We start from the raw sequence: 52,957 nt of genomic DNA, 5'->3' as shown, positions 1-52,957 counted from the left end.
GCGGCCCGATCCGGTCGAACGTTGGGGCTCAGGGGTGCCGGATACCGGCGGTCAGCGCACGACTGTCGACAGGTCAGCCGGCCAGGCCGGCCACCGGCGTGGGATCGAGCACCACGGTCGCCGTGGCGCTCTGCGGCGGCACGCCCGGCTCGGTCGGCGCGTCCGTGTACTCCGCGACGAACACCGCGGTCAGGTTGTCCGCGCCGCTGTGCCCACCGTCGAGGAAGGTGGGGATGGTGCCGGAGCATCCGGTCGCCGTGGAGAGCGGGTGCCCGTGCTCATCGTGGCCGAGCACGTAGGTGACCTTCACCCGCGAGCAGTCCACCGGAAGGTCGTCGGTGACCTCGACCTGGTACGCGACCGTCTGCCCGAACTGGAAGGGCTGCCCGGCCACCGGGGCGACGAACTCGATGACCGGCGCGGTCGGCCCGACCACCAGCGGCAGGGTCGCCGAGGCCGAGCGTCCGGTGCGGTCGGTCACCTTCAGAGTCGGCGTGTACGACCCGTTCTCCTGGAACGTCCACGACGGATTGGGGTCGGTGCTGTCCACCGAGCCGTCCGCGTTGAAGTCCCACGCGTAGCTCAGCTTGTCGCCGTCCGGGTCGGTGGTGCCGGCGCTGGAGAACGCGACGGTCAGCGGGGCCTGCCCGACGGTCGGGGTACCGCTGATCTTCGGGATCGGAGTCCGGTTGCCCCGGACGAAGTCGATCCGGGACAGCTGGGCGTCCGGGTTCTCGGCGAAGTAGCCGTCGCCGTACTCCAGGACGTAGAGCGCGCCGTCCGGACCGAACTCCATGTCCATCGGGTTGTCCACCACCAGCGACGGTGCCACCGGACGGATGTCCTGCACGTCGCCGTCGGAGTCGAGGCGGAACTCCTTGATGTAGTCCCGGGTCCACTCGTAGAACAGCGGCACCCCGTCGTAGTAGGCCGGCCACCGGGTACGCGACGTGCTGGTCCCGTCGTAGTCGTACGCCGGGCCGCCCATCGGGGCGATGCCGCCGGTGCCCAGCTGCGGGAACTCGGCCGAGGCGGCCGCCGAGTACCAGACCTGCGGGGCCTCGACCGGCGGCAGCACGCGCTTGCCCGTGTTGTGCGGTGAGTCGTTGACCGGGCGCTTGCAGTTGAACTTCGGACCGGACTCGCCGGTGGCGAAGTCGTAGTCGCGGTAGGCGATGGTCGGCGTCACGCAGTACGGCCAGCCGTAGTTCGCCGGCTTGTCGACCACCATCCACCGGCCGTGGCCGGCGGGCCCGCGCTCCGGGTTCGCGTTGGAGGCGTCGGGGGAGTAGTCGCCCACGTACACGTCGTCGGTGCGCCTGTCGACCGCGAAGCGGAACGCGTTGCGCAGCCCCATTGCGTAGATCTCCGGTCGGGTCTGCGCCGTGCCCGCCTTGAACAGGTTGCCGGCCGGCACCGTGTACCCGCCACCGGCCTTCACCGTGATGCGCAGGAGCTTGCCGCGCAGGTCGTTGGTGTTGGCCGCGGTGCGCTGGGCGTCGTACGCCGGGTTTCGGTCGGCCCGCTCGTCGATCGGGACGTAGCCGTCGGAGGCGAACGGGTTGGTGTCGTCACCCGTCGACAGGTACAGGTTGCCCTTGCTGTCGAAGTCGATCTGGCCGCCGACGTGGCAGCAGATCCCCCGGTCGGTCGGCACGTCGATGATCTGCTGCTCGCTGGCGAGGTTGAGCTTCATCCCCTCCAGCTTGAACCGGGACAGCCGCAGCGCGCCCTTGAACCGCTGCCAGTCGGCCGCGGTGCCGACCTCCGGCGCGTCCCCCTCGTTGACGTCCGGCGTGGCCGGGTCGTCCACGGGGGTGTCCATGGGCGGTGAGTAGTACAGGTACACCCACTTGTTCTGGGCGAAGTTCGGGTCGATCGCGATGCCCTGCAACCCCTCCTCGTCGTGCTGGTACACGTCGATGTCGGCGGCGAGGGTGTTGAGTCCGGTGCGCGGGTCGTGGATGCGTACCTCGCCGGTCCGGGAGGTGTGCAGCACCCGCAGGTCGGGCAGGACGGCGAGGCTCATCGGCTCGCCGGGGAAATCGTTCAGCGTCACCTTCTGGAAACTGCTGTCCGGTGGCGGGGCCGGTGCGGCGGTCGCCGCCGACGGCACGGCCAGGCCGGCAGTCACCAGGAGCAGGGCGGACGCGAATGCGGTCCTGTTCATCAGGTAGCCCTTCGAGGTGGTCAGTACCGGAGTGAGGCGAGATAGTCGAAGCCGACCCGGGCGGTCTCGATGGCATCGGCGGGAACACGCGGCGAGGTGCCCGCGTCGTCGCGTTCCACGATGTACTCCTCGATGCCCGCCTCCCGCTCGTGCGCGAAGATGCGGCCGAAGTCGATGACGCCGTCGCCGAGGTCGGCGAAGCCACCCTCGACGTCCAGGTCCTTGACGTGCACCTGGCGGATCCGCCCACGGTTCTCCCGGATCACGTCGACCGGGTCGTGCGCCCCACGCCAGGTCCAGTACAGGTCGAGTTCGAAGTGGACCAACCGGGGATCGGTCTGCTTGGTGAGGATGTCGAAGCCGGTCGAGCCGTCGGTCAACGGCACGAACTCCAGCTGGTGGTTGTGGTAGCCGAAGTCGAGACCGGCACGCTCGGCGAGCCGACCGGCCTGGTTGAGGTCCCGGGCCAGGGCGCGGTAGATCGCCGGGTCCCGGTACGGGCGTCCCTCGGCGTCCCGACCGAAGTACGGGTGGACGATCTTCTTGGAGCCCAACGTGTTCGCGTCGGCGAGGGCGCGTTCCCAGGTGGCGGCGTCGAACGGCTGCGGGATACCGGTGTGCCCCGAGGTGGCACGCAGTCCGGCCGCGTCGAGCGCGGCGCGGAACTCCGCCGCCGTACGCCCCACGAAGCCGGCGTGCTCCACCCGCCGGTAGCCGATGCGGCGCAGCGCGGTGAGGGTGCCGGGCAGGTCGGCGGCGAGCTGGTCACGCAGGGTGTAGAGCTGGATGCTGATGCGGTCCACCGGCACCCGACGTCGACCGTGGGACTGACCCGCGGCGGCAGTGTCACCGGCGGGTGCCGCGTTGGCCGGGCCGGCGAAGAGCCCGGCAGCGCCGACAGCGGCGGCGGAGACGGTCGCGGCGCGGAGCAACCCGCGCCGACTGACCGACTCGGACGCCCCGGTCGGCTCCGAGCGGTTGGCCTGGTGATCCATGGTGGTGGTTCCTTCCTGACGGCTGGCGTGCCGTCGGCAGCGGTCGACCTGCTGCCTTCACCGGGCGCGCCGAACTGGCCGGAGGCGTGCACCGGCTGGACGGTAAGGACGACGCGTATATGCGGTCGGCGACCCTGAGGGTGGACCGCGGCTGACCCGGTAAGGGCGGCAGGCAGGCTGATCGACGAATGGGCAACCTTCTATCTGAAACGGACCCTACCCTTGACCCCGGACAAAGGCAAAGCTCCCTCACGATCAGCAGAAGTTTCGCTCCAACTGACAAAAGTCCGCCCAGCAGGTGCGCGACAGCCCGCCACCCGCCGCGCACCGGGCGCGATCATGCCTACCGCCGGCCCGTCCTGTCGGGGGCTGCCGGTCGCGGCCATCACGTCGTCAAGATCTGCGCAACATCGGGGAAGTTGCTGCCTCCCGCGCATCGGAAGCAGCAACATCCGGCAAGTTGCGCGCCGCGGTCACGCCCGAACGGGTCCGCGGGACCGTCGGGGGCAGAGCGCCCAACGCGCGACCGCGTAAGTCGTGCACCTGTGGCGATAGGTGCGGGCGCGGTGGCGTGGGGACGGGACCGGACGTTGCGGGTCGGGTGGCGTCTTGCGGGACCCGGAGGGGCCACAGGCGGCAGTGATGCGATTTCTCGGCACGGCACTCATCGTAGGAAAATGCGCCAATAAATGCGCCCGCGATTATTTCCGAATGCCCTGGATACTCCTGTCGAGGCGGCCAGAATGTGGCGGAGGGAAGCCGAAAACGGGGGGACTGAACATGACGTCTAGGCGGCGATTGACGCTGTTGGCGGTAACTATCGCAGCCGCACCGCTCGTGCTGGGTGGGTGCACCGTCGGCCGGGACTCGGCGGCCGGGCCGGCCAAGGGACACTCCGCGCCGCCGGAACTGACCGTCACACCGGGGGACAGGACCCGTGACGTCCCGGTCAGCGCTGAGGTCGGCACGGCGGTCAAGGGTGGACGGGTCACCGCGGTCCGGCTCACCGACGACAAGGGCGCGCAGGTCAAGGCCGAGCCGCGCGAGGACGGGTCGGGTTGGGTGCCGAGCGCGCCGCTGCAACCTCGGCGTACGTACACCGCTGAGGTGACCGCGACCGGCGACTCGGGTGCGACGACCACGCGTACCACCACGTTCAGCACGATGGCCAAGTCCACGAAGCCGCAGATCACCAGCACGCTCTATTTCGTGGGCAACCGGACGTACGGTACGGCCATGCCGGTGACGGTGGCATTCGACCCGGCAATTCCCAAGGAGGCCAGGGCGGATGTGCAGCGTCGGTTGTTCGTGAAGACGAATCCGCCGCAGCCGGGCACCTGGTCATGGCTGGACGATGGCAGTCAGGTCTATTACCGCGCGCCTGATTTCTGGCGGCCGGGGACGACGATCAGTGTCCGGGCGGGCCTGGAGGGCCTACCGATCGGCAAGAACCTGGTGGGGGATGCCGAGCGGAGCGCGACCTCCAAGATCGGGAAACAGGTCTCGCTGGAGATCGACAACGCCACGAAGCAGATGACGGTGCTGCGCGACGGCAAGCAGGTGCGTCGCATCCCGGTCAGCCTGGGCAAGCCGAGTACGCCCAGCTCCAGCGGCAAGATGGTGATCATGGAGAAGCACGAGCGGACCACCTTCGACACCCGGGGTGAGCCGAACGGCGGTTACGTGGTCGACGTCGACGACGCCCAGCGGCTCACCTGGGGTGGCGAGTTCATCCACTCGGCCCCCTGGTCGGAGGGCGAGCAGGGCTTCACCAACACTTCGCACGGCTGCGCGAACGTCTCGGCCACGGCCGCGGACTGGCTGATGGGGGTGACCCAGGTCGGTGACCTGGTCACCGTCAAGGGCACCGAGGTCGAGCTGCAACCCGGCAACGGCTGGACGGCGTGGAACGTGAGCTGGGACGAGTTCGTCAAGGGCAGCGCCCTGCCGGTGCCGTCCGGGCTCAAGCCCGCGCCGGTCGCCCCGCCGCACCCGGGCGCGGTCGCCGGCGGGTCACCCGCTCCGGCACCCTCGGTCAGCGGGCGCTGAGACACCGCCTCGGGCCGACCCACCACGGCGGTGGGTCGGCCCCGGGCCGTCGCGCGCGAGAAACGTTCAGCCCAGGGGTACGCGGGCCACGCCGGCCCCGATCAGGCTGCCCAGCCAGAGTTGGTCGCCGTGCTGTCGTACCCCGGTGATCATCCAGTAGTGCCCGGACGGGCCGTGCAGCGTACGACGGACCGTGCCCTCGCCGTCGACCAGCGCGACCAGCCCGTAGCGGCGTGGCTGCGGCTGCATGGCGTCGGGCAGCAGCGCGGCGAGCTGACGCAGCCGCGGGTGCGGCAGCAGCCGTTCGGCGCTGGGCACGCGGGGGCTGGGCAGGGCGATCCAGTACGTCCCGTCGCCCACCGCCGAGAGATTGTCCGGGTACGCGGGCAGGTCGGCGAGCACCCGCACGCCACCGCGCAGCTCCACCCGGAGCAGCCGATGGGTGGTGGTCTCCACCAGCATCAGCGCCGACTCGTCGGGGGTGAGCGCGATGCCGTTGGGGAAGTACAGCCCGTCGGCCACCACCTCGGTCCGACCGGTGCCCGGGTGGTGGGCCAGCACGCGCCCGTTGGGGCGGTGTTCCAGCAGGTCCCGCTTCCAGTGCGAGACCGGGAACCGGTCCGACGAGTCGGTGAAGTAGATGGTGCCGTCGCGTGCCACCGTCGCGTTGTTGGCCAGGTGCACCGGTGGCGCGGTTCCGGTCAGCTCGCGGACCGCTCCGTCCGGCGTGACCCGCAGCAGCCCTCGGTACGCGTCGCAGACGACCAGCGCGTCGCCGGACGGATCCGCCTCGATGCCCAGCGGCCGGCCGCCGGTCTCGGCCAGCAGCCGTCCTCTGGTGCCGGCCGGCGCGTCGACCGGCCACCACCAGAGGTTGCCGTTCTCGTCGCCGCTGACGACCCGGCCGCTCCGGTCGACGAGCACGTCCTCGGGCCCGATGGCGCCCTCGGGGAGGGGGAGGAGGTCGACCTGGTCGAGGCGGCGATCCGTGGCCGCCCACACGCCGCGAAGTGGAGGCGGGACGGTGGCCGGTTCGCGGACGGGCCGGATCAACCGTGGCGGGCGAGGTCGGGGGAGCGCCATCGCGTCATTCTCCATCGCGGATGTCCACCGCGCCCGAATCGTCGGGCGGATGGCGCGTCACCTGGCCGTCCAGCCGAGCCCGACGCCCCTGACCTGCACCTTCGGACGGATGAGGGGGAACCCTGGACGTACCCGGAATCACTCCCTGGACGGGCGAAACTGTCGGTGGTGGGGGCTAGATTTCACGGCATGGAAGAGCGCAGCGACCGGATCGACGTGCAGGTCAGCGTGGGTGACCAGGTGGTCCAGGTGCGGGTGACCGGCGAGGTCGACATCGCCACCGTCGCCGCGTTCCGGTCCGCGCTGTGGTCCGCGCCGGCGCGGCCGGTCGTCCAGTTGGAGCTGTCCGGGCTGCGCCTGCTCTCCGCCGCCGGCGTGCGCACCCTGCTCGCCGCGCACCTGCGGGTGCGGGCCCGCGGCGGCGAGCTGGTCGTCGTCGATCCGACCCCGGTGGTGGCCCGGGTGCTGCGTGCCACCGGCCTGCACCGGGTGATGCCGATCCTCGAGCCCGCTCGCGTGGTCGAGGCCGCCCGTCGTGGAGCGCCCGCCGACCTGGTCGCACCCGTCCGCCGCCCGCCGGCCGCGACAGGTGATCTGGTGCTGGCCGCCTGAGTCGACTGCGCCCACGGCGGGTCGCGCCGAGGGGTCGCCCGGCAGCGAGCCGGACGACCCCCACGACGCTTCGATCAGCGGACGTCCAGCAGGTCGACGACGAAGATCAGCGTCTCACCCGGCTTGATGACGCCGCCGGCGCCGCGGTCGCCGTACCCCAGGTGCGGCGGGATGGTCAGACGCCGACGGCCGCCGACGCGCATCCCGACCACGCCCCGGTCCCAGCCGGCGATGACCTGACCGCCGCCGAGCGGGAACTCGAACGCCTCGCCCCGGTTCCAGGACGAGTCGAACTCGCCACCGGTGGAGTGCGACACGCCGACGTAGTGGACGCTCACCAACTGGCCGGGCTCGGCCTGCGGGCCGTCGCCCACGGTGATGTCCTCGGTCACGAGGTCGGCCGGCGGCGCACCCTCGATCGGACCCACCTCGGGCTTGCCGGATCGGGCGCCTGCTGCCTGGTTCATGCGGGATCTCCTGCCGTGTTGCGGTGATGTGTCCGGTCACCGTCGATCCTGCCGGATCGTCGACGGCCGATGGACGTCACACCCGCAAACCGACCGTGAGTGATCGACACCAGTTCGGCGATGTGGCGGTATCCGGCGCCCGGGATGCCCCCGCGTCGCCGAACTGGTGCCGATCATCGCGCGTGTTCGCGGGGGTGAAGCTGATCCTCACCGAGACGTCGGTGGGCAAGCTGCCGGCCACTGACCCGGGCGGCGGCGAACACCCGTTCAGGGCCGCGTCGGTTCGATCCGGGCCGTCACGTCGAGGTGCGCGGGTTCGCAGCCGGCCGTCGTGGCGAACCGGCGGACGGCGGCGTGGACGTGCTCGCGGACCCGCGCGGCGGGGGCGTCGCTGGTCAGGTCCACCTGGACCCACACGTCGGGTCGCGGTGGCGTGCCGGTGAGCACGACCCGGGCGCGATGTACCCCGGCCGCGCCGACCAGGTCGCGTTCCAGCGCGCGTACGAGCACCTCGGTGGCCAGCCGGGTGCGACCGGGGCGGCTCCCGGCGTGGCTCAGCATGCCCCGCAGGGGCCGGTCGGGTCGGCGTACCGTCCGGTGCAGCAGGCGCTGGCCGGCGACGGCGGTCAGCAGCCCGGCGACCCCGGCGGCCAGGGTGCTCCAGGGCGTCGCCAGCCGCCACGCGTCGACCAGGCCGCCGCCGAGCAGGACCGGGTCGGGGTCGCCGCCCGACAGCGCGCCTCCGCCGATCGCCAGCGCGACCGCCCCACCGGCCACCAGCAGCAGCGCGACGATCGTCCACAACAGGCGGTGTGCGGCGTCGGTCATGCCGGCCCCCGGGAGGGCAGCAGTCGGATCTCGACACCCTCGACGCGCGGCCGGGCGAGCCGGCGCAGCTCCTGGCGCACGGCGAACTCGACTTCGGCGCGGGCCGCGGGATCGCCGGTGGCGTGCAGCCGGGGCCGCCACCGGTCACCGTGGCGTCGGATCCGCACCCTCGTCCGGCGTACGCCCGGCACGGTGTCCACCGCTTCGGTCAGTCGACGTTCCACGCACCGTCGGCGCAGGTGCCAGCCGTCGCGTTCGTCGACCCGCAGCCGAACCGGCGTCCACCGGCGCAGTTGCGCGGCCAGGACGACGAGGCCCAGCAGGACGGCCGCGCCGGCCCCTACCCGGACGCCGGGATCTGCCCAGCGGGTGCTGGTCAGCGCCTCGTACCAGCCGGGGTGGACGAGCGGCGGCGTCGGGACGTCGAGCGTCACCAGCAGCGCCTGCGCGGCCAGCAGGGCGCCGCCGGCCAGCAGGGCGAGGCCCAGCAGGAGTGAGGCCACCCGGTTGACGGTCGCCGTGGTCAGCTCTCCGCGCATGATCGGGGGGCGGGGAGCGGTTTCGTCCGAGTGGGGCACCACGAGATCCCGCACCGTGACCGTCACCGCGACGACGGTGTGGCCGGTGTCGGCGTACACCCGGTCGGCGACCGCGCGCCGGACCGCGTCGGCGACGGCGGGCACGCTGTGTCCGTACTCGGTGATGAGGTCGAGGTCGAGGCCCACGGTCCGGTCGTCCAGGCGGACGGTGACCGGGCGGACCTCGCAGATGCCCGGCACCCGGCGGGCGGCGACGACGGCGCTCCGTGCGACCTCCGCTGCCGCGCCGCCCGTGTCCCGGTGGGGTGGTTCGGTGCCCGGCGGCGCGCCGGCGGCCGGCGTGGCACGGGTGGGAGTGGGCCGCAGGGGAAGCCGGTGGTGTCGTCCCGCGCGATCCGTGGTCGGTCGACGGCGGATGGTCGGCTCGCCAGCCGGTCGCGGGTGCCGGGGCCGGCGCGGGTGCTCTCCCTCGCGTCGGCGGGGACGCGGCCCGCTCGTGGCGAGGGCGCCGAACCGCAGGTGTCGCGACATGCTCCGACCTCCCAGCCGATCCGCCTTCGGGGCGACCTCGCTGGATACACCCCGGCGGGTCTGCTGGAACCCGGCGGCAGGGTGACATAGGTCACATCCGGGTAGCCAATCGTCGTCACGACACCCTGCCGCTAGCGGACCGGGCGCGGCGCTCCGACGGCCGGGCGGGCCGCTCCACCGGGACGGGTGATCGACCGCCTAGACTCGGCGCGGTTCGACCGACCGGCGGATGGATCAGGCAGATGACGAGCAGCGGCGACCGCGGCTGGCTGCGGGCGATGCCCGCCGATGATGGACGCGACGCGCTGTTCAGCCGTGCCGGCCACCGGGTGTACGGCACGCGTCGGCTCAGCGACCTGGTGCAGGGGCGTCCGCCGGGTGTCACCGGCAGCCAGTGGGGCTCGGCGAGCCGGGCGGCATTCGACCTCGTGGTCTGCGCGCCCGACACGCAACGACCGGTCGTCGCCGTGACGATCGGACCGGTTCCGCTCCCCGGGTCCGCCGAGCAACGCGCCGAGCGGCTGACGGACGCCGTGAGCGCCGCCGTCGGCCTGCCCGTGCTGCGCATCGGTTCGCCCACGTTGCGGGCCGCCGACCACGGCCGCCGCGTGATCGAGTACGTGCTCGACGCACGCGCCTACGCGACGGGCGGCGTCGGGGACGAGCCCGCCCCGGTGGGCTTCCGCGACATCGTCGGTCGACTGCCGGACGGGCGGACCGGCGCAGTGAACGACCTCGGCGCGTTGGCGCGCACGGCGGCGGTCGAGGCGTACGTGGCCGGACGGCTGGCCGACCCGATCGTGCGTGGCCTGCACGTGAGCTGGACCGAGGGCCCGGTGCAGGGGTGGAGTTGGGTCCAGCCGCGCCTGGACAGTTGCCTCGTCGAGCGGGTGTCGATCACCGCCCAGCGCTTCTCCTGCGGCGTCGACGCGGCCCGCCTGGCCGAGGACCTGGCGACCGTCGCGGTCGGCGAACGGCTGCGCGCCACTGGGCCGGACAGCCCGGATCTGCTCGCGCGCGTGGACCTCACCGCGGAGATCGCCGCGCTGAGCCGCCGCCGCGACGAGTTGGTGGGCGGTTTCGCCTTCGACCACCTCTGCGCGGACTGACCCGCACCTGCCCTGCTGAACCCCGCTCCGCACCCGATCCGCTTGGGCGCGGAGCAATTTTTTGTGGGGCTGTTGAACCTTCCCCGCCGCCGTCCCGTACTCCTGCGCGAATGAAGAGGATCTCCCCGACCGCGTCGACCGGGCGCGGGCGGCGGTGCGGAAAGGGCATCGTCGACCATCGACACGTTACCGGTAGGTCGCGGTGGCCGCCGCCGTGGGGTGCCATCTCACATCCGTCGGTCCGCCGAGGGCAGGAATCCACTACCGGATCGAGAAGGAGAGCAATTCGATGCGCAGGTCCACTCGGGCGCGCCGGTCACCCGGCATCGCGCGGAGCAAGCGTCTGCTGGCTGTTGTCGGCACGCTCGTGGTCTTCGGCGGAGTAGTCGCCGTCACCCAGATTTCGTCGGCCCAGGACCGGCGGACGAACAAGCCTCGACCCGCCGCCGGGCAGTGCGTGGAACCGAGCCCTGGCTCGACCGCGCCGAGCGGCACCTCGACCAGCCGTACGTGGCAGAACGGTCGCTGGGTGCGCAACCACTGGGGTGACGGTCAGGAGTCGGTGGCGGAGTGCGAGGACGGCAAGGACGGCACCGTGGGCACCGGCTCGGCCGTCGCCTGCCCGGATGTCGCCTCCAAGCTGCCGCAGGTGCCGGAGCGGGCGCGCGCCGAGGTCGACCGTAACCTCGCGCAGTTGCAGAGCCAGATCGCCGAGGCCGACCGTCGACTCGCCGCCGAGGGCAACAAGGGTCAGGCGTTCATCAACAACGCGATCCTGCGGCCGCTGGCCGACAAGCGTAAGGCGGTGCTGGACCGGATCACGACCGCCATCGACCGGGTTGGACCCCGCCCGCAGGGTCTGGCGCAACTCGCCCAGTGTCAGGTGCAGCCGACCGGCAACAACGGTGGCGGTAACAGCGGCGGTAACAACAACGGTGGGAACACCGGCGGCGGTAACAACAACGGTGGGAACACCGGCGGCGGCAACAACAACGGCGGAAACAACGGCAACGCCCCCGGCGCGGGCCTCGGCGTCCTGGCCAACAACTGCGACGAGAGCAAGTTGCAGCCGCACGACGGTTTCCAGAACGGCAACCGCTGTGTGAGCACCGAGTTCGGTGAGGTCGGCGCCGCCGCCAACAACCCCTCGCTGCTGATCACCCAGTTCCCGCAGCAGGTCGGCCGCAACCAGCCCTTCACACTGCGGGTCAGCACCAAGAACCTGATCCGGGACCGGTTCCTCGCGGCCGGTCAGGGCGGCTACTACGTGGAGAGCTCGCTGCTCAACGCCCAGGGCCTGGTCCGGGGTCACTTCCACACCGCCTGCCGGATGCTGGACAGCCTGACCGCGCCGCCCGAGCCGCAGGAGGTGCCGGCGTTCTTCGTCGCCACCGAGGACGGTCGCGGTGGCGCCCAGCCGGACGAGGTGACCATCCAGATCCCGGGTCTGCCGGAGTCGGGTACCGCGCAGTGCTCGGTCTGGGCCGGCGACGGCTCGCACCGTCTGCCCATGATGGAGCGGGCGAACCAGACCCCCGCGTTCGATTCGATCCGTATCAACGTCAACTGATCGACGGTCGGCCACCCGGGCGGACAGCACGCCCGGGTGGCCGACCACGCACACAGCGAAGGGGTCCCGCCGTTTCGGCGGGACCCCTTCGCTGTGTCGCGTGTCAGCGGCTCTTGTACGCTTCGACGACCTCTACCGGGATCCGGCCCCGCTCGGAAATCTTGTAGCCGTTCTTGACGGCCCATTCCCGGATCGCCCGGTTTTGTTCGCGGTCCATTCCCGCGCCGGTGGGTCGCCCCGGCCGCCGAACTGTCCGCGTGTTCTCCGCCGGGCCCCGACCGATCCGGCGACCCGCATTGATGTATGGGTCCAGCGCCTTACGCAGGACACCCGCATTCTCGTCCGAGACGTCGATGGTGTAGGCCACGCCGTCGAGACTGAACTCGACCGTCCGATCGGCCTTCCCGCCGTCGAGGTCGTCGGTCAGCACCGTGATTACTTTTCTCGCCATTGCCGATTACTCCCTGTGTGTGGCGGGATGTGTCCAAAGTCTGACCTACCACCCGGGGAATGCGCAACAATATGCGTCCCATTCATTTCGGCGCGTCGCGATTGGGTGCGGCACAAAACAGCGAACGGGCCGGAATCGCGGGCGTTGGCGCTGCGTCAATCGGTGAGCAGGCCCGCGTGACCGGCAACTGCCGCCGCCTCCGCCCGGTTGGAGACCCGCAGCTTGCGCAGCAGTGCGGCGGTCATTCGTTTCACCGTCCGTTCCGAGACGTGCAGTTCCTCGGCGATGTCGACGGTGCTGCGACCGGCGGCGATCGCCCGCAGAAGGCGGCGCTCCTCGCCGTCGAGGTCGACGGACGCGGCCCGGGCGGGTCCGAGCAGGGCGCGTAGCAGCGCCGCCGGCAGGACCGCCCACCCGTCGAGGATGGCCAGCAGCTCCTCCGGCTCGCTGGTCTTGGGCAGGAACCCCTCCGTGCCGGCCCGCAACGCCCTCAGGGCTGGTGTCGGCTCGGTCGAACCGGACATGGCGACCACCCGTACGCGGAGAATGGCTGTTGCCGACCCGTCGACTCGCCCCGCGAAGTGGCCTGGGTCACACACCGGAACAAGGGGCACGCTTTGTTACTTGAGTGAGACACGCTCAACTCAACGCGATAGCAGGTGTTCGATGGCAACTCTTCCGGTACTTCCGCTGACCGATGCCGTGCTGCTGCCCGGCATGGTCATCCCGGTGACCCTCGACCCGACCACCCAGGCCGCCATCGACGCGGCGCGGGCAACCGGCGACCGCAAGCTGCTGGCCGTCCCGCGTATCGACGGCGAGTACGGCCCGGTCGGCGTGGTCGCCACCATCGAGAAGGTCGGCCGGCTCCCCGACGGTGAGCCCGCCGCGGTCGTCCGTGGCCTGTCCCGCGCGCGGATCGGCTCCGGCGTGCCCGGTCCCGGCGCCGCCCTCTGGGTCGAGGCGACCGAACTCGACGAACCCGCTCCCGCCGGCCGTGCCCGCGAGCTCGCCCGTGAGTACCGCGCCCTGGTGACCTCCGTGCTGCAGCAGCGGGGCGCCTGGCAGGTCATCGACGCCGTGGAGCGGATGACCGACCTGTCCGAGCTGGCCGACTCGGCCGGCTACGCGCCCTGGCTCACCCTGGAGCAGAAGACCGAGCTGCTGGCCGCGCCGGACGTCACCGCCCGACTGGAGCTGCTGGTCGGCTGGGTGAAGGACTACCTGGCCGAGCAGGAGGTCACCGAGCAGATCAACAGTGACGTCCGCGAGGGCCTGGAGAAGTCGCAGCGGGAGTTCCTGCTGCGCCAGCAGCTCGCCGCGATCCGCAAGGAGCTGGGCGAGGACGAGCCGGACGGCTCGGCCGACTACCGCTCCCGGGTGGAGAGCGCCGACCTGCCGGACAAGGTCCGCGAGGCGGCCATGCGCGAGGTCGGCAAGCTGGAGCGGGCCAGTGACGCCTCCCCGGAGGCGGGCTGGATCCGTACCTGGCTGGACACCGTCCTCGAGATGCCGTGGAGTACGCGTACCCAGGACAACACCGACCTGGCCGCGGCCCGGGCGGTGCTCGACGCCGACCACGCCGGCCTGTCCGACGTGAAGGACCGCATCCTGGAGTACCTGGCCGTGCGCAACCGCCGCGCCGAGCGCAACCTCGGCGTGGTCGGCGGACGCGGCTCCGGCGCGGTGCTCGCCCTCGCCGGCCCTCCCGGGGTCGGCAAGACCAGCCTCGGCGAGTCCGTGGCGCGGGCGCTCGGGCGCAACTTCGTCCGGGTGTCGCTCGGCGGCGTCCGCGACGAGGCGGAGATCCGCGGTCACCGGCGCACCTACGTCGGCGCGCTACCCGGCCGTATCGTCCGCGCGCTGCGCGAGGCCGGCTCGATGAACCCCGTCGTGCTCCTCGACGAGGTGGACAAGGTCTCCGCCGGTTACGCCGGCGACCCGGCCGCCGCCCTGCTGGAGGTGCTCGACCCGGCCCAGAACCACACCTTCCGGGACCACTACCTGGAGGTCGACCTGGACCTGTCCGACGTGCTGTTCCTGGCCACCGCCAACGTGGTGGAGTCCATCCCCGGCCCGCTGCTGGACCGGATGGAGCTGGTCATGCTGGACGGGTACACCGAGGACGAGAAGGTCTCCATCGCCCGTGACCACCTGCTGCCCCGGCAGCGGGAGCGGGCCGGCCTGACCGCCGACGAGGTGACAGTGGCCGACGAGGCGCTCGCGCTGATCGCGGGGGAGTACACGCGGGAGGCGGGTGTCCGGCAGCTCGAACGGTCCCTGGCCAAGATCCTGCGCAAGGTGACGGTGACGCTGGCGACCGACCCCACCCCGGTACGCGTCGACACCGACAACCTCACCGGCTACCTGGGACGACCGAAGTTCACCCCGGAGTCGGCCGAGCGCACGGCGGTTCCCGGTGTCGCCACCGGGCTCGCGGTGACCGGCGCCGGCGGTGACGTCCTCTTCATCGAGGCGACGAGCATGGAGGGCGAGCCGGGGTTGACCCTGACCGGCCAGCTCGGCGACGTGATGAAGGAGTCGGCGCACATCGCGCTGTCGTACCTGCGCTCCAACGGGCGTCGGCTCGGCATCGACCCGAACGCCCTGGCGGGACGGCGGATCCACCTGCACGTCCCGGCGGGCGCGGTGCCCAAGGACGGCCCCAGTGCCGGCATCACCATGGTCACGGCCCTGGCGTCGCTGGTCACCGGTCGTCCGGTCCGCCCCGAGTTCGGGATGACCGGCGAGGTGACGCTCTCCGGTCGGGTGCTGCCGATCGGTGGGGTGAAGCAGAAGCTGCTCGCCGCGCACCGGGCCGGCCTCACCGAGGTGATCATCCCGGCGCGTAACGAGCCGGACCTGGACGACCTGCCGACCGAGGTGCGCGAGGCGCTGACCGTGCACACCCTGGCCGACGTGGCCGACGTGCTCGCCCTGGCGCTGCGCCCGGCCGACGTCCAGGCACTGGACGGACCGGCGCTCTTCACGGTCTGACGCTCCACCACGATGACCCCCGCCGTCCATCGACGGCGGGGGTCATCGGCGTACGGGCATCGAGGGCTACTGTCTCGCTCGAAGCGTCAACCACCTCTCCGCCGCGAGGCGGTGCCCCCGGAGGTAACCCCCGTGAACCTGGTGCTCTGGATCATCCAGATCCTGCTCGCCGTCATCTTCGTCGGCGCCGGCCTGGCCAAGCTGACCCAACCCAAGGACAAGCTGCGCGACATGATGCGGTGGGTGGACCCGGTCCCGCCGTCGCAGGTCAGGGCCCTCGGCGCGGTGGAGGTGCTGGCCGCCGTCGGGCTGGTGCTGCCCCCGCTCACCGGCATCGCCACCGTGCTCACCCCGTTGGCAGCCGTCGGGTTGGTCATCGTCATGATCGGCGGCTTCCTGGTGCACCTGCGCGACAGGAAGAGGCGTGACACGGCGGCCGAGCGTCGGCTGGAGATCCAGGGCGCGATCACCTGCGCGGTGCTGCTCGTCCTCGCCGCCGTGGTGGCGTGGGGACGCTTCGGCCCGTACTCCTTCTGACCCGCGGCGCCGGCGACCGCCGTACCCGGTGGTCGCCGGCGGGCGCGTTCAGTGCTCGTCGCGTCCGCGGTCGCGGCGCACGGTGGCCTTGCGGCCCTTGATCGTGCTCTGGCGCAACCCGGAGATCACCTCGTCGGCCACGCCCTGCGGCACCTCCACCAGGGAGAACCGGTCGGCGATCTCGATCGAGCCGATGTCCCGGCCGCGGATACCAGTCTCGCCGGTGATGGCGCCCACCAGGTCCTGGGGGCGGACGCCCGCGCGTCGGCCCAGGCCGACGAACACCTGGACGGTGTTGCCGCCGCCGATGCGCGGTCGGCTGCCGCCGCGCCGGTCGCCGCCTCGGCCGCCCACCTCACCTCGACCCTCGCGTGGAGCGCGGACCGGAGCCTGCGGGATCTCCTCCTCGTCGTCGGAGCCCGGCGACGTCACCTCGTGGGCCAGCTTCACGGCGGCGAGGGCGACCTCCATCAGGTCGAACTCGTCGGTCAGCGTCTCGACGATCACCCGGTACGGGTCGAGGTCGTCCTCCAGCAGGCTCTCGCGCAGCGCCGCCTGGGTCAGCTCCAACCGCCGGGTACGCATGTCCGCCACGGTCGGGATCTTGTCGATGGTGATCCGCTGCCCGGTCACCCGCTCGATGGTCTTGAGCATCCGGTGCTCGCGCGGCTCGGCGAGGGTGATCGCCACGCCCTCGCGCCCGGCCCGGCCGACCCGACCGATCCGGTGCACGTACGACTCGGGGGCCGACGGCACGTCGTAGTTGACCACGTGGGTGAGCTGTTCGACGTCCAGCCCACGGGCCGCCACGTCGGTGGCCACCAGCAGGTCCGCCGTGCCCGCCCGCAGCCGGGACATCACCCGGTCCCGCTGCTCCTGGCTCATCCCGCCGTGCAGCGCCTCGGAGCGGTAGCCCCGGCCGTTCATCGTCTCGGTCAGCCGGTCCACCTCCTCACGGCTGCGGCAGAACACGATCGCCGCAGTCGGCGACTCCACGTCCAGGACGCGACCCAGCGCGGCCGGTTTGTGCGCGCGCGTCACGATGTACGCGCTCTGACGGACCCGGGGCGCCTCACCCGCGACCTGCTGCTCCCGACCGATCTCGATCCGGACCGGATCGTTGAGGTGCTGGCGGGCCATCCCGTCGATCCTCGACGGCATGGTGGCCGAGAAGAGCACCGTCTGACGTTGCGCGGGGGCGTGCTCCAGGATCGCCTCGATGTCCTCGGCGAAACCCATGTCGAGCATCTCGTCGGCCTCGTCGAGCACCACCGTCGACAGGCCGCCGAGGCGCAGTGTGCCCCGGGCGATGTGGTCCAGGGCGCGCCCCGGGGTGGCCACCACCACGTCGACGCCGCTGTCCAGCGCGCGCAACTGCCGCCCGATCGGCTGCCCACCGTAGATCGGCAGCACCCGCGCGCCCAGGTCCTTGCCGTAGCGGTGGAACGCCTCGGAGACCTGTACCGCCAGTTCCCGGGTCGGCACCAGCACCAGCGCCACCGGGTCCCCGCCGTCGCGGTGGGCCGTCATGAGGTTCAGCAGCGGCAGCGCGAACGCGGCCGTCTTGCCGGTGCCGGTGGCGGCCTGCCCCAGCAGGTCCCGACCCTCCAGCAGCGGTGGGATGGCCTCCCGCTGGATGGGGGTCGGCTCCTCGTAGCCGAGGGCGGACAACGCGCCCAGCAGTTCGGCGCGCAGCCCCAGGTCCGTGAAAGCGGTCACGTCGGGGTCGATGGCGGTCGGTGCGTCGTGCTGTGCAGGTGCGGAACTCATGGGTCAAGCTTTTCATCACGCCGTCGCGGCCGCTGCGCCGACCGGCACAACATCGCCGCGGGGCTCAGCCGTCGGCGGTCAGAATCGCCAGCACCATCACCGCGCCGAGGGACGTGTCGAGCACGGCGCACCACTCGGCGTACCCGTGCGGCACCACCCGGCCGGTGCGGTGCTGGACCAGGTCCCACCCCGCGTGGGCCAGCCAACCGAGCGCCACCAGCCACGCGGCGGTCCGCCCGCTGACCGCGACGGCGACCAGCGTCAGGGCGACCCAGACCGCCAGGCCGGCCAGGTGGATGGCGAGCACGCGCGGCCCGCGCAGCGTCCGCCGGGCCAGGCCGATCACCAGGTACCCGCCGGGCAGCACCAGCATCGTCCACGGGCTGAGCACCCGCGGGTCGACCCAGATGTCGACGATCATCAGCAGCGCCAGGCCGGTCGGCCAGCGTCGGGCGAGCGCCACCACGGCCGGGTGCCGGCGTACCGCCGTCGGCGGGTGGTGCCGATGGCGAAGCGCCACCAGCACCATGGCCGGCACCATCAACAGGTGCCCGCCGAGCAGCAGGGCGTCGCCGTCCAGCAGACCGGCCCGGAACGGCACGAACAGCAGCAGGAACGGGACGTACATCGCGGCGGCCATCTCGACGACCCCTTGCCAGTGCTGTCCCCGGTGCCGCATCCACACCGACATGCCGATCGTCATGTTGGTCGCCATCACCAGCGCGGCCACCTCCGGGCGAGCCAGCGTCGCGCCCACCCCGAGCAGCGTGCCGGCCGCGTCCCACAGCGGTTCGAGCAGCACCATTCCGACGAGCATCGCGATCGCCATCTCGCCGAGGTGCCACCACCACCCCCGCCTGCCGCCGGTCGCCGCCCGGACCGGGGGCGCCGGCTGGCCGGTCGGCACGGGCCGGGCCGACGGTACGACGGGCGCGCTGTCTGCGTACATCTGTGTCTTGTCCATGCCTCGACCCTGCCGGCGGCGCGGCGGTGAGGGCAGATGCGTCCGTCACCGGAAGTTCGGGCGGGCCGCACGGTCGGACCGTGACATCTCGCATGGGTGGACCGTGCGCCCGGCGGTCCTAGGATCGGTGCGTGCTGACCGAGGCGGGGACTCCGCGGGCGGACCGCCGCCTGCGCCGGGCTCGCCAGGCGACGCTGCTGTCACTCGTCACCGGCGTCTGGGCGAGCGTCCTGTTGCCCGCGGTCGGTCTGACCCGCGAGCCCGATGCGACCCGGGCGGCGCTCGGCGCGGTAGGCGTTCTCGCCTTCGTGATCGCCCAGACCGCCGTGCTGTACGCGGCCGTGACCCCGTGGCTCGACAGGCGCTGGCGTCGCCGCGCCCACCTGGCCCTGGCCGGGGCTGCGGTGCTGACCGTTCCGCTGGTGGGGCCGGTGGCGGCCGGTGCCTGGCCGACCTGGGCGTGGCTCGGGGCGGCGCTGATCGGCATGGCGCCGCTGCTCGTCCGACCACCGGCGGCGCTCGCGCTGGCGGCCGCCGTCCTGCTGGTGTCGGTGGCCATAGCGTGGTGGACCGGTGGCTCGGTCGCCCGCCACCTGGCGGTGACCGGCGGGATCGGGGTGGCCGTCGCGGCCGTCAACGGCTTCCAGGTCTGGTTCTGGGACCTCCTGGTGGACGCCCGGCAGGGCCAGGCGGCGCAGGCCCGGCTGGCCGCCGCCGAGGAGCGGCTGCGCTTCGCCCGCGACGTGCACGACGTGCTCGGCCACCGTCTCACGGTGATCGCCCTGAAGGCCGAACTCGCCGCCCGGCTCGCCCCGGTCGACCCCCAGCGCGCCGGTCGGGAGGCCACCGAGGTGCAGCGACTCGCCGCGTCCGCGCTGACCGAGGTACGCGAGACCGTGCACGGCTACCGCGTCGTCGACCTCGACGAACAGCTCACCGCGATCGTGGGGGTGCTGCGGTCCTGCGGCGTACGGTGCACGGTCGGACCGCCGCCGGCGGACCTGCCGCAGTCCGCCGCCACCGAACTGGCGGCGGTGCTGCGCGAGGCCGGAACGAACCTGCTGCGGCACAGCCGGGCCGACTGGTGCCGGATCACCATCGAGCGGGAGGACGACGTGGCCAGGATGACGGTGGTCAACGACGGTGCCGACGACCGGGGCCCGGACGCGCACAGCCACGGCCTGCGCGGACTGGCCGATCGGCTCGCCGGCGCCGGAGGCGATCTGCGGGTACGCCGGGAGGCGGGCGTGTTCACGCTCGAGGCCACCGTGCCGGCGGCGACATGATCCGCGTCCTGCTCGCCGACGACGAGGACCTCGTCCGCGTCGCGGTCGGCGCACTGCTCGGCCTGGAGCCGGATATCGAGGTGGTGGCGCACGCCGCCGACGGCCCGGCTGCGGTGACCGCGACGCTCGCGCACCGCCCGGACGTGGCGGTCGTGGACCTGGAGATGCCCGGCCTGGACGGCATCGCGGTCGCCGCCGAACTGACCCGCGCGCGCCCCGAATGTGCGGTGGTGGTCCTCACCGGACACGGCCGGCCGGGTCACCTGCGCCAGGCACTGACCGCCGGCGCCCGAGGCTTCCTGCCCAAGGGTTCGCCCGGTGGCGCGCTCGCCGACGTGATCCGCCGGGTGCATGCCGGCGGCCGGTACGTCGACCCGTCCCTGGCCGCCGACGCGTTGACGCTGCCGGAGTGCCCGCTGACGCCCCGCGAACTGGAGACGCTGCGGCTGGCCGAGTTCGGCGCGCCGGTCGCCGTGATCGCCCGTCGGGTGCACCTGTCCACCGGCACCGTGCGCAACCACCTCTCCGCCGCCGTGCAGAAGCTCGGCGCGACCGACCGCGCCGAGGCGGTACGCACGGCCAGGGACAACGGCTGGCTCTGATCCGTGAGCAGGGGCGCCCGCAGACGCACCGGGATCGCGACGAAGCCGGGGTCGGTGACGCGTCCGGGCTAGCGTGTCTGCGTGCGTACGGTGGAGTTGGTCTGCTCGCCCGGGTTGGACGCCGCGATCCGGACGGCCTGGACGCGGCTGGCCGCCGCCGGGCTGCCGAGCCTGGCCCGCAACATCCATCCGACGAACCGTCCCCACCTGACACTGGCAGCCGTGGACGACTTCCCGTCCGGTGTCGGGCATCGCCTGGCCGAGGTGTTCGACGCCGCGCTGCCGGTGCCGGTGACGCTGGACCGGGTCGTCGTCCTCGACGGCAGCGCCCCGCTGGTCTGGCTCGTGCGGCCCACTCCGGCGTTGACCGCGCTGCACACCGCCGTCTGGGACGTCCTCGAGCAGGCCGACGGGCACCGCCCCTGGCACGCCCCCGGAGCGTGGGTGCCGCACCTCAGCCTGGCGCTGCGGTTCCGTGACGCGGACCTGCGGATGGCCCGCGCGGTGACCGGTGGGCAGCGCCCGACGGGCGCGTTCGTCGCCGCCCGCAGCTACGACGGTACGGACCGGACGGTCACCCCACTCGAGTGACCTGCCGCGCCGCGAGGGGTACGAAGCGCGGAGAGCTTCTTTGGGTGAGATCGGAGGATTGTTCGGTCTGCGCCAGGTCTCGGTGATTACGGTGTTTTTCAGGGTGATTCACTCAGCGCCGTGACCGGAGAAGGGACCCCGTCATGCGAGTGCCCAGCCGTAGTCCGGGGCAGCGACCCGGCCCGCCCGCGTCACCCACCGCGCCAGCCCGCCGCCGGCCCTCCGGCGCCGCCGCCCGTCGCCTGCCCAGTGCCGCCCCCGACCTCGCCGCCTACCGGGCGGCCGTCGCCGACCTGCTCGTCGAGGTGGGGGCCCTGGCCGATGCCACCAGCACCCGGGCCCGTCAGGTGCTCATCGACGAGCGGTTACGCGAACCGGCCCTGGCGGCCGTGCTCGACGCCACCCCGCAGGGCCTGCTCGGCGCGCGCGAGACGCTGCTGCTGGAAATGGCGCGCTACCAGCCGAACGAGCGCACGTCGGCGCGCGACCTCACCGCGCTGGTCCGGATCTACCTGCTCTCGCGCATCGACGTGCTGTGGTGGCAGGACGCGCCCGTGTTCCGCACCGACGACCAGGTCAACGGCAGCGCGGAGCTCGTCGACCTGGAGTGGCTGCGCCGCCGCGACCTGCTGCGCTTCCGGTACCAGGAGCAACCCGCGACCGTCCTGGGACGCGCCGCGCGCGGACTGCGTCGGCGGCTGCGCCCGGACGCGACGCCGCGCACCGCCGGACTGCTGTTCCGCCGCGCCCGCCGGGAGGTGGTCGCGCTCCTCAACGAACTGGGTCGGGAGTTCGCCGCCGCCGCGCCGCCGGGCACCCCGCCGCTCTGGGTGACCAGTCTGGTACGCAGCACCGAGCACCAGTACCGGCTGCGCCGCCTGGGTTACGCGGCGATGCTGCCCAGTGGACACTGCCTCGGCTACTCGGTCGACGTCGAGCTGGCCTGGTTCACGCGGTTCGGCGCGCGCGACGCCCTCGCGGAGTTGCTGCTGGCCCACCAGGAGGCCGGCGACCTGAACGTGATCGACGAGGGGCAGGCCTGGCACCTGTGCCTCGCGCCCACCGCGCGCGGTCGGTTGCGCCGGGCGTACGAGGCCGAGATGGGGATCTGAGCCCGTGTGCGGTATCGCTCTGAGTCTCGGCCCCGAGGCCGACCCGGCCACCTTCCGGCGGATGCTCGCCGTCCTCGCTCCACGCGGCGAGGTCACCGAGACCCGCTGCGAGACGGGCCTGCTCGCCGGCACCCGACGGCTGCGCGTCGTGGACCGCGACCGGGCCGTGCAGCCCTGGACGTCGACCGACGAGCGTTGGCTGCTCTGCTTCAACGGCGAGATCTTCAACCACCGGGAGCTACGCGCGCAGCTCACCCGACTCGGACAGGTCTTCCGCACCGAGAGCGACACCGAGGTGCTGTTGGCGGCCTTCCAGCAGTGGGGCGAGGCGGCGGTGACGCGGCTGCGCGGCGAGTACGCCTTCGCGGTCGTCGAACGCGCCACCGGCCGGGCGTACCTGGCCCGCGACCCGCTCGGGGTGAAACCGCTGTACTGGTCCCGTCGGCCCGGCTGCCTGTACCTCGCCTCCGAGGTCAAGGCGCTCGTCGGGCACCAGGCGCCAGTAACCGAGGTGCCTCCCGGTCACCACGGCTGGGCCGAGCCCGACGGGCCGGTGCGGCTGCGCCCGTACGTCGACCTGCTCACCATCGGCGAGGGCCTGCCGGTCATCGACGACCCGGACGAGGCCACCCTGCTCGTCCGGGCCGCGCTGACCGACGCCATCCGGATGCGGGTGGAGACCGACCTGACCGTCGGCGTGGTCCTCTCCGGCGGGCTGGACAGCTCGTTGACGCTGCGGCAGGTACGCGACATCCACCCGGACTGCGTGGCGGTGACGGTGGGCGTGCCGGACAGCCCCGACGTCGCGTACGCCCGGCGGCTCGCCGCCGACCTCGACGTGCCGCACGTGGTGGTCGAGCTGCGCCCGCGCGACATCCGGCTGGCCGACGTGCGCGAGGCGATCCGGATCTCCGAGCTGACCGAGTACGGCGACATCATCAACGCCGTCGTCTCGGTGCCGATCTTCCGGCGCCTGCGTGACCTGGGCGTCAAGGTGGTGCTCACCGGCGATGGCTCCGACGAGCTGTTCGGCGGGTACCCGATGTACCGCCAGGTCGACCCCATCGCGTCCCGCCGGCTGTTCCTGCACCGCATCCGCAACCTGTGCCGTACCGAGTTGCAGCGCGTCGACCGGGCCGCCATGGGGCACGGGGTGGAGGCGCGGGTGCCGTTCCTCGACCTCAGCGTGGTGGAGCTGGCGATGCGTCTGCCCCTGGACCTGAAGGTGCGCGACGGCCAGGAGAAGTGGATCGTGCGGCGGGCGTTCGCCGACGTGCTGCCGGACTACGTCCTGCGACGGCCGAAGCACCCGATGTCGTACTCCTCCGGTCTGCACGAGCGGGTGCGGCTCTACAAGCCACTGTTCGCCCGGATGCACCGGTCGTTCGGGTACGACCTGCTGGAGCCGGTCCGCCGCGACTTCGACACCGTGCTCAGCCGGTGCGGCAACGACCTGGACCGGGCCATCGCCGACGGGATGAACCGGCCCGACTACACGGTCCTGGAACACGCCCGCGACCTGGTCGGGGCGGCGAAGTGGAACGCGGCGCCGATGGTCCGCCGACTGGTCGGGCCACGCCCGCCCCGTCGCTCACCCGTCGGCTGAGCAGCCACCCGACGCTTGACTCTGACACCGTGTCAGGGACGAGCGTGAGGGGATCATGTTCACCATCGGAGACTTCGCCCGACTGGGCCGCGTGTCGGTGCGGATGCTGCGTCACTACGACAGCATCGGCCTGCTCCGCCCGGCCAGCGTCGACCCGCACACCGGTTACCGCTCCTACCGGGCCGAGCAGTTGCGTCGGCTCAACCGGGTGATCGCCCTCAAGGAACTGGGGCTCACCCTGGAGCAGGTGCGGGCGATCCTGGACGACGTCGTCGACGTCGTCGAGCTGCGCGGCATGCTGCGATTGCGGCGCAGCCAGCTGACGGCGCAGTTGGCCGCCGACAGCGCCCGGCTCGCGGCCGTCGAGGCGAGGCTCCGGATGATCGAATCGGAGGGTCGGATGACCAGCCAGGACGTCGTACTCAAGCAGATCGCGCCGGTGCGCGTGGCGGAGCTGACCGCCGTCGCGCCCAGCTACGAGAGTCAGGACATCGGTCCGGTGATCCAGCCGCTCTATCCGGAGCTGTTCCGCCGGCTCGACGCCGCCGGAGTCACCCCGTCCGGCCCGGCCATCGCCTGGTACGAACCGGCCGACGGTGCGGGCGAGGCCGTGGTGGTGCACGCCGGGGTGAATGTCGGCGGCGGTGTCGCGGCGATTCCCGACGTGACGGTGCGGGACCTGCCGGCGGTCGGGACGGCAGCGACGATCGTGCACCACGGCTCGATGGACGACGCCGACCGAAGCATCCAGGCGCTCGCCCGCTGGATCGAGGAGCACGGCTACCGCACCGACGGATTCGCCCGCGAGGTGTACCTGGAATATTTCCAGGACTCCCCGGAGCAGGGCGTCACCGAGCTCCAGCTCGCCGTCGACCGCGCCTGACGGTCGCTCCGGCGGTTGGTGCCCGGGCCGTCCCCAGCGCCAGGTCCGATCACCGCCAGCATCCGCACCGGCGCCTGGGCAGGCTGGACGCATGACGACCACCGCCACCTTCCTCGTCCACGCCGTGCCGGCTGCGGCGCTGGACTCCGTCCGTCGGACCGGCCGGGACGCCGCCGGCCAGCGCGTCGAAGGGCGCCTGGCCGGCGGCGGGGAGCCGCTGCGCTGTTGCCTGCGCGACGCCGAGGCGGGGGAGGCGATGCTGCTCTTCGGCTACGCTCCGCCGATCCGCGCCGTCGCGTACCGGGAGATCGGGCCGGTCTTCGCGCACGCCGCCGCCTGCCCCGGCCCGGCCCGGCCCACGGCGGCGGCCACCCGCCGGACTGGCGGGGACGTCCCCGGGTTCTGCGGGCGTACGACCGGCAGGGGCGGATCTGCGGCGGCCGGCTGCACGACGGCACGGACCCGGAGGCGGTGATCGCGGAGCTGTTCGCCGACCCGCAGGTGCACCAACTGCACAGCCGCAACGTGGTCTACGGCTGCTTCATGTTCGTGGTGGAGCGGGCCGCCGGGTGACGGCCCTCAGCTGACCAGCAGCAGCGCGCCGACCGCCGCGAGGGTGCCGGCGACGGCGAGCAGGCTGCTGGTCAGCACGAACCGTCTCACCGGCACCGCCACGCCGGCCGCCCGGCACCGCTCGAACCACAGCAGGGTGGCCAGCGACGCCCAGGGGGCGGCCAACGGGCCGACGTTCGTGCCGATCAGCAGGGCCAGCAGACGGGTGTGGTCGGCGGTCGGCAGCACCGCCTCGCCGGCCAGGTACGCCGGCAGGTTGTTGACCGCGTTGGCCAGCAGCGCTCCCGTACCGCCGGCTCGTAGCGCGCCGGCCGCCCCACCGTCGGCGCCGACGAGGTCGGCGACCAGGTCGTCGAGCCCGTGTCGGCCGAGGGTCTGCACCACCAGGAACAGTCCGACGACGAAGAGCAGCAGCCGTACCGGCACCAACCCGGGGCGCAGCGTCGCGGGGGAGCGGACCACGAAGCCGACCAGCACCAGCGCGAGGGCGACGGTGGAGGCGAGCCCGATCTCCACCCCGGCGAGGATGCCGGCGACGAAGAGCAGACAGCCGGCGAGGGCGGTGCGGTGCAGCACCGGGTCGGTCGGCACGTGCGGGGCCGGCGGGACGAAGCGTCCACCCTCCGGCCGTTCCCGCCGCCACCAGCCGTACCAGAGGAGCAGCATCGTGACCGCCACGGCCGCGAGCTGCGGCAGCGCCATGCGCTCGGCGTAGGCCAGCGGGGTGAGGCCGACCCGGTCGGCGGCCAGCAGGTTCGTCAGGTTCGACACCGGCAGCAGCAGACTGGCGGTGTTCGCCAGCCAGACCGTGGTGACCGCGAGCGGCGCCGCCGGCACGCGCAGGCCGCGGGCCAGGGCGAGCAGCACCGGGGTGAGCAGCACGGCGGTGGTGTCGAGGTTGAGCACGAGGGTGGTCACCGTGGCGAGGCCGCCGCAGAGCAGGAACAGCGCCGCCCAGCGGCCCCGCGACGCGATGGCGAGCCGGCTGGCCAGTACGTCGAAGACACCCGCGACGGCGGTCAGCTCGGCAAGCACGATCACGGTGCCGAGGAAGAGCAGCAGCGGCAGGATGCGGTGCAGGGTGGCCGTGGTCTCGGCGCGGGGCAGCAGCCCGGTCAGCGCGCAGACCGCGCCGGCCACCGCGAGGACGACGGCCACCACGTCGAGCGGGTGGGGACGCCAGCGCGCGGTCGGCTCGGGCGGGGCCGGCGGCGCGCCGGCGGCAGACTTCACGGGTGACCACGTTGACACAGGGGCCGGTCAGGCGCTCGTCAACCCCCGCCTGGGTGACCAGGCCCACCGGCCGGGCGGGGGCCGACGCGGCCGGGCCCGGCCCCTCGACGAGAGGCCGGGCCCGGATTGCGCGTCGGTGCTACCAGCTCAGGTAACCGGGCTGGGTCTGCACGTTCAGCTCGTGGAACCGGGTCAGGTTCGCCGACCAGGTCCGCCAGTCGTTCAGCTCCAGGACGTCCAGGCCCTTCTGGATGTCGTTGGAGTAGATGTTGCCGTTGTAGTAGTACGTCGACCAGGCGCCACCCGTGACGGCCTGGGTGTCGGACAGCGGGCCCCGCTCCCAGTAGGCGATCTCCTTGGGGTGGCGCGAGTCGGTGAAGTCCCAGACGGAGATGCCGCCCTGGTACCACGCCTGCACCATGATGTCCCGCCCGAGCACCGGGATCAGCGAGCCGTTGTGGGCCACGCAGTTCTCGGTCTCGGCGTTGGTCCGGGGGATCTTGTAGTAGCTGCGGAACTCCAGCTTGCGCGCGTTACCGCGGCCGGTGATGTCGTAGACGGCGTCCGCGCCCCGGTCGGGACCGACGGTCTCGTTGCAGGTGGCCGCGCCGCCGCCACCCAGCTCGTCGGTGAAGACGACCTTGGTGCCGGCGTTGTTGAAGGTGGCCGAGTGCCAGAAGGCGAAGTTGACCGTGTCGCGGACCTGGGTGATCACCTTGGGCGCTTCGCGGTTCTTGATGTCGAGCAGGACGCCGTCACCCATGCAGGCGCCGGCGGCGATGTCCTTCGCCGGGTACGCGGTGATGTCGTGGCAGCCGGTGGTCGCCGAGCCGGTCTCGCTGCCCGGGAAACCGCCGTCCGGGAAGAGGTTCGGCGTCGAGATCACGGACGCGTCGGTCGGCTTCTTCACCGGGACCTTGACGATGGAGATGGAGTCGTGCGGCGGCTGGCAGTCGGGGAATTCGGCCCGCGGGCTGTACGACGAGACGTACAGGTAGACGTTCTTGCGGTCCTTGCCCGGCACCAGCGTGTGGGTGTGCGAGCCGCAGGCGGTCTCGACGGACTTGATGTAGCGCGGGTTGGCCTTGTCGCTGATGTCGAAGACCTTGATGCCCTCCCACGACTCCTTCACCGACGCCGGCTGCGCCACGCTCGCGCACGAGTCGTCGCTACGCGACGAGTCGGTGGAGACGAAGAGCAGGTTGCCGTAGACGGAGATGTCGTTCTGCGAGCCCGGGCAGTTGACCTGCGCGGTGATCCTGGGCGCGCTGGGCCGGGAGATGTCGTAGACGACGAACCCGTTGTAGTTGCCGGCGAAGGCGTACTTGCCCTGGAAGGCCATGTCGCTGTTGAGCGCGGCCGTCGTGTCGAACGGCGCCTGCTTGGGGAGGTTGGCGATCTGCCGCAGGTTGGGGCTGCTGCGGATCTCGTCGACGCCCGGAATGTCGTTGGCGGCGGCGGCCGCTGGTGCCGCGACTGGGGCGGCCTCCTGCGCGTTGCTCGGCGTCGCCAGGGCGACGCTGGTCAGCAGCAGGCCTGTCGCGGCCAGGCTGACGATGCGGAGTTGTCGGAGCCGTGCGGTGGCCAACTTGATCATTGGCAGCGCCCTTCGAAAGGGGGGATGACGTTGTCGGTACCTTACCGAGCCACGGAGATCATCGATGTGACCCGGGTCACATCTACGTCGACTCGTCAATGGATAAGATCGCTGCGACCTCGACCTGAGGGGGGTGCGGCATGACCGTCCGACGTGGTCGGTTACTGGCCGTCGTCATAGCGACGGCCATCGTTGTGGTGTTGGTGGTGCTCGCGGTCCGCGCCGGTGGTGACCCCGGCCGGCCGGCTGCCGCGCGCGTCTCGGCGTCCCCCACGCCGACGACCGCCCCGACCGGTCCACCACCCCCGCCGGTGCTCGTGCCCGGCCGCCCGGGGGAGCCGGCCGTCGCCCGGTCCGCGCACGAGCTGCGCGACGACAGCCCACCCCGCTACAACGCCCTGGACACCGTCTACGTCCAGATGATGATCCCGCACCACCAGCAGGCGCTGGAGATGAGCACGCTCGCGAAGGACCACGCGGCCGACCCCCGCATCCGCGCCTACGCCGACCGGATTCGCGCCGGCCAGGGCCCCGAGATCAGCGTCCTGCGCGGCTGGCTCTCCACCCGTGGGCTGCCCGAGACGGCGCCCGGCCACGACCACGCCGGCATGCGTGGCATGCAGTCCCCCGAGGCGATGCGGCGGCTCTCCGCCGCCCAGGGCGTCGAGTTCGACAGACTCTTCATCGCGATGATGAGCGAGCACCACCAGGGGGCCGTCACGATGGCCACCGACCTGCTGTCGGTCGGGGTCGACGCGACCCTCAACGAGCTGGCCACCTCCCTGGCCACCGAACAGGCCATCGAGATCACCCGCCTGCGTGAGCTGACCCCGCCCTGACCGTCGGCGACCCGTACGCTGGGTGACCGTGAGACGCACGCTGTTCGGCCGCCCCCTGCGCGGCGTCGCCTTCGACGTGGCGGTCTCCGGCGTGGTGGCGTTCGTCGGTCTCGCCTCGGCGGTGGCACAGCCCGGCGGTTGGGCCGCCGGCGTCGGCGTCGGCATGGCGGTGGCGCTGCTGTTCCGCCGCACCCACCCGAGCGCGGTGACCGTCGTCGTGGCGGCGCTCGCCCTGGTCCAGGTGATCGCCGGCTGGGGTCCGCTCGCCTTCGACGTCGCCGTCCTCATCGCGCTCTACAGCGTCGTGAAGTACGGCAGGCGTCTGCGCGACGGCGTGCTGGCCGGCGCGGTCGCCGCCGTGGGCGTGCTGCTCGCCGCCGCGCAGACCCCCGGCGTCATCATGTGGTGGGTGACCGCGCTGTGGTACGCGCTGGTCACCGGCGCGGTCTGGCTCGTCGCGCTGAACGTGCGGACCCGCCGCCTCTACGTGCTCAGCCTCGAGGAACGGGCGGCCACCCTGGAACGCGAGCGGGAGGCCGAGTCCCGCGCGGCGGTCGCCGAGGAGCGCACCCGGATCGCCCGCGAGTTGCACGACGTGGTGGCACACAGCATGGCGGTGATGATCGTCCAGGCGGACGGGGCGCGGTTCATGCTCGACCGTGACCCCGAGCAGGCCCGGACCGCCGTGAAGGTGGTCGCCGACACCGGCCGCTCCGCGCTGGAGGAGATGCGCCGGCTGGTCGGGGTCCTGCGCGACGCGGGCCCGACCGGGGCGGGCGTGGTGGCCGCCGACCCGGAGCACCGCCGGCTGGCGCTGGCCGAGCTGCCCGACCTGCTGGCCCGCTTCCGCAACGCCGGGCTGCGCATCCACGACACCGCCACCGGTCAGCCGCCGGCCCTGCCCCCGGGCCTCGAACTGACCGTCTACCGCGTGGTGCAGGAGGCGCTCACCAACGCGCTCAAACACGCCGGCGTCGGGGCCGCCGTGGACGTCACCCTGGCGTACACCGCCGAGGCCGTCGTGGTCCGGGTCGTCGACGACGGCCGGGGCCGCCCGGTGGTCAGCCCGGCGCCGTCCGGCGGTCACGGTCTGCTCGGCATGCGCGAGCGGGTGGCGGTGTACGACGGCAGCCTCACCGCCGGGGCCCAGCCCACCGGGGGCTGGCAGGTGGAGGTACGGCTCCCGCTACCGTCGGAGCCCTCAGCGGAGGTGATCGCGGCATGACGGTCCGGGTGGTGATCGTGGACGACCAGGCGCTGGTGCGTGCCGGGTTCCGGATGGTGCTCAGCTCCCAACCCGACCTGGAGGTGGTGGGGGAGGCCATCGACGGCGCGGACGCCCTGCGGGTGCTGGCCCGTACCGAGGCCGACGTGGTGGTGATGGACATCCGGATGCCCACCATGGACGGGGTGGAGGCCACCCGCCGGCTCTGCGCCGATCGGCCGTCGGGCCCGCCCCGGGTGCTGGTGCTGACCACCTTCGACACCGAGGCGGACGCCTTCGCCGCGCTGCAGGCCGGCGCGAGCGGCTTCCTGCTCAAGAACGTCCCGCCGGAGGAACTGCTGGACGCCATCCGGGTGGTGGCGCGGGGCGACTCGGTGGTCGCCCCGTCGATCACCCGGCGGCTGCTGGACCGTTTCGCCGGTCAGCTCGGCGCGGGCCCGACCGTCGACCCCCGGGTGGCCCAGCTCACCGAGCGGGAGCGGGAGGTGCTGCTGCTTGTCGCGCAGGGCCTGTCCAACGCCGAGATCGCCGCCAAGGTGCACGTGGCCGAGGCCACGGTCAAGACCCACGTCGGGCGCATCCTGGCGAAGCTGCACCTGCGCGACCGGGTCCAGGCGGTCGTGCTGGCGTACGAGAGCGGCCTGGTCACGCCCGGCCGGTGAAACCCCCGTACGACCCGGGTCGTACGGGCGGGCGGCCGAGCGCTACCTCGGGCGTACGCGGGTCGAGCGTGCAGGTGGAGATCGATCCGGTCGGACCGGCCATAGCGTCGGAGGGGTCCGATCCGCGCCGGCACCGGGAGCCCGCACATGATCCGCTTGACCCTGCGCTCGCTGCGCGCCGAGGCGCTGCGCATGCTGCTCTCCGCGCTGGCCGTCGTGCTCGGCGTGGCGTTCATCGCCGGCACGCTGATCTTCGTCGACGGGATGCGGGCCGGCGCGTACGAGCGGGCCGGAACCTTCGACCGACACACCGACGTCGGCGTCTATCCGAGCGGCGACACGGAGCTGCCGGCGAGCCTTGTCGACAGGGTCCGCGCCGTCGACGGGGTGGCCGCCGCGGCCGGGGAGCTGACCGGCGCCGGGGGGCTGCTCGGCACGGACGGTCGGCCGGTGCTGGGCTACGCCGTGCTCGCCGCGATCCCGACCGAGGCCGCCCTGCGGTCGTACGACGTGGTGTCCGGTCGCCTACCCGACCGCGCGGGCGAGGTGGTGCTCGACACGTCCACGGTGGCCGAGGAGGGCTTCACCCTCGGTGCCCCGGTCCAGGTCGGTGGCACCGGCGGCGCTGCCCGTCCGTACACCCTGGTCGGTACCGTCGACGTGGCCGGCACCGTCCGTGACATCGGCGGCCCGTACATCGGTCTGGTCGGCCCGGACGCGCTCGCGGTCAGCGGTGAGCGCGGTTACGACCGGATCATGGTCGCGGCGCGGCCGGGCACGTCCGAGACGGTGCTGGCCGAGCGGCTCCGCGCGGTCGTCGGGGGCGTCGACGCCAGCGTCAAGGGTCGTCAGCAGATCCTCGACGAGGCGGTCGACGACGCGGTCCGTGACCTGAACCAGTTCACGATGTTGCTGCTCATCTTCGTCGGGGTGGCGGTGGTGGTGGCCGGCTTCGTGATCGCCAACACCTTCGCGATCGTGCTGGCGCAGCGCACCCGGCGGACCGCGCTGCTGCGCCTGGTGGGCGCGACCCAGGGGCAGGTCTTCCGGGCCGCCGTGCTGGAGTCGGCGCTGGTCGGTCTCGTCGCGTCCGTGCTCGGGGTGCTGCTCGGGGTGGCTCTCGCCGCCGGTATGCGGCTGCTGATGTCCGCACTGGATGTGCCGTTCTCCGGTGGGCTGACCGTGGCCGGCTCGACCGTGCTGACCAGCCTGCTGCTCGGCACCGCGCTCACTGTGGCGTCCGCCCTCGTGCCCGCCTGGCGGGGGACCAGGGTCGCCCCGGTGGCCGCGCTCACCGACGCCGCGGCGCAGCCCGGTCGGGGCGCCGGCCGCCTGCGCCTGATCTTCGGCGCGGTGGTGCTCGGTGCCGGCGTCGCGGCGCTGGCCGGTGCCGCCAGCGCCGGTCAGGTGCTGCTCGTCGCCGTCGGCGGCGTGTTGGCGTTCTTCGGGATCGTCCTGTTCGGGCCGGTGCTCGTCCCGGCGCTGGTCCGGGCGATCGGTTGGCCGGCCCGGCGGCTGTTCGGGATGACCGTGGGCCTCGCGGTGGCCAACGCCGTGCGCAATCCGCGCCGGGTCGCCGCCACCGCGACCGCCCTGGTGATCGGGATCGGGCTGGTGTCGGCGTTCGTGGTCGGCGCGCGCAGCACCAAGGACGGCATCGAGCGCAGCGTCGATGCCCAGATCGGCACGGACTTCGTGGTCAGCGGCATCGGTCAGAACCTGCCCGCCGCGCTCGCCGGTGAGCTGGCCGCGCGCCCCGAGTTGGGTGTGGTGCACGAGCAGCGCAGCACCGTCACCGGTGACATCGAGGTCCGTGCGGCCCATCCGGCGCTTGTCGGTCGGACGCTGACCGGAGTGCTGGCCGGCGACGTCGGGCGACTCGGGCCGGGGCAGGTCCTGGTGCACCGGGAGTTGGCGCAGGCGCGCGGTTGGCAGGTCGGCTCCACCGTCACCATCGCGGGGCGACCGTTCCGGGTGGCAGCGCTCGTCGCCGCCGATGCGTCGGCCATGGTCGCCGGCGCGGTGCCCGAGGGGCACGTCGTCGAGATGGACGACGCGGACTTCGCCGCGCTCTTTCCCCGCGAGAGGGGTTTCCTGGCCGAGATCGACCCCGCCGGCGGCGTGAGCGCCAAAGCGGCCCGCGACGCGATCGGGGCGGTGCTGGCCCGCTATCCGACGGTGAACCTGATGGATCAGGGCGCGTACAAGAAAATGCTCACCGGCACGGTGGACATGCTGTTGGCCTTCGTCACCGCGCTGCTCGGCCTGGCCGTGGTTATCGCACTGGTCGGCGTGGCGAACACGTTGAGCCTGTCGGTGGTCGAACGCACCCGGGAGAACGGCGTGCTGCGGGCGGTCGGACTGACCCGGAACCGGATGCGGGCCATGCTCGCGGTCGAGGCGATCCTGATGGCGGTGGTCGGGGCGGTCCTCGGCATCGGGCTGGGCGCCGGCGTCAGCGCGGCGGGGATGGCGCTGCTGGCCCGCCTCGGTGGGGACTTCCACGTGGTGCTGCCACTGGGCCAGCTCGGGTCGATCCTCGGCGTGGCCGTGCTGGCCGCTCTGCTCGCCTCGGTGCTTCCGGCCCGCCGGGCACTGTCGCGGCCTGTCGTCGAGGCCCTCGCCGACCAGTGACCGCCCGCTGCGGCGTCGTCGTCCGGGACCGGGCTGTCCAGCCTGTCGGGGGCGACATCCGCCGGCCGGTCCCGTCGCCTTCCCCGGCGGCGGGACCGGCCAGCGGTGCCGGGCCTAGAGGCGTTCGACCATCTCGCCGACGCACCGGTTGCGGGTGTCGAAGACGTAGCGGGCGTGCCGAACGACCAGGTCGTAGTCGAAGCAGTCGTGGTCGGTGACCACCACCACCGCGTCCGCGGTCCGCACCTCCCGCTCGGTGAGCCCGACGACGGTGACCCCGGCGGGAATCTGGTGGGCCTCCGCGTACGGCTCGACCGCGTGCACCTCGGCGCCGAGCGCCTGCAACCGGCGGGCCACGTCGACGGCGGGGGAGTCGCGCATGTCGCCGGTGTTCTTCTTGTACGCGAGTCCGAGCAGCAGCAGGCGAGCCCCGCTCACCGCGCGGCCGGCCCGGTTAAGCCCTGCCATGATCCGCTGCGTGACGTGCTCGGGCATCTCGTGGTTGATGTCGTTGGCCAGCTCGATGAACCGGAACTGCCGGCCGAGACGCCGTTTGACCTGCCAGGACAGGTAGCACGGGTCGATCGGCAGGCAGTGCCCGCCGACGCCCGGACCGGGCCGGAACGGCAGGAACCCGAACGGCTTCGTCTCGGCGGCGTCGATCGCCTGCCAGACGTCGATGTCCAGGTGGTGCGAGAGCATCGTCAGCTCGTTGATCAGCGCGATGTTGACCTGGCGGAACGTGTTCTCGATCAGCTTGGTCAACTCGGCGACGCGGGTGGAGTCGACGGCGACGGTCCGCTCCACGATGCGCTGGTAGAACCCCTGCACCTGGGCGAGGGACACCGCGTCGATGCCGGAGACCACCTTCGGGGTGTTCTCCAGTCGCCAGGTCGGGTTGCCGGGGTCGATCCGCTCCGGGCTGTAGCCGAGGTGGAAGTCACCGGGGCTGCTCAGCCCGCTGGCCGACTCCAGCAGCGGCCGGAGCAGCTCCTCGGTGGTGCCGGGGTACGTGGTCGACTCCAGGATGACCGTGCAGCCCGGCCGCACGTACGGGCCGATGCCGATACCGGCCTGCTCGACGAAGCTCAGATCCGGAGTCCCGTCGCGCAGCGGGGTGGGCACCGTGATGACGCAGATGTCGAAACCCTCGGCGTCGGTGTACTCGGTGCTCGGGCGGTACCGGCCGCTGCCCAGCGCGCGGCCCAGCCGGTCGGTGGGGATGTCCTCGATGAACGACTCACCCGACGCGAGCCGCTTCACCCGGTCGGCGTCGACGTCGAGGCCGACGACGTCCAGGCCCGCCTCGACGGCGCACATCGCCAGCGGCAGTCCGACGTACCCCTGGCCGATCACGACCAGCTTCTCAGCGCTCACCCGGGCTCCCGCGGCAGTCGGTGGAAATGACCTGCGGAGAGCCTAGAGTGGTTTTCGGCGACGTAAGTCCGTTTTGGGGATATCGGTGCTGGTGGGACGGCTGGTCAGTTGCCTGCCGGGTCCTCGGGGCCGGTCGGTGGATCGGTGGAGGGGCTCGGGTCGGTCGCCGGCGAGTTGCTCGGCGACGACGGGGTCTTCGGCGGGTCGCTGGGTGGCGGCGCGGTGGTCGCGCTCGGCGTCGGCGACGGCGGGGTGGACGACTGACTGGGCTGTGCGCTCGGGGTGGCGCTGGCCGACGCGGACGTGGTGGCGTCCGGGACGTTCGGCCGGTTCGGCCGGCTCGGATCGTCACTGGTCTGCTCGTTCGCCGCCGGCAACTCCGCCTGCTGGGTCGGCCTCTGCGACGGCGCGTTCGTCGGTAGCTTGACGGCCGGATCGTTGCCGGTGTTGCGCGCCGCGCCCAGCGCCGCGCCGAGGCCGATCAGCGCGACCAGCATCGCCACCGCCGCGCCGACCAGCGGCCCACGCCGCCGCTGACGTCCGGTGTCGGCCGTGCCCGCCACCGCCGCGCCGACCGGCACGTCGGTGCGGGTGCCCGGACCGGCCTCGCGCAGCGCCAACGCCGTCGGCGGCTCGCCGCCGGTGACCGCGGTGCGGGCCGCCTCGGCCATCGCCGACCCGCTGGTGAAGCGCTCCAGCGGGTCCTTCGCCAGGGCCCGCGACACCAGGGCCCGGACCGCCTCGGGGATCTCGTGCGGCAGCTCCGGCGGCTCGTCGTCGAGGTGCCGGACGGCGACCTGGAGAGGGTTGTCACCGGTGAACGGCGGACCGCCGGTGAGGCAGCAGTACGCGACGGCGCCGAGCGCGTAGATGTCGGTGGCGCCGCTGACCGGTCGACCGGCGGCCTGCTCGGGCGCCATGTAGAGAGCGGTGCCGGGCACCGCGTTGGTGCTGGTGATGCTCGTGACGTTGGTGGAGCGGGCGACGCCGAAGTCGACCAGCACGACCGTGCCGTCCTCCTGCACCAGGAGGTTGCTGGGCTTGACGTCGCGGTGCACGATGCCGCCCCGGTGCGCCGCGCCCAGCGCGTGCGCCGCCTGGGCCACGATCGACATCGTCTCGGCCACGTCGAGGCGACCGGCCGCCTCGATCCGCTTGGACAGCGGCTCACCCTCGACGAACTCCATGACCAGGTAGTCGGCCCGGCCGCCGTCGGGCAGGTCGTCCTCGCCGCAGTCGTACACCTGGACGATGCCGGGGTGCCGCAGCGCGGCCATGATCCGTGCCTCGGCCCGGAAGCGGGCGATGAAGTCCGGGTCGGAGACCAGCGCCGGCAGCAGGACCTTGACCGCGACCTGTCGGCCGAGGACCAGGTCGGAGGCACGCCAGACGTCGCCCATGCCGCCCGTGGCGACACGTTCGTCCAGGCGGTACCGACCGCTGAGCACGACCTCCGATGACAACACAGCATTACCGTACCCAGAGTGGCGGACAACGGCGCGCCGTGGTGGATCGGCCGTGTGGTCGTACCCGTCGGTCCACCGGGACGACCTGCGAGGGCCGGCTCGGTCTGTGACGGCACGATGACGCCAGGTCACAAAAAGTGACACATTCCGGCGGACGCTCGCCCGGTCGCCGCCGAAGTGAGCCGTCTGGGGTCGGGAGCGTCGGACGGTCGTTGGCCGTTACCGCGCCGCGCCGGTGGGACGGCTTGATAATTGTCACTCTTCCGTAATGCGTTCCCAACTTGTCGCGTCGGTGGTCCCCTCCTACCGTTAGCCCGGCTCGGGCCGCCCGACGGGCAGCGCGTCGAGCGCCATCGCGCCGGGTGTGGACGCCCCGGCCGGCCCGGACGCGGGCCCGAATCGGATTCGGTGGGGGAGGCGGGTGCGGTGTCGACGGTTCGCGAATCGCCCACGCCGCCGGCGTGTGTGGTCCCGGAGCGTTCAGGCCGCTCCGTGAGCCGCCGATGACGGGCGAACTGTCCGACGCGGTCACCGCCGCGCAGGCCGGGGACGAGGACGCGTTCCGCTTTCTGTACCGCAGCCTCCAGCCGGGCCTGCTGCGCTACCTGACGGCCCTGGTCGGGGCGGACGCCGAGGACGTCGCCTCCGAGGCCTGGTTGCAGATCTCCCGCGACCTGCCCACCTTCACCGGCGGCGAGTTCCGCGCCTGGACGGTCACCATCGCCCGCAACCGGGCGATGGACCACCTGCGGCGGATGCGGCGACGACCGTCGCTGCCGGTGCCGGTGCAGGCGCTCACCGACCTGGCCGGCGACGGCGACACCGCCGAGCGGGCCGGCGAGACGATCAGCACCGAGGCGGCGCTGGCGTTGATCGCCACGCTGCCACCCCGCGAGGCCGAGGCGGTGTTGTTGCGGGCCGTGATCGGGCTGGACGCGGAGTCCGCCGGTCGGGTGCTCGGCCGTCGGGCCGGCGCCGTACGGACCGCCGCCCACCGTGGGCTGCGGCGACTCGCCGCCCTGCTGGACGGGCAGACCGTACCGACGCCAGCGGCCGATGGCGACGCCACGACCCAGGCCGCCGGTCTGCGGCGCACGGTGCCCGGAGCGCCGAGCACACCGCCGCTCGGCGCCGAGGTGGTTCCGCCGGCCCGTCGACGGATCGGCCGATCCCGGCAGACGTCCCACGCCGAGCAGGCGGACGGCTGACGTGAAGGGATTCCGCATGAACCCGTACCGGCCGGACCGGCGTGCCGGCCGCGCCGAGACCGAACGGATGTTCGACGCCACCCGCGGCGACGCCGTCACCGACCCGGACGCGTCCGTCGATCCACTGGCCGGGCTGCTCGCCGCTGCCGCGGGCCCGGTCCGGCCGGGGGAACTGGCGGGCGAGGAGGCCGCAATGGCCGCGTTCCGTGCCGCCCGTGCCGCTCCCGCACCCGCCGTGGCCCGACGCCCACGCCGTCTCCGGCTCACCACCAGCGCGGTCGCGTGGCTCGGCGCGCTCGCCGCCACGGCCACCGCCGGTGTCGCGTTCGCCGCGGCCGGCCTGGACAAGGCGCCCGATCCACCGCCGCCGGCTGTGCCGACCAGCGCGCCACCGAGCACCACCGGCCCGGCGGCGACGGCCTCCACCGGGCCCAGCGGACCGACGCCGTCCAGACACCCCCTTCCGTCCGCCTCGCCGTCGGTCGGCACGACGCCCGACGGTCAGGTCCACGGGCTGTGCCGTGCCTGGCGGGCCAAGAAGCCCGAGCAGCGGGAGAAGGCGCTACGGACGCCCGCCTTCCAGCGGCTGGTGACGGCCGCCGGTGGGGTCGCCGCTGTCGAGGAGTACTGCCAGCGACTGGTCCCCGAGACGAAGCCGTCGTCCCCGTCACCGGCACCGTCCGCTCCGCCGGGACCGACGCCGGCCGCCGAACCGTCCCCGGCGGCGACGCCACCCGGCCCGAAGAAGGTCAAGCCCTCGCATCCGGCGGGACCGGCCGCCAACTGAGCGTACGACCGGCGCGGTTCGTTCTGCCCTGCACCGGGAAGCGCGTCTGTTAGACAGGAAATGGTGGCCCCGCCGACGCTGTCGAGAAAGCGTCGACGGCCGGGCCCGCGGTGGCGCGCGCGTTCCAGTCGAGGCACGGCGCCCGCGGTCGTCGCACGACGAAGGAGGCTGCACCGATGGTGACGTCGCCGGAGCTGGACCGGAGCGTGATCCTGCGCGACTCCGCCGCCGCATTCCGACATCTCGCACGCATCTGCTTCAAGACCGGCCCCCCGACGTACACGGGTGTCGAACTGGAATGGACCGTGCACGATGTCGCCGATCCCGCCCGCCCGGTCGACCCGGCCCGGTTGCGGGCGGCACTGGGGCGGCACAGCCCCGTCACGCTGGATCCGGCCAGCCCCGCCGAGCCGCTGCGACACGGCGGCACGGTGACCCTCGAACCGGGTGGCCAGCTGGAGGTCTCCACCCCGCCGCGCACCTCGACCGGCGTGTTGATCCAGGCCACCGAGGCCGACATCGCCCAGGTGAACGGCCTGCTGGCCGCCGTCGGCCTGACCCTGGGTCGCAGCGGTATCGACCCGCACCGTCGGCCCCGCCCGGTGGTGGAAACCCCCCGCTACCGGGCCATGCGCCGCGTGTTCGACGAGCGCGGTCCGGCCGGCCGGACGATGATGTACAGCACCGCCGGCCTCCAGGTCTGCCTCGACGTCGGTGAGCCGGACCAGGTCGGGGCGCGCTGGGCGGCGGCCCACGCCATCGGTCCGCCGATGCTCGCGGCGTTCGCCTCGGCCAGCCGACACGCCGGGCAGCGCACTGGTTGGGCGTCCGCGCGGATGGCCGCCTGGCTGGCCATCGACCCGGCTCGTACCCGCCCGGTGTGGACGCCCGGCACGGCCGCCGAGAATCCGACGGCCACCTGGACCCGTTACGTGTTCGGCGCGCCGCTGCTCTGTCTGCGCCGGCCTGGCCAGGACTGGACCCCGCCGCCGGGTGTCACATTCGGCGACTGGCTCGACGGCGCGCTGCCCCGCCCGCCCACCACCGACGACCTCGACTACCACGTCAGCACCCTCTTCCCGCCGGTGCGGCCGCGCGGCTACCTGGAGCTGCGGTACCTGGACGCCCAGCCCGACCGGGGCTGGCGAATCCCGCTGGCGGTGCTGAGCGCGTTGTTCCACGACGGGGGCACCGTGTGCGCGGCGTACTCGATCAGCGAGCCGGTGGCCCACCGCTGGTCGACCGCCGCCCGGCGCGGCCTGTCCGACCCCGCGCTGGCCGCCGCGGCGGCCGCGCTGTTCGACCTGGCCCTGGACGCCCTGCCCCGGCTGGGTCTGCCGGCGGGCACCCACGACGAGATCCACGAGGGCGTACGGCGGCGACTGGCCGCCATCCGGAGGGCCGAACGGTGAGCGGCGAGACGGAGGGTGCAACCGTGAGCGCGAGTGCGACGGACCAGGCCGACGGGGAACGGTTGCGGGGGCGGATCGCGGGGGAGTTGGCGCGTGCCCGCTCCCGAACGGCCCTGCTGACCGAGGCGGTCGACGACGCCGACCTGATGCGCCAGCACTCTCCGCTGATGTCGCCCTTGGTCTGGGATCTGGCGCACGTCGGCAACCAGGAGGAACTCTGGCTGGTACGCGACGTGGGTGGCCGCGAGCCGGTCCGCTGCGACATCGACGACCTGTACGACGCGTTCAAGCAGCCCCGCCGGGACCGCCCGGCGCTGCCCCTGTTGCCACCCGCGGAGGCGCGCGCCTACCTGGGTACGGTCCGCGACAAGGTGTACGACCTGCTCGACGCGGTGCGTTTCACCGACCGGCCGCTGGTCGCCGACGGGTTCGCCTTCGGCATGATCGTGCAGCACGAGCAGCAGCACGACGAGACGATGCTCGCGACCCACCAACTGCGCGCGGGGCCGGCGGTCCTGCACGCCCCGCCGCCACCCGAGCCGACCGTCCGTGTCGGCGGGGAGGTGCTGGTGCCGGCCGGTGAGTTCACGATGGGCACCGACACCGACCCGTGGGCCCTGGACAACGAACGCCCCGCACACCAGGTCCACCTGCCCGCGTACGTCATCGACGCCGCACCGGTCACCAACGGCGCGTACGAGGCGTTCATCGCCGACGGCGGTTACTCCGACCGGCGGTGGTGGAGCGCGGCGGGCTGGGAGCACCGGGTTCGTGAGCAGCTCGCCGCGCCCCTGCACTGGCGTCGTGACGGAGACCGCTGGACGTACCGGCGCTTCGGTCGATGGGACCCGGTACGTCCCGACGAGCCGGTGGTGCACGTGTGCTTCCACGAGGCGCGGGCGTACGCGGCGTGGGCCGGCAAGCGTCTGCCGACCGAGGCGGAGTGGGAGAAGGCCGCGCGGTGGGACCCGGCGACCGGGCGGTCCCGCCGCTACCCGTGGGGCGACGGCGAGCCGACCGGGGCGCACGCCAACCTCGACCAGCGTCACCTGCGGCCGGCACCGGTCGGCGCGTACCCGGTCGGCGCGTCGCCGCTGGGTGTGCACCAGCTCATCGGGGACGTGTGGGAGTGGACGTCGACCACGTTCACCGGTTATCCCGGCTTCACCGCGTTCCCGTACCGCGAGTACTCCGAGGTGTTCTTCGGCGACGACTACCGGGTGCTGCGCGGCGGCTCGTTCGGCACGGACCGGTCGGCGTGCCGGGGGACGTTCCGCAACTGGGACTATCCGATCCGACGGCAGATCTTCAGCGGCTTCCGCTGTGCCCGCGACGCCGCTGCGGAGGAGTCGCCGCGGTGAGGCACCCGGTGCCACGCGGGGTGCGCTGATGTGCCGTCACCTCGCCTACCTGGGACCACCGGTCACGCTGGCCGAGTTGCTGTTCGAGCCGGCGTACGCGCTGGTCCGTCAGTCCTGGGCGCCGCGTGACATGCGCGGCGGCGGCACGATCAACGCCGACGGGTTCGGCGTCGGCTGGTATCCCGACGGCGGCGCTCCGGTGCGGTACCGGCGTGCCCAGCCGATCTGGAGCGACCCGACGATCGCCGAGCTGGCGGCGGTGACCCGGGCCGGCGCGGTGCTGGCGGCGGTCCGTTCCGCCACGGTGGGGATGGCGGTGCTCGACGGCGCCGCCGCCCCGTTCGCCGAGGACCGGTGGCTGTTCAGCCACAACGGGGTGATCCGGGGCTGGCCCGACTCGATGGTGCCGCTCGCCGCCGGCCTGCCGGTGCGTGACCTGCTGACCCTGGACGCGGCCACCGACTCGGCGCTGCTGTGGGCGCTGGTGCGGCATCGGCTGCGCGCCGGCGACGACCCGGGCGAGGCGGTCGCCCGGACGGTGGTCGAGGTCGCCGCGGCTGCACCGGGGTCGCGACTGAATGTGCTGCTCACCGACGGGCGGCGGGTGGTGGCCACCACGTTCGGCCACGCGCTGTCGGTGCGCGCGGCGGCGGACTCGGTGGTGCTGGCGTCCGAGCCGCACGACGACGACCCCGGGTGGCGGCCGGTGCCGCAGCAGCGTCTGGTCGCCGCCACGACGGACGAGGTGCGGGTGTGCGAACTGCCGATCCGGTGAGCCGTGCCGGTCGGGCTGGGCGAGGTGTCTGACGACAGCAGGGAGGCGGGGGGATGAGCGCGGAACCGTTGGAGATCTACCTCGAACCGCGGGACCTGGAGCGTGGTCTGCGTGCGGACGTCCGGGCCGGGTTGACCGCAGAGGCCAAGTGGCTGCCGCCGAAGTGGTTCTACGACTCGCGGGGCAGCGAGCTGTTCGAGGAGATCACCCGGCTGCCGGAGTACTACCCGACCCGGGCCGAGCGGGCGGTGCTGGCCGCGCACGCCGACGACGTGGCGGCCCTGACCGGCGCGAAGACCCTGATCGAGCTGGGCTCGGGCTCGTCGGAGAAGACCCGACTGCTGTTGGACGCGTTCACCCGCCGGGGAGGACTCGGCACGTTCGTCCCACTCGACGTGTCGGTCAGCGCCCTGCTCGGGTCGACAGCGCAGATCGCCGCCGACTATCCGGGGCTGCGCGTGCGGGGGATCGTGGGCGACTTCACCCGCCAGCTCGACCGACTGCCGACCGGTGGTCGACGGTTGGTGGTGTTCCTGGGCGGCACGATCGGCAACCTGCTGCCGGCCGAGCGGGCCGGGTTCCTGGCCGCGATGCGCGCCGCGCTGGAGGTCGGCGACTGGCTGCTGCTCGGCACCGACCTGGTGAAGGACCCGTCGGTGATCGTGCCGGCGTACGACGACGCGGCCGGAGTCACGGCCGAGTTCAACCGCAACGTGCTGTACGTGGTCAACCGGGAGTTGGGCGCGGACTTCGACCCGGAGGCGTTCACGCACGTCGCCCGCTGGAACCCGGAGCAGGAGTGGATCGAGATGCGGCTGCGGGCGACACGGCCGATGCGGGTGCGTGTGCTGGACCTTTCGGTGGCGTTCGACGCCGGGGAGGAGCTTCGGACGGAGGTGTCGGCGAAGTTCCGTCCGGAGGGGGTGGCCGCCGAGCTGGACGCGGCGGATTTCACGGCGGCGCACTTCTGGACCGACCCGGGCGGGCTCTTCGGGGTGACGTTGGCCCGGGCGCGGTGAGGTGCTGTTCACCCGCGACGTCCGGTGCGCCGGGGTGATCGGTTAGGCTGGTCGCGCGAAGGGGAGTAGCCCCCAATGTCGTGGTCGACATACTGGTGCGTTCCGCATCCGGCCACGCGGCCCCGGTCTCCGGGGCGGGCGAGACCTTCGGCTCAGGCTGTCGCAGCCGGGTCGAGGGCGCCCCCGTACCTCCTCCCGGCGGAAACCGGAAGGATGTCATGGAGGGATTCCTCGCCGCGCTGGTCATCAGCTTCGGTGTCATATTCGTCGCCGAGCTGGGAGACAAGTCCCAGTTGATGGCGCTGACGTTCGCCACGCGGTTCAAGCCGCTCCCGGTGCTGCTCGGTATCACCGTCGCGACGGCGGTCGTGCACCTGGCGTCGGTCGCCATCGGTTCGGGTCTCGGCGCGGTGCTGCCCACCGAGTGGATCTCCCTGGTGGCCGGCGTCGCGTTCCTCGGCTTCGGCGCGTGGACGCTGCGCGGTGACACGCTCACCGAGGAGGAGAAGCGCAAGGCCGAGAAGACCAGCAAGAGGGCGATCGTGGCGGTCTCGGTGGCGTTCTTCCTGGCCGAGTTGGGCGACAAGACGATGCTCGCGACGATCACCCTGGCCACCAAGTACGGCTGGTTCGGCACCTGGCTCGGCTCCACGGTCGGCATGGTGGCCGCGGACGCGCTGGCCATCCTGGTCGGTCGGATGCTCGGCCGCCGCCTGCCGGAGAAGACCATCAAGTACGGCGCGGCGGTGCTCTTCGCCATCAGTGGCCTCTGGCTGATCCTGGAGGCCGTCAACGAGCTGACGTGAGCGCCGACTAGCTGCCCCGGTGGCGGGTAACGCCTGCGGGTGGAGCCGGCGGAGCTGCTGCGCCACGGCGACGAGGTGCTGGTCGCCGTGGTGGAGGCGGCCGGCGCCCTGGTGATCGTCGTAGGTGCTCTCTGGGCGGCGGTGCGGTTCCTGACCGAGGGGCTGCGGCACCGCACCGCCGCTGTCTTCACCCCGATCCGTCTGTCGCTGGGCCGGTTCCTGACGCTCGGCCTGGAGTTCCAGCTGGCGGCCGACGTCCTGCGGACCGCGGTGTCCCCGTCGTTCACCCAGATCGGCCAGCTGGCGGCGATCGCCACGATCCGGACGGCGCTGAACTACTTCCTGGGCCGGGAGATCCAACAGGAGCAGCGGCAGGTCGCCGATGGGCAGCGGCGGCCGTGATCGATGCCCTGGTCGAGGCGGTGACCGCGGCGGCGTTGGTCGCCGGGGTCGTCACGGCGTTGTGCACCGGCGACGTGCGGGTCGCCGTACGGGTGCTGTTGGACCTGCTGACGGCGGCCGGCCTGCTCCGGCTCGCGGGCGAGCCGGCCTGGGGTCGCCTGGCCGCCGTCGCGGCGATCGTCGCGCTGCGTCAACTGCTCGCGGCGGCGCTGAGTCACCCGCCACCCTGGTCACGGCGACAATCTCCGCCACGCTGCGGGGACGACGAGCACGGCCTACCGTGGGCGGTACCAGCGAAACAGTCGAAAGCGGGAGGATAACCACATGAGCCGGCACGACGAACCGAACGAGTACGGGTACGCCGGCGGCGCCACCGCTCCCGAGCCGCAGGCCGGCGGCAAGCCCGACGAGCAGGACCTCGCGGAGGAGGTGGCGGTGCCCGGCGACGACCTCACCGCGCCCACGGCCGACGCCCTGGCAGACGAGACCGAGGACCGGCGGCCCAGCGACGACCGCCGCCGCTGACCCGGCCGCCGGCCGGCCCGGTCAGTCGCGACCGGGCCGCTGATAGACATCGGGTACGCCGTCGCCGTCGGCGTCGAGTCGCTCCTTCTCGGCCACCCGCCGGTACGCGGTGTTGCGGCGGGCCAGCACAACGCCGGCGAGGATCGCGGAGATCACCGACCCGGTGAGCACCGCCGCCTTGACCCGTTGGTCGGCGGTGCTGCCCGCGCCGAACGCCAGGTCGCCGATGAGCAGGGAGACGGTGAACCCGACCCCGGCCAGCAGGGCGATCCCGCCCAGGTCGGGCCAGGTGATGTCCTCGTCCAGCTCGGCGCGGGTGAACCGGGCCAGCAGGTAGGTCGAGCCGAAGATCCCGATGCTCTTGCCGACCACCAGGCCGGCCACCACGGCGATCACCACCGGATCGGTCAACAGGGCACCCAGATCGCTGCCACGAAGTGTCACGCCGGCCGCGAAGAGGGCGAAGACCGGTACGGCGATGCCCGCCGACACGGGTCGCCACCGGTGTTCCAGGTGTGCGGCGAGCCCGCCCGCGTCCGCGTCGCCGGGCTCCGATCGGTCGGGCGTGGCAGGGGTGCCGCCCCGGGCTCGGGTCAGTACGGGAACGGTGAAGCCGAGCAGCACGCCGGCGACGGTGGCGTGCACACCGGAGGCGTGCACCAGGGCCCAGGTGGTGACCGCCAGCGGGATGAGAGCCCACCACCAGGTCCGGCCACGCTGCACCAGCCAGGCGAAGAGCCCGATCGGGGCGAGCGCGGCGAGCAGGGGTAGTGGGTGGAAGTCGGCGGTGTAGAAGACCGCGATGATGGTGATCGCGAACAGGTCGTCGACCACGGCGAGGGTGAGCAGGAAGGCGCGCAGGCCCTGGGGCAGGTGTGAGCTGACCACCGCGAGCACGGCCAGCGCGAAGGCGATGTCGGTGGCGGTCGGGATGGCCCAGCCCCGCAGTCCCTCGCCGCCGGTGCCGAGAAGCACCGCCACGTAGATCAGTGCCGGCAGCGCCATCCCACCCAGGGCGGCCACCACCGGAAGCGCCGCGCGTCGGGGATCGCGCAGGTCGCCGGCGACGAACTCGCGCTTGAGCTCCAAGCCGACCACGAAGAAGAAGATGGCCAGCAGCCCGTCGGCTGCCCAGGTCGCGAGACTCAGGTCGAGGTGCCAGCGCTCGCCGCCGGCCCACGGCACCCAGGCGCCGAGGCGGACGTACGCCCCGCTCCACGGCGAGTTCGCCCAGATCAGTGCGACGACGGCACCGAGTAGCAGCAGGGCGCCGCCGACTGTCTCGGTGCGCAGCACCTCGGCCAGGTGCCGGGCCTCGGGCCAGGACGACCGGGAGAGGAGCCGGACGCGCGGCCGATCGGTGGAGGGGGTGCGGCCGGTCATGGAGGGGCTCACCTCGGGTGTCGGGACGGCAGGGACCCAATCGCCGACCAGACTTCCCGGCACACCGCTGTCCACCCTATCCGGACGGCCGGAGGGCGCTGATCGGCATGGGTGAAACGCGGCGGCCGGGCGGGGCCGCGGGAAATCGGTCGCCGACTTTTCCGGCCATCGCCGCTGCCGAATGGCCCTTTGTCGGGTTGGTCATGCGGGCGCAGTTGGTCGCGTCGAAAATACATAACTCCGGACATAAGCCCTATGAGGGGCTTTAATGGTTTCACGAGTTGACAGACGACCTTGGGGGTTTTCGTGAAGTTCTTTGGCGTAACCGGACGCGCCCGGAGGCAATCCTGATGGACCTGCTCCGCCAACTGCGCCACGTGCGTCGGCACTGGTGGGTCGTACTGGTCACGGTCATGGTGGCCCTGGGCGTCTCGGCGTTCGTGACCGTACGGGCCAAGCCCCGGTACGTCGCCTCGGTGACCTTCTTCGTCACCACCCCCAACCAGGGCGTCACCGACGCCTACCAGGGCGGTCTCTTCCTCCAGCAGCGTGTCAAGTCGTACGCCGACCTGCTCAGCAGCGACCGCCTGGCGCAGAGCGTGGCCGCCGACACCCCGGTCGGGCTCACCGCGGACGAGGTGCAGCGCCGCGTGACCACCGCCACCGAGACGGGCACCGTCCTGCTGCGGGCCTCTGTCACGGACACCGACCAGACCCGGGCCCTGCGGGTGAGCGAGACCCTCGCCGCCAAGTTCGTCGAACTCGTGCAGAAGGTCGAGACGCCACCCGAGGGCAAGGCGCCCATCAAGATCGAGGTGGTCAGTGGCCCACGGGTCACCGCGAGTCCGGTCTCGCCGAAGCCGCTGCGCAACCTCATGCTCGGCGGCCTGCTCGGTCTGGTGCTCGGCGTCGGCCTGGCGATCCTGCGCGGCGTCGCCGACATCCGCCTGCGGGACGCCGCTGGCCTGCAACGCGCGACCGGAAGCCCGCTGCTCGGTGAGATCCCGTTCGAGAGTGCCGCCCGCACGGCCCCGCTGATCGTCGGCGAAGCCGCGACGTCGGCCCGCGCGGAGGCCGTCCGCAAGCTGCGGACCAACCTGCGCTTCGTGGACGTGCACGAACCCGCCCGGGTCATCGCCGTGACCAGTGCCCTGCAGGGCGAGGGCAAGACGACGATGTCCTGCAACCTGGCCATCGCGCTGGCCGAGGCCGGCTGGCGGGTGCTGCTGGTCGACGCCGACCTGCGCCGCCCGAAGGTCGACGACTACCTGGGCCTGGACGCCGGTGTCGGTCTCACCGACGTGCTCGTCGGTGACGTCCAGGTCGGTGACGTGGTGCAGCGCTGGGGCGACAAGTCCCTGCTGGTGCTGCCCAGCGGTTCCGCGCCGCCCAACCCGAGCGAACTGCTCGGCTCCAAGGCGATGGCGGACCTGCTGCTCGCGCTGCGTGAGTCCGCGGACATCGTGATCATCGACACCGCGCCGCTGCTCGCGGTGACCGACGGTGTCGTGGTGGCCGTCCAGGCCGACGGGGCACTGCTGGTGAGCCAGCAGGGCCGTACGTCGCGGGCCCAGGTTGCCGCGGCGGCCCGGTCGTTGCACTCGGTCTCGGTGCGGCTGCTCGGCTGTGTGCTGAACATGGCGAAGGTGGCCAAGGCCGAGGCGTACCAGTACGAGGCCTACCGGGTGGTCGCCTCGAACGCCGCGCAGTCGGTCCCGACCGACCGGGCCCCCGCAGCCCGGCACAGCGAGGGCGCGGGGGTCAACAACGGCGTCAGCGACCGTACCCAGGAACTCACCCGGTTGCCCCGATGAGCGCGGCGAGGGGTCGTAGCGAGCGTTCGATCTCCTCGGCGCAGCGTCGGAAGTCGGCGGCGGTGCCGCCGATCGGGTCCCGCAGGTCGTCCGCGTTCGGGGCGGCGGGTTGCAGCCGCCCCCGGGCGTGGGCGGCGGCGGCGATCGCGGCCCGCAGCGGATCGTCGGCCGATTCGGTCGGCGGCTCGGCCGCCGCCGCCAGCCGGCCGAACTGGCGCAGGGTGAACGTCCGGTGCAGCGCTCCCGGCGCCAGTGCGGTGCACACCGACCGCTGCCGGCGCGTCGCGGTCAGCACGAGGGTCGCTTCGGTCAGGTGTTCGGCCCGCAGCGTCCGACTGGCGAACGCCGCCGGATCGCCGCCCTCCTCGGTCGCGATCTGCGCCGCGTACGGGTGCATGGCCATCCCGTCCATCGCGTCGGTGCCGGCGCTGGACACCAGCACCGGCCGGTCGGCCAGCAGTCGGCGGGCCAGGAACTCGGCCATCGGCGAGCGGCACAGGTTGGCGTGGCAGACGAACAGCACGCGGTCGGCCATCGGAAGCCCTCTCGTGGGTGCGGACACGGACCGCCGCACCGCGAGGGTGGTGCGTCGGCGCCGGGGGACGCGCGGCGAGGGGTTGTCGGCATCGTACGCGGGCCGGCCGTCCGTCGGACGCGGTGCCGCGCCGGCCGAGATCGATCCGTGCCCACCGGCGGTGCTCCGGTGAAGATCGGCATCCTGTCGTACCACTTCCCACCCGAGCCGGCGTTCATTCCGGGCAGCCTCGCCGAGGAGTTGGCGGCGCGCGGGCACGAGGTCCGCGTCCTCACCGGATTTCCCGACTACCCGGGCGGCCACGTCTATCCAGGGTGGCGGCAGCGGTGGCACCACGAGACGCACAGCCGACGGCTGACGGTCCGGCGAGTGCCACGCATCTCCGGTGGGGCCGCTTCCCCGGGAGCGCGGATGGCCAGTTACCTGTCGTTCGCCGGAAGCGCCTCGCTGGCGGCACGGCGGTTCCTGGCTGACGTGGACGCCCTCTACGTCTTCCAGTTGCCGGCCACCACGTTCGCCACCGCCGCCGTGCTCCGCCTGCTCGCGAGGGTGCCGGTGGTGCTGCACGTACAGGATGTCTGGGCGCGCGACGGCGTCGACGCGGCAGGCGACGGACGCTGGTCCGCGCGGATGGGTGCCGCGATGACCCGCATCTACCGGTCCGCGGCGCGGGTCGCCGTGGCGGCGCCGTCGATGCGCGACCTGGTGGTCGCCGCCGGTGCCGACCCGGGCCGGGTCCACCTGGTCCTCAACTGGACGGACGAGCGCATCTTCTACCCGGCGACCCCCGGCGCGGCGGCCCGGCAGATGGTCCGCCGGGATCGCCGGTGCGTGGTCATGCATGCCGGGACCATCGGGCCTCGTCAGGGGCTGGAGACGGCGGTACGGGCGGCGGCGGCGCTGGACCGCACGATGGACCTGGTCCTGGTCGGGTCGGGCGCGGACGAGCGGCGGGTGCGGGGGCTCGCCGCCGACCTCAAGGCGGAGAACGTCCGCTTCCTGGATCGGCGCTCACCTGTCGACATGCCTGAGCTCTACGCCGCCGCCGACTACCAGCTGATCATGCTGCGCGACCTGCCCGAGCTTCGCGGCATGGTGCCGGGCAAGCTGCAGGCCGCGCTCTCGTGTGCCGCGCCGGTCGTCGCGTCGGCCGGCGGGGACACCGCCGATCTGGTCGAGCGCGCCCGGGCCGGGCTGTCCTGCCCTCCCGAGGACTGGGCCGCGCTGGCCGACCGGTTCTGGCTTGCCGCGACCATCCCGCCGCCCGCACGCACCGAGATGGGGCGCCGGGGACGACAGACGTACCTGCGGGAGATGTCCCTGCCGGATGGCGTGGACCGGATCGAACGCCTGCTGCACGAGGCCGCGGGCCGCGTTCCGCAGGCGGCGGGACGTCGCGAGGAAACCTTGCGTAAAGGACGTTAATTGCCATAACGGTACGAGAGTCCTCGTAACGTGCTAAGAACGTCTAGGAATCCGACGGGCTGTCCGATTCCGGCAAACGGGAGTGTGGTGTGACGGAGAGCGAACGGCCGCGTCGACGGCGAAGCCGGTCCCGGCGTCGTCGGCGAGCGCGACTGCGACGTGCCCTGCTCGGTGCCCTGGTGGTGGGATCGCTGGTGCTGGCCGCGGGCGGATGGGTCGGCTTTCGCGGTTGGCAGGCGCGCGCACACCTGATCAACGCCGCCGGCCTGGCCCGGGAGTTGAGCGCCCAGGTCGTGGGCGGGGACACCGATCGCGCCCTGCGGACCCTCTCCGCCCTCCAGGAGCAGTCCGGCGCGGCCCGGGCCGCCACAGCCGACCCGAGTTGGAAGATCGGTCGGCGTACCCCGGTCGCCGGCGACGACCTCGACGCGGTCCGTCTGATCGCCGTCGCCATCGACGACCTGGCCCGGCGGGCGTTCCCCAGCCTGCTGCGCACGGACCTGACCAGCCTCGTGCCGGCCGGCGGCCGGTTGGACCTGGCGCGGCTCGCGTCGGTCTCGGCAGAGCTGACGCGGGTGAACGACGCGGTGCAGGGCACCCGTCGCGACCTGGCCAGCGTGCCGGCCGACCGGCTGCTCAGCCAGGTCCGGCAGGCGCTGACCGACCTCCGTGGCGAGATCGACCGGCTGGCCAGCCTCACTGCCGCCGCCGACCAGGGCGCGCGGCTGCTGCCGCCGTTGCTCGGCGGCGGTGGCCCGCGGCGCTACCTGCTCGTCTCGCAGAACCTGGCCGAGTTGCGGGCCACCGGTGGCATGTTCGGCGCGTACGCGATGATCGAGGCCGAGGGCGGACGGGTTCGGATGGGCCGCCAGGGCAGCAGCGCGTCCCTCGGCCAGTTCACGCCGGCGCTCAAGCTGCCCGCCGAGACCCGGGCGATCTGGACCGACCTGCCGGGCATCTACCCCGCGGATGTGAACCTCACCCCGCACTTCCCGACCGCCGCCGCCCTGTACCGGGAGATGTTCCGGCGCAAGACCGGAACCGCCGTCGACGGCGTGCTCGCCGTCGACCCGGTGGTGCTGTCCTACCTGCTCAAGGCGACCGGTCCGGTGCTGGTGCCCGGTGGGGTGCCGCTGGCCAGCGAGAAGGTCGTGCAGACCGTCCTCAACGAGACCTACCAGCGGCTGGACACCGCGCAGCAGGACGCCTACTTCGCGTCCTCGGCCGCAGCGGTGTTTGACGCCTTCTTCAAGAAGAATGTCAACCCAAGGGTGTTGTTGTCCGCATTTGACCGTGCTATCACGGAACGCCGGATATTGTTCTGGAGTGCTCACTCGGAAGAACAGCGGACGTTCGGCGACAGCCGGATGGCCGGGACGCTTCCGGAACAGGACACCGTGCCGACGGTCGGCGTGTTTCTCAACGACGGCAGCGGCGCGAAGCTCGGCTACTACCTGCGGCCGACGGCGAGCCTCACGGTCGGCGACTGCCGGCCCGACGGCCGCCGCGAACTCCGGCTGCGGGTGACCCTGCGCTCGACGGCGCCGAAGTCAGGGCTCAGCAAGTCGATCCTTGGCCTCGGCCTGGCTGGCGATCCGTACACCGTGCGCACGTTGGTGTCGATCTACAGCCCGGCTGGCGGCGCCGTGCTCGACGCCCGGCTGGACGGGGCTGAGACGGCACTGGGCAGCGGCACCGAACGCCGCCGCCAGGTGGCGACGGCGAACGTCGACATCGGCCCCGGCGTCGAGAGGGCGCTGGAGGTCACCGTCCTGACGGCCAAGACCGGCGTCGGGCAGGCCGAGCTGTGGCTGACCCCCACCGCCAGCCCATGGACCACCCAAGTTCATTCCGCACCAAGCTGTGACCAGTAGGAGGGAACCAATCATGCGGCTATCCCGCATCATCATGGCGCTCACGGTCGGCCTGGCCGTGGTGGCCGTGCCGACGGCAGCGGGGGCGGCACAGCCGCAGCCGACGCCCAGCGCGACCACCGATCCGCCCCAGCCGCCGCCATACCCGCCGGCCGCCGCGTCCCTGACCGTCAACCGGCCGACGATCTTCCTCGGCGAGACGGTCGTCCTGACCGGTACGGGCTTCGGCCCCAACGAGACCGTCGACATCTCCGTGACGGTCACGCCGCTGGCAGCCCCGGCCGCCGGCAAGGCGCCGGCCCGCCGCAGCGACGGCACCACCGTGGCCATGGCGCCGGTGGCCTACCAGGCGAGTGCGCCGCTGACCTTCACGGCGTACACCAACGCCCAGGGGCGCTTCACCAAGAGCTACAAGCCGTCGGTGACCGGTCTGCTGACCTTCACCGCCACGGGCCGCGAGTCCGGCCGGACCGCGACCACCGAGCTGCGGGTGCTGCACCGCAAGCAGCCGCTGCCCGTCACCGGTGACAGCATCGGTACGCCCATGAAGCTCGGCGGCGGCCTCGTCGGCGCCGGCGCGATCATGCTGCTGCTGACCCTGGCCTGGCGTCGCCGCCAGCGCTTCGGCGGAGCCGCGCACTAACCGGCACCACCAATCGGGCAGTGCCCGGATCGCACCCTTGGGCTGGCGCCCGTCGGATCTTTCGACGGGCGCCAGCCCCACGTCGCGGGTGGGGCGTCCATGCCGGGTGGGGCGTCCATGCCGCCGTTGGCGTGATCGACTTCAGATCGCCGATGCGGGGGTATGGGCCGTGTGGGATGGCCCCACGTCGGCGATCTCGGGTCGATCATCTCGCTGGGGGCTATGTCCGGCAGTGGGGCTTGCGGGCGGGTGAGCGGATGCGGTTCGTGGGCGGGAATCGTGGCGGGCCCGGGGTCGTTACATACCCTGACGATCGCAGGACCACGGCCGCCCGACCCGTTCGGAGCGGGTGGGAATGGCCGGCCGGGCCGGGTCGTTGTGCAGGGACTCGAACGACCGCGGGCCTCGCCGCCCGCCCGGCTCGACCCGGTCCCGCCCGGTGCACAGCCCCGGGAATGACCCCGGCCAGCCGGTCGTTACACCCTGTCCCGGCGCCACGAGCCCCCCGCTCGCAGGCCGCCGACCCGGACTTCTTAAGCGCCCGGACGAGGTGCTGACCCCCACGTCACCCGATCCCCCGAACGGTGTCGCGTGGGTGTTTCCTACCCCCGAAGGAGCTACCCCCATGAA

Annotated in this window: 48 protein-coding genes; 32 read left to right on the top strand and 16 right to left on the bottom strand. The window is 72.6% G+C overall.

Annotated elements, in window-relative coordinates; all coding sequences use genetic code 11:
* Positions 1-73: 73 nt before the first annotated feature.
* Together ABZU91_RS29770 and ABZU91_RS29765 are read right to left on the bottom strand one after the other, a co-directional pair.
* A complete protein-coding gene (locus ABZU91_RS29770) occupies positions 74-2,170 on the bottom strand; it encodes a PQQ-dependent sugar dehydrogenase (RefSeq protein ID WP_355247613.1) in 2,097 nt (698 codons plus the stop codon).
* 20 nt (positions 2,171-2,190) lie between these two features.
* A complete protein-coding gene (locus ABZU91_RS29765) occupies positions 2,191-3,165 on the bottom strand; it encodes a sugar phosphate isomerase/epimerase (protein ID WP_355247610.1) in 975 nt (324 codons plus the stop codon).
* Between the two features lie 780 nt (positions 3,166-3,945).
* On the opposite strand from ABZU91_RS29765, the gene ABZU91_RS29760 reads away from it, so the two are divergent.
* Positions 3,946-5,214, top strand: a complete 1,269-nt coding sequence (locus ABZU91_RS29760) for an Ig-like domain-containing protein (protein WP_355247608.1) — start codon at positions 3,946-3,948, stop codon at positions 5,212-5,214.
* A gap of 66 nt (positions 5,215-5,280) precedes the next feature.
* Here the strand turns inward: ABZU91_RS29760 and ABZU91_RS29755 are convergent, their stop codons facing one another.
* Entirely contained in the window at positions 5,281-6,297 is a 1,017-nt protein-coding gene (locus tag ABZU91_RS29755; protein WP_355247605.1) for an SMP-30/gluconolactonase/LRE family protein, read from the bottom strand.
* A gap of 189 nt (positions 6,298-6,486) precedes the next feature.
* On the opposite strand from ABZU91_RS29755, the gene ABZU91_RS29750 reads away from it, so the two are divergent.
* Positions 6,487-6,909 (top strand): STAS domain-containing protein, encoded by a 423-nt coding sequence (locus ABZU91_RS29750; protein ID WP_355247602.1) that lies wholly within the window; start codon positions 6,487-6,489, stop codon positions 6,907-6,909.
* Between the two features lie 74 nt (positions 6,910-6,983).
* Here the strand turns inward: ABZU91_RS29750 and ABZU91_RS29745 are convergent, their stop codons facing one another.
* From ABZU91_RS29745 to ABZU91_RS29735, 3 genes are all read right to left on the bottom strand, one after another.
* Positions 6,984-7,376 carry an FKBP-type peptidyl-prolyl cis-trans isomerase gene (locus ABZU91_RS29745; RefSeq protein ID WP_355247599.1) on the bottom strand — a complete coding sequence of 131 codons (393 nt, stop codon included), beginning with the start codon at positions 7,374-7,376 and terminating at the stop codon, positions 6,984-6,986.
* A gap of 267 nt (positions 7,377-7,643) precedes the next feature.
* Complete coding sequence (locus tag ABZU91_RS29740) at positions 7,644-8,204, bottom strand: hypothetical protein (RefSeq protein WP_355247596.1); 561 nt, start codon at positions 8,202-8,204, stop codon at positions 7,644-7,646.
* Positions 8,201-9,274: an Asp23/Gls24 family envelope stress response protein gene (locus tag ABZU91_RS29735; protein ID WP_355247593.1), complete on the bottom strand. Its 1,074-nt coding sequence runs from the start codon at positions 9,272-9,274 to the stop codon at positions 8,201-8,203. The genes ABZU91_RS29740 and ABZU91_RS29735 overlap by 4 nt, the downstream gene beginning before the upstream one ends.
* 242 nt (positions 9,275-9,516) lie before the next feature.
* On the opposite strand from ABZU91_RS29735, the gene ABZU91_RS29730 reads away from it, so the two are divergent.
* Complete coding sequence (locus ABZU91_RS29730; protein WP_355247590.1) at positions 9,517-10,383, top strand: hypothetical protein; 867 nt, start codon at positions 9,517-9,519, stop codon at positions 10,381-10,383.
* A gap of 289 nt (positions 10,384-10,672) precedes the next feature.
* Positions 10,673-11,953 (top strand): hypothetical protein, encoded by a 1,281-nt coding sequence (locus ABZU91_RS29725; RefSeq protein WP_355247587.1) that lies wholly within the window; start codon positions 10,673-10,675, stop codon positions 11,951-11,953.
* Positions 11,954-12,056: 103 nt separating this feature from the next.
* Here ABZU91_RS29725 and ABZU91_RS29720 read toward each other — a convergent pair whose 3' ends face one another.
* Both ABZU91_RS29720 and ABZU91_RS29715 read right to left on the bottom strand, forming a co-directional pair.
* Positions 12,057-12,404 carry an Lsr2 family protein gene (locus ABZU91_RS29720; protein ID WP_355247584.1) on the bottom strand — a complete coding sequence of 116 codons (348 nt, stop codon included), beginning with the start codon at positions 12,402-12,404 and terminating at the stop codon, positions 12,057-12,059.
* A gap of 155 nt (positions 12,405-12,559) precedes the next feature.
* Complete coding sequence (locus ABZU91_RS29715; RefSeq protein ID WP_355247581.1) at positions 12,560-12,928, bottom strand: LuxR C-terminal-related transcriptional regulator; 369 nt, start codon at positions 12,926-12,928, stop codon at positions 12,560-12,562.
* Between the two features lie 142 nt (positions 12,929-13,070).
* Here ABZU91_RS29715 and lon point away from each other — a divergent pair, with 142 nt between their 5' ends.
* Both lon and ABZU91_RS29705 read left to right on the top strand, forming a co-directional pair.
* Positions 13,071-15,401, top strand: coding sequence for an endopeptidase La (lon, locus tag ABZU91_RS29710; protein WP_355247579.1), 2,331 nt, complete (start codon positions 13,071-13,073; stop codon positions 15,399-15,401).
* Positions 15,402-15,533: 132 nt separating this feature from the next.
* Positions 15,534-15,938: a DoxX family protein gene (locus ABZU91_RS29705; protein ID WP_355247576.1), complete on the top strand. Its 405-nt coding sequence runs from the start codon at positions 15,534-15,536 to the stop codon at positions 15,936-15,938.
* 48 nt (positions 15,939-15,986) lie between these two features.
* On the opposite strand, the gene ABZU91_RS29700 is transcribed toward ABZU91_RS29705, so the two are convergent.
* On the bottom strand, positions 15,987-17,708 hold the full coding sequence (locus tag ABZU91_RS29700; protein WP_355247573.1) for a DEAD/DEAH box helicase: 1,722 nt from the start codon (positions 17,706-17,708) through the stop codon (positions 15,987-15,989).
* 64 nt (positions 17,709-17,772) lie between these two features.
* Positions 17,773-18,672, bottom strand: a complete 900-nt coding sequence (locus tag ABZU91_RS29695) for a hypothetical protein (protein ID WP_355247570.1) — start codon at positions 18,670-18,672, stop codon at positions 17,773-17,775.
* Between the two features lie 131 nt (positions 18,673-18,803).
* On the opposite strand from ABZU91_RS29695, the gene ABZU91_RS29690 reads away from it, so the two are divergent.
* From ABZU91_RS29690 to ABZU91_RS29655, 8 genes are all read left to right on the top strand, one after another.
* Complete coding sequence (locus tag ABZU91_RS29690; protein ID WP_355247568.1) at positions 18,804-19,958, top strand: histidine kinase; 1,155 nt, start codon at positions 18,804-18,806, stop codon at positions 19,956-19,958.
* Positions 19,955-20,560, top strand: coding sequence for a response regulator transcription factor (locus tag ABZU91_RS29685; protein ID WP_355247565.1), 606 nt, complete (start codon positions 19,955-19,957; stop codon positions 20,558-20,560). Before ABZU91_RS29690 ends, ABZU91_RS29685 begins: the two co-directional genes overlap by 4 nt.
* Before the next feature lie 81 nt (positions 20,561-20,641).
* On the top strand, positions 20,642-21,151 hold the full coding sequence (locus tag ABZU91_RS29680) for a 2'-5' RNA ligase family protein (RefSeq protein WP_355247562.1): 510 nt from the start codon (positions 20,642-20,644) through the stop codon (positions 21,149-21,151).
* Between the two features lie 143 nt (positions 21,152-21,294).
* Positions 21,295-22,263 carry a DUF5715 family protein gene (locus ABZU91_RS29675; RefSeq protein WP_355247559.1) on the top strand — a complete coding sequence of 323 codons (969 nt, stop codon included), beginning with the start codon at positions 21,295-21,297 and terminating at the stop codon, positions 22,261-22,263.
* A 4-nt stretch (positions 22,264-22,267) separates the two neighbouring features.
* A complete protein-coding gene (locus ABZU91_RS29670) occupies positions 22,268-23,869 on the top strand; it encodes an asparagine synthase-related protein (RefSeq protein ID WP_355247556.1) in 1,602 nt (533 codons plus the stop codon).
* 55 nt (positions 23,870-23,924) lie between these two features.
* Entirely contained in the window at positions 23,925-24,752 is an 828-nt protein-coding gene (locus ABZU91_RS29665) for a MerR family transcriptional regulator (protein WP_355247553.1), read from the top strand.
* Positions 24,753-24,843: 91 nt separating this feature from the next.
* Entirely contained in the window at positions 24,844-25,227 is a 384-nt protein-coding gene (locus ABZU91_RS29660; RefSeq protein ID WP_355247550.1) for a DUF1203 domain-containing protein, read from the top strand.
* Positions 25,155-25,325, top strand: coding sequence for a DUF1203 domain-containing protein (locus ABZU91_RS29655; RefSeq protein WP_355247616.1), 171 nt, complete (start codon positions 25,155-25,157; stop codon positions 25,323-25,325). The genes ABZU91_RS29660 and ABZU91_RS29655 overlap by 73 nt, the downstream gene beginning before the upstream one ends.
* 6 nt (positions 25,326-25,331) lie before the next feature.
* Here ABZU91_RS29655 and ABZU91_RS29650 read toward each other — a convergent pair whose 3' ends face one another.
* Positions 25,332-26,558 carry an SLC13 family permease gene (locus tag ABZU91_RS29650; protein WP_355247547.1) on the bottom strand — a complete coding sequence of 409 codons (1,227 nt, stop codon included), beginning with the start codon at positions 26,556-26,558 and terminating at the stop codon, positions 25,332-25,334.
* Positions 26,559-26,697: 139 nt separating this feature from the next.
* A complete protein-coding gene (locus tag ABZU91_RS29645; RefSeq protein ID WP_355247545.1) occupies positions 26,698-28,155 on the bottom strand; it encodes a hypothetical protein in 1,458 nt (485 codons plus the stop codon).
* Positions 28,156-28,295: 140 nt separating this feature from the next.
* On the opposite strand from ABZU91_RS29645, the gene ABZU91_RS29640 reads away from it, so the two are divergent.
* The 4 genes from ABZU91_RS29640 to ABZU91_RS29625 all read left to right on the top strand — a co-directional run bounded on the left by ABZU91_RS29640 (position 28,296) and on the right by ABZU91_RS29625 (position 33,515).
* Positions 28,296-28,994, top strand: coding sequence for a DUF305 domain-containing protein (locus tag ABZU91_RS29640; RefSeq protein WP_355247542.1), 699 nt, complete (start codon positions 28,296-28,298; stop codon positions 28,992-28,994).
* Positions 28,995-29,016: 22 nt separating this feature from the next.
* A complete protein-coding gene (locus ABZU91_RS29635; protein WP_355247539.1) occupies positions 29,017-30,219 on the top strand; it encodes a histidine kinase in 1,203 nt (400 codons plus the stop codon).
* Positions 30,216-30,881, top strand: coding sequence for a response regulator transcription factor (locus tag ABZU91_RS29630; RefSeq protein WP_355247536.1), 666 nt, complete (start codon positions 30,216-30,218; stop codon positions 30,879-30,881). Before ABZU91_RS29635 ends, ABZU91_RS29630 begins: the two co-directional genes overlap by 4 nt.
* 147 nt (positions 30,882-31,028) lie before the next feature.
* Positions 31,029-33,515, top strand: coding sequence for an FtsX-like permease family protein (locus ABZU91_RS29625; RefSeq protein ID WP_355247533.1), 2,487 nt, complete (start codon positions 31,029-31,031; stop codon positions 33,513-33,515).
* 114 nt (positions 33,516-33,629) lie between these two features.
* Here ABZU91_RS29625 and ABZU91_RS29620 read toward each other — a convergent pair whose 3' ends face one another.
* Positions 33,630-34,892 carry a nucleotide sugar dehydrogenase gene (locus ABZU91_RS29620; protein ID WP_355247530.1) on the bottom strand — a complete coding sequence of 421 codons (1,263 nt, stop codon included), beginning with the start codon at positions 34,890-34,892 and terminating at the stop codon, positions 33,630-33,632.
* 104 nt (positions 34,893-34,996) lie between these two features.
* Positions 34,997-36,358 (bottom strand): protein kinase, encoded by a 1,362-nt coding sequence (locus ABZU91_RS29615; RefSeq protein ID WP_355247527.1) that lies wholly within the window; start codon positions 36,356-36,358, stop codon positions 34,997-34,999.
* A 503-nt stretch (positions 36,359-36,861) separates the two neighbouring features.
* Between ABZU91_RS29615 and ABZU91_RS29610 the strand changes: the two genes are divergently transcribed.
* The 10 genes from ABZU91_RS29610 (at position 36,862) to ABZU91_RS29565 (ending at position 44,653) form a co-directional block, all read left to right on the top strand.
* On the top strand, positions 36,862-37,566 hold the full coding sequence (locus ABZU91_RS29610) for an RNA polymerase sigma factor (protein ID WP_355247524.1): 705 nt from the start codon (positions 36,862-36,864) through the stop codon (positions 37,564-37,566).
* Positions 37,567-37,582: 16 nt separating this feature from the next.
* Entirely contained in the window at positions 37,583-38,353 is a 771-nt protein-coding gene (locus ABZU91_RS29605; RefSeq protein WP_355247521.1) for a hypothetical protein, read from the top strand.
* A 176-nt stretch (positions 38,354-38,529) separates the two neighbouring features.
* A complete protein-coding gene (egtA, locus tag ABZU91_RS29600; protein ID WP_355247519.1) occupies positions 38,530-39,765 on the top strand; it encodes an ergothioneine biosynthesis glutamate--cysteine ligase EgtA in 1,236 nt (411 codons plus the stop codon).
* Positions 39,766-39,788: 23 nt separating this feature from the next.
* On the top strand, positions 39,789-41,126 hold the full coding sequence (gene egtB / locus ABZU91_RS29595; RefSeq protein ID WP_355247516.1) for an ergothioneine biosynthesis protein EgtB: 1,338 nt from the start codon (positions 39,789-39,791) through the stop codon (positions 41,124-41,126).
* Between the two features lie 28 nt (positions 41,127-41,154).
* Entirely contained in the window at positions 41,155-41,901 is a 747-nt protein-coding gene (egtC, locus tag ABZU91_RS29590) for an ergothioneine biosynthesis protein EgtC (protein ID WP_355247514.1), read from the top strand.
* 53 nt (positions 41,902-41,954) lie between these two features.
* Complete coding sequence (gene egtD, locus ABZU91_RS29585) at positions 41,955-42,920, top strand: L-histidine N(alpha)-methyltransferase (RefSeq protein WP_355247511.1); 966 nt, start codon at positions 41,955-41,957, stop codon at positions 42,918-42,920.
* 218 nt (positions 42,921-43,138) lie between these two features.
* Positions 43,139-43,726 (top strand): TMEM165/GDT1 family protein, encoded by a 588-nt coding sequence (locus ABZU91_RS29580; RefSeq protein ID WP_355247508.1) that lies wholly within the window; start codon positions 43,139-43,141, stop codon positions 43,724-43,726.
* Between the two features lie 39 nt (positions 43,727-43,765).
* Positions 43,766-44,128 carry a DUF1622 domain-containing protein gene (locus tag ABZU91_RS29575; protein WP_355247506.1) on the top strand — a complete coding sequence of 121 codons (363 nt, stop codon included), beginning with the start codon at positions 43,766-43,768 and terminating at the stop codon, positions 44,126-44,128.
* A complete protein-coding gene (locus ABZU91_RS29570; RefSeq protein ID WP_355247503.1) occupies positions 44,125-44,448 on the top strand; it encodes a hypothetical protein in 324 nt (107 codons plus the stop codon). The genes ABZU91_RS29575 and ABZU91_RS29570 overlap by 4 nt, the downstream gene beginning before the upstream one ends.
* A 4-nt stretch (positions 44,449-44,452) precedes the next feature.
* Positions 44,453-44,653, top strand: coding sequence for a hypothetical protein (locus tag ABZU91_RS29565; RefSeq protein WP_355247500.1), 201 nt, complete (start codon positions 44,453-44,455; stop codon positions 44,651-44,653).
* Positions 44,654-44,674: 21 nt separating this feature from the next.
* Here ABZU91_RS29565 and nhaA read toward each other — a convergent pair whose 3' ends face one another.
* The gene (gene nhaA / locus ABZU91_RS29560; RefSeq protein WP_355247497.1) at positions 44,675-46,036 is read right to left on the bottom strand and encodes a Na+/H+ antiporter NhaA; all 1,362 of its coding nucleotides are present in this window, start codon (positions 46,034-46,036) and stop codon (positions 44,675-44,677) included.
* A 350-nt stretch (positions 46,037-46,386) separates the two neighbouring features.
* On the opposite strand from nhaA, the gene ABZU91_RS29555 reads away from it, so the two are divergent.
* Complete coding sequence (locus tag ABZU91_RS29555) at positions 46,387-47,850, top strand: polysaccharide biosynthesis tyrosine autokinase (protein WP_355247494.1); 1,464 nt, start codon at positions 46,387-46,389, stop codon at positions 47,848-47,850.
* Here ABZU91_RS29555 and ABZU91_RS29550 read toward each other — a convergent pair.
* On the bottom strand, positions 47,831-48,385 hold the full coding sequence (locus ABZU91_RS29550; RefSeq protein WP_355247491.1) for a low molecular weight phosphatase family protein: 555 nt from the start codon (positions 48,383-48,385) through the stop codon (positions 47,831-47,833). The genes ABZU91_RS29555 and ABZU91_RS29550 overlap by 20 nt on opposite strands.
* Before the next feature lie 168 nt (positions 48,386-48,553).
* Here ABZU91_RS29550 and ABZU91_RS29545 point away from each other — a divergent pair, with 168 nt between their 5' ends.
* From ABZU91_RS29545 to ABZU91_RS29535, 3 genes are all read left to right on the top strand, one after another.
* Positions 48,554-49,810, top strand: coding sequence for a glycosyltransferase family 4 protein (locus tag ABZU91_RS29545; RefSeq protein ID WP_355247488.1), 1,257 nt, complete (start codon positions 48,554-48,556; stop codon positions 49,808-49,810).
* A gap of 179 nt (positions 49,811-49,989) precedes the next feature.
* A complete protein-coding gene (locus tag ABZU91_RS29540) occupies positions 49,990-51,684 on the top strand; it encodes a DUF4012 domain-containing protein (RefSeq protein ID WP_355247485.1) in 1,695 nt (564 codons plus the stop codon).
* A 13-nt stretch (positions 51,685-51,697) separates the two neighbouring features.
* Positions 51,698-52,327: a hypothetical protein gene (locus ABZU91_RS29535; protein ID WP_355247482.1), complete on the top strand. Its 630-nt coding sequence runs from the start codon at positions 51,698-51,700 to the stop codon at positions 52,325-52,327.
* Positions 52,328-52,957 lie beyond the last annotated feature (630 nt).

The sequence above is a fragment of the Micromonospora sp. NPDC005174 genome (assembly GCF_040608495.1).
Classification (GTDB): Bacteria; Actinomycetota; Actinomycetes; order Mycobacteriales; family Micromonosporaceae; genus Micromonospora.
This window is presented reverse-complemented; position numbering and strand designations above follow the sequence as displayed.

Coding starts and splice junctions, on each gene's coding strand:
- ABZU91_RS29770 (WP_355247613.1), bottom strand. CDS start 2,170: ATGAACAGGACCGCATTCGCGTCCGCCCTGCTCCTGGTGACTGCCGGC.
- ABZU91_RS29765 (WP_355247610.1), bottom strand. CDS start 3,165: ATGGATCACCAGGCCAACCGCTCGGAGCCGACCGGGGCGTCCGAGTCG.
- ABZU91_RS29760 (WP_355247608.1), top strand. CDS start 3,946: ATGACGTCTAGGCGGCGATTGACGCTGTTGGCGGTAACTATCGCAGCC.
- ABZU91_RS29755 (WP_355247605.1), bottom strand. CDS start 6,297: ATGGCGCTCCCCCGACCTCGCCCGCCACGGTTGATCCGGCCCGTCCGC.
- ABZU91_RS29750 (WP_355247602.1), top strand. CDS start 6,487: ATGGAAGAGCGCAGCGACCGGATCGACGTGCAGGTCAGCGTGGGTGAC.
- ABZU91_RS29745 (WP_355247599.1), bottom strand. CDS start 7,376: ATGAACCAGGCAGCAGGCGCCCGATCCGGCAAGCCCGAGGTGGGTCCG.
- ABZU91_RS29740 (WP_355247596.1), bottom strand. CDS start 8,204: ATGACCGACGCCGCACACCGCCTGTTGTGGACGATCGTCGCGCTGCTG.
- ABZU91_RS29735 (WP_355247593.1), bottom strand. CDS start 9,274: ATGTCGCGACACCTGCGGTTCGGCGCCCTCGCCACGAGCGGGCCGCGT.
- ABZU91_RS29730 (WP_355247590.1), top strand. CDS start 9,517: ATGACGAGCAGCGGCGACCGCGGCTGGCTGCGGGCGATGCCCGCCGAT.
- ABZU91_RS29725 (WP_355247587.1), top strand. CDS start 10,673: ATGCGCAGGTCCACTCGGGCGCGCCGGTCACCCGGCATCGCGCGGAGC.
- ABZU91_RS29720 (WP_355247584.1), bottom strand. CDS start 12,404: ATGGCGAGAAAAGTAATCACGGTGCTGACCGACGACCTCGACGGCGGG.
- ABZU91_RS29715 (WP_355247581.1), bottom strand. CDS start 12,928: ATGTCCGGTTCGACCGAGCCGACACCAGCCCTGAGGGCGTTGCGGGCC.
- lon (WP_355247579.1), top strand. CDS start 13,071: ATGGCAACTCTTCCGGTACTTCCGCTGACCGATGCCGTGCTGCTGCCC.
- ABZU91_RS29700 (WP_355247573.1), bottom strand. CDS start 17,708: ATGAGTTCCGCACCTGCACAGCACGACGCACCGACCGCCATCGACCCC.
- ABZU91_RS29695 (WP_355247570.1), bottom strand. CDS start 18,672: ATGGACAAGACACAGATGTACGCAGACAGCGCGCCCGTCGTACCGTCG.
- ABZU91_RS29685 (WP_355247565.1), top strand. CDS start 19,955: ATGATCCGCGTCCTGCTCGCCGACGACGAGGACCTCGTCCGCGTCGCG.
- ABZU91_RS29675 (WP_355247559.1), top strand. CDS start 21,295: ATGCGAGTGCCCAGCCGTAGTCCGGGGCAGCGACCCGGCCCGCCCGCG.
- ABZU91_RS29665 (WP_355247553.1), top strand. CDS start 23,925: ATGTTCACCATCGGAGACTTCGCCCGACTGGGCCGCGTGTCGGTGCGG.
- ABZU91_RS29660 (WP_355247550.1), top strand. CDS start 24,844: ATGACGACCACCGCCACCTTCCTCGTCCACGCCGTGCCGGCTGCGGCG.
- ABZU91_RS29645 (WP_355247545.1), bottom strand. CDS start 28,155: ATGATCAAGTTGGCCACCGCACGGCTCCGACAACTCCGCATCGTCAGC.
- ABZU91_RS29640 (WP_355247542.1), top strand. CDS start 28,296: ATGACCGTCCGACGTGGTCGGTTACTGGCCGTCGTCATAGCGACGGCC.
- ABZU91_RS29630 (WP_355247536.1), top strand. CDS start 30,216: ATGACGGTCCGGGTGGTGATCGTGGACGACCAGGCGCTGGTGCGTGCC.
- ABZU91_RS29625 (WP_355247533.1), top strand. CDS start 31,029: ATGATCCGCTTGACCCTGCGCTCGCTGCGCGCCGAGGCGCTGCGCATG.
- ABZU91_RS29610 (WP_355247524.1), top strand. CDS start 36,862: ATGACGGGCGAACTGTCCGACGCGGTCACCGCCGCGCAGGCCGGGGAC.
- ABZU91_RS29605 (WP_355247521.1), top strand. CDS start 37,583: ATGAACCCGTACCGGCCGGACCGGCGTGCCGGCCGCGCCGAGACCGAA.
- egtA (WP_355247519.1), top strand. CDS start 38,530: ATGGTGACGTCGCCGGAGCTGGACCGGAGCGTGATCCTGCGCGACTCC.
- egtC (WP_355247514.1), top strand. CDS start 41,155: ATGTGCCGTCACCTCGCCTACCTGGGACCACCGGTCACGCTGGCCGAG.
- egtD (WP_355247511.1), top strand. CDS start 41,955: ATGAGCGCGGAACCGTTGGAGATCTACCTCGAACCGCGGGACCTGGAG.
- ABZU91_RS29580 (WP_355247508.1), top strand. CDS start 43,139: ATGGAGGGATTCCTCGCCGCGCTGGTCATCAGCTTCGGTGTCATATTC.
- ABZU91_RS29565 (WP_355247500.1), top strand. CDS start 44,453: ATGAGCCGGCACGACGAACCGAACGAGTACGGGTACGCCGGCGGCGCC.
- nhaA (WP_355247497.1), bottom strand. CDS start 46,036: ATGACCGGCCGCACCCCCTCCACCGATCGGCCGCGCGTCCGGCTCCTC.
- ABZU91_RS29555 (WP_355247494.1), top strand. CDS start 46,387: ATGGACCTGCTCCGCCAACTGCGCCACGTGCGTCGGCACTGGTGGGTC.
- ABZU91_RS29550 (WP_355247491.1), bottom strand. CDS start 48,385: ATGGCCGACCGCGTGCTGTTCGTCTGCCACGCCAACCTGTGCCGCTCG.
- ABZU91_RS29535 (WP_355247482.1), top strand. CDS start 51,698: ATGCGGCTATCCCGCATCATCATGGCGCTCACGGTCGGCCTGGCCGTG.